A 54965-nucleotide genomic window follows, 5' to 3' on the forward strand; every position below is an offset into this window, starting at 1 on the left:
ACGATCACGGGGCCGTCGCCATGGGGCAGCGCCGACAGCACGGCCGGATCCCTGGTACCGACCAGGCACACCTCGGCGTGTTCGAGCACCTCGTCGACGGAGTCCGCGAGCAGCTGCGCGAGGTGCGGCAGTCGGCTCTCGATGTACTCGCGGTTCGCGCCGAGCAGCCGGGAGAGGCTGACGTTGGCGTCGTAGATCTTGAGGTCGTAGCCCTTGCCGAAGAGCCTCTCCGCCATCTCGACGAGCGGGCTCTCACGGAGGTCGTCGGTGCCGGGTTTGAAGGACAGCCCGAACAGGCCCACACGGCGTTTGCCGGTGCGCTCGACCAGGTCCACCGCGCGTTGCAGATGGTCGGAGTTGGAGGGCAGTACATGGGAGAGGATGGGCACCGAGACGTCGGCCCGGTGCGCCGCGTGGACCAGGCTGCGCAGGTCCTTGGGCAGGCAGGAGCCGCCGAAGGCGAAGCCGGGTCGCAGGTAGGCGGGGCTGATGTTCAGCTTGCGGTCGGCCAGGAACACGTCCATCACCTGGTGCGAGTCCACCCCGAGTGCCTGGCACACGGCGCCCAGCTCGTTCGCGAAGCCGATCTTGAGGCCGTGGAACGCGTTGTCCGCGTACTTGATCGCCTCGGCCGTCGGGACCGGCACCCGGAACACCTCGCCGGGCAAGCCGTCGTACAGGGCCGCCACCGCGTCGCCGCTCGCCGGGTCGAGTTCGCCGATGACGGTCTTGGGCGGGTCGAAGAAGTCCCGCACGCTCGTGCCCTCGCGCAGGAACTCCGGGTTGACCGCGACCCCGATGTCCACTCCGGCGGTGCCGCCGACGTACTTCTCCAGGATCGGCACCAGCAGGTTCAGGCAGGTGCCCGGGAGCATGGTGCTGCGGAACACGACGGTGTGCCGGCGCCCCTGCTCGGCCCCCTCGGCCAGCGTCGCGCCGATCTCCTCGGTGACCCGCTCCAGGTACGTGGTGCACAGACTGCCGTTGGGCTCCGACGGCGTACCCACGCAGACCAGCGACACCTCGCTGCCCGTGATCGCCTCGCGGACGTCACGGGTGGCGCGTAACGCTCCGGTCCGCACGACCTCGGCGATGAGGTCGCCGATCCGCTCCTCGACCACCGGGGCCTTGCCGTCGTTGACCAGGTCGACCTTCACCTGGTTCACGTCCACCCCGATGACCTCGTGACCCATGCTGGCCAGGCACGCGGCCGACACACAGCCCACGTAGCCGAGCCCGAAAACGCTGACTCTCATGACTCGTTCCTCCCCCCAGGCAGGCCCTGACGGCCTGCGATCCGAGCGCCGGCTCCAAGACGGCCCCCGCGCATCAGTACGCCCCCTGCCCGTGGAGCACCGCACGCAGCGTCTTCCACAAGATCACTGTGTCCAGGGCGAGCGACCAGTCCTCCACGTACCGCAGGTCCAGCCGGACCGCCTCCTCCCACGACAGGTCGCTGCGTCCGCTGATCTGCCACAGGCCGGTGAGTCCGGGCTTGACGAGCAGCCGCCGCCGGATGTCCGGGCCGTACGCCGCGGACTCCTCCGGCAACGGAGGCCGCGGCCCGACGAGCGACATCGATCCGGTCAGCACGTTGAAAAGCTGCGGGAGTTCGTCGAGCGAGTACCGGCGCAGCACCGCCCCCACCCGGGTCACCCGCGGATCCCGGTGGAGCTTGAACAGCAGGCCGGCGCCCTCGTTGCGGTCGGCCAGCTCGGCACGTGCCCCGTGAGCCCCGGCGACCATGGTGCGGAACTTGAGAATGGTGAACTCGCGGCCGTCCTTGCCGACCCTGCGCTGGCGGTAGAACGCCCCGCCTCGGCTGTCCACCAGCACGAGCAGCGCGACGCACACCATCAGCGGTGCGAACAGCATCAGCAGAAACGTTGCGCCTATGCGGTCGACGACCCCTTTGACCGCCCGGCGGCCCCCGGTGAAGGTCGGCATGCTGACCCGCAGCAAGGGGATCCCGAGCACCGCGTCGACGTGCAGCCGCGGGCCCGCCACCTCCATCAGCACGGGTGCCACGACCATCTCGGCGTCGCTGCCCTCGAGGTTCCAGGCCAGCCGCTGCAGCCGGTCCGGCGACCAGTGCGGGTCCGGGGTGACCGCCACCACCCGGTAGCCGTCGCGGCGGACGTGGCCCGCGACGTCCGCCAGCCGGCCGACGACCGGCACTCCGTCCAGCTGGTCACCGCCCGGCCCGAGCCCGTCCGTCGTGCACACCGCGTCCACCCGCCAGCCGAGGTGCGGGAACTTGCGGGTCCGGGTGATCAGGTCGTGCACGGTGGCCGGGCTCCCGGCGGCGAGCACCGGTCTCAGGCACCGGCCCTCATTGCGCTGTTTGTGCAGCCAGAGGCGCAGCAGATACCGCGCGGTCATGGTGACGAGCGCGATCGCGGGGATCGCGACGAAGATCCAGAGCTTGATGTTGCGCGAGGTGAGGGCGATGCCGCCGAGCGCCAGTACGACGGTCGCCGCGAACAGCGAGCGTCCGAGCCGGCGGAATTCCTCAGCGCCCTGGCCGAGTACGGCCGGCGCCCACGCCCGGCCCACCGCGAGCGCTCCCAGCACCAGCAGCTCGGTGCCGAAGGCGAGGATTCCCCACTTCTCGTGCCAGTTGGCCGCGTCCCGCGCCCCGAAGAAGTTGCCGATCGCCGCCACCACGATGGCGGTGGCCACGGTATCGGCGGTGATCACGGTACGGCGGTACCGCTGCTCCCAGTCGATCGCGGGCTGATCGATCGCCCCGTCCGCCAGACGCCCGCGTGCTGACGGATACGGGCTGGCTAATCCCCCTTGCCGCACAGAACCCCCCAGGTCCCCAGTGGCTCGACGTGCTCGCCCGACACTGTTCCTCCCCCCTCCGGGAGGCCCCCGCCCCCCGCGCCGTTCTCCCCCGGGGGAGGCCCCCGCCCCCCTCGTCGTGCGCATGACATCCCAGCGGCTCACAGGGCTGCCTGAACAACCCGTTCCGGAGGCGGCCTACTCGCGTCCCACCGGCTCTGTTCAACGCTGGACCTATTGATCATTTAAGGGTCGCCTCGTGCCCGAACAGCTGAAGCACGGTCAATCTAGACCATCGGGGCCAGTATGGAGAGAGGGTGTGTGCAATTTGTGTTCAAGCTTTGAGGGTGGATGCATCGATCGGCGACTGCCTGTCGAATCCGATACCGAGGAGGACTGCTGATGCGCAGCGTGACCTATTCGATGAGCGTGTCACTCGACGGCTACATCGTCGGGCCGGACGGCGACTTCGACTGGGGGTTGCCCGAGGAGGTCTTTCGCTTCTGGATCGACGAGATCCGAGGGGTCGGCGTCCATCTGATGGGACGGCGGCTCTACGAGACGATGCTGTACTGGGAGACCGCCGACCAGGATCCCGCGCTCGACGCCGCGGGGCACGAATGGGCCGCGCTCTGGAACCCGCTTCCCAAGGTGGTCTTCTCCACCACGCTGTCGACGGTGCGGGGCCACGCCCGCCTGGCCTCCGGCGGCGTGGCGGAGGAGATCGAGCGGCTGCGGGCCGAGCCGGGGGAGGGCGAGATCGCGATCGGCGGCGCGACGCTCGCCGCCGAGGCGGCCGGGGCGGGCCTGATCGACGAGTACCGGGCCATGGTCTACCCGGTGCTGGTCGGCGGCGGCATCCCGTTCTTTCCCCGGAACGAGCGCCGGGTGGATCTCGAACTCGTCGAGACCCGCACCTTCGCTTCGAGGGTCGTCTACCTCCGCCACCGCGTGACGCGCTAGCCGACTCGCCCGCGCAACCGTTCGATGACCGGCGCGAACGCCTCCATGTACGGCTCCAGGACGGTCAGATACGTGAAGCCGTAGCGCTCGCGCCGGGACAGGACCTGGTCGGCGATCTCGTCCGTCGTGCCGACCAGGGTCACGGGAAGGTCCAGTACCTCGTCGGCCGTCAGGCCCGGTACGCGGTCCAGCAACGGCTGGATGGCGGCCTCGCGGTCCTCGGTGCCGATCACCACCTGCACGAGCAGGTTCAGCTCGGCCGGTTCCGTGCGGCCCTCCGCGAACTTCAGATACCGCGCCACCCGCTCTTCGAGGTCGCCCGGGCTGATCGGCGTCAATTGCCCGGTGGTGCTGCCGGGTGCCGTGCGGGCACCGGTGAACGCCGCTATGTCGGCGTGCTCGGCCGCCAGCCGCAGCATGCGGTCGCCGTTCCCGCCGACCAGCAGCGGCACCCGTGGCCGCTGTGCTGCCCGTGGCTGGTGCTCCTCGGAGGCCAGCAGGCGCTCCAACTCCTCCACGGTGCGCCGCAGATGGTCCACCCGCTCGCCCGGCGAGCCGAACGGCAGCCCGGCCGACTCGTGCTCGTCCCGTGCGTAGCCGGTGCCTATCCCGAGCTCCAGGCGCCCGCCCGTCAGCGCGTCCGTCGTCGCCACCTCACGGGCCAGCAGCGCCGGGTTCCAGAAACCGGCGTTGAGCGTGAACGTGCCGAGCCTCGGCCGCTCGGTCGCCTCGGCCGCCGCCACCAGTGCGGGGAAGGGCGCGGGCATGCCCAGATGGTCAGGGACGAGGATCACGTCGTAGCCGAGCTCCTCGGCCCGGCGGCACTTGGCGCGCCACTCCTCGCCAGGGGCGGCCGTGAGCATGTTGATTCCGAAACGGAACGGGCGCGGCATGAACTCTCCTCACCGGGAAGGGACTTGAGTGACTGCCGCGATTCCATCATTCGTGCGCGATGGCCGCCAGTACATTCATGCGGGATGCACGCAACGCCGGCAGCAGCGCCGCCACCACGCCCACCACCGCCGAGCCGATCACCACCGCGACGATCGTGCCCCACGGGATCGCGAGGGCCGTCATGCCCTGGAGCGCCAGCACCTGATGCGTGCACACGCCCCACACCAGCCCCAGCGCCAGCCCCAGGACCGCGCCGAACACCGCGATCACCACCGACTCCAGCCGGATCATCCTCCGCAGCTGACGCCGGGCCAGCCCGATCGCCCGCAGCAGCCCGATCTCCCGGGTGCGTTCGACGACCGAGAGGGCGAGGGTGTTGACCACGCCGAGCACCGCGATGATGATCGCCAGCCCCAGCAGCGCGTACACGAGGTACAGCAGGACGGCGATCTGGTCGTGCACCAGCTGCTTGTAGTCGGCCAGATCCCGCACCTGCACCTGCGGGTGCGGATCCAGGGTCCGTTCCAGGTCCGCGCGCAGGTCGTCGTCGCTCGTGCCGGGGGCGGCGTTGACGTACAGCGCGGAGTCCTGCCCGCCCGGCGCGTAGCGCTCCAGGGTGGCGAGCCCGAAGTAGAGCCCGCCCTGGGTGCCGAACCCCTCGGCGGAGTCCTGGTCGGTGAGGGCCCCGACCTTCAGCTCGGCCGAGCGTCCGCCCTGGAACTCCACCGGGACGGTGCTGCCCACCCGCACGCCGTGGTCCCGCGCGAAGTCCCGGTCCATGGCCAGGCGCCCGTCCGCCAGCGCCGCCGCGGAGTCGCCTCGCGCGTACGTGATGTTGGCGACCTCGTCGAGCCGCGGATCGTAGCCCGCCGCAGTCGTCTCCACCCGGTCGCCGTCCGGCAGCCGCACCGCCACCGGCGTGAACCGCCCCCGCACCACCAGGCCCACGCCGTCGGTGCCGCGCACCTCGTCGGTGACCTCCTTCGGGAACGGCAGGAAGTTGGTGTTCTGGATGACGAAGTCGGCGCCCAGCGTCTTGTCGATCTGCTGGTCGAACGACCTGGTCATCGAGGCGCTCGCCACCGACATCCCGCCCACCAGGGCGAGACCCACCATCAGGGCCGCCGCGGTCGCCCCCGTACGGCGGGGATTGCGCAGGGCGTTGCGCTGGCTCATCCGGCCGACCGACCCGAACAGCGCGGGGAATGCCGCGCCGAGCACCCGGATCACCGGGCGCACCAGCAACGGACCGGCGATCACGGTGGCGATCAGGGTCAGGACGACACCCAGCCCCAGCAGCGACGCCGCCGACGAGGTCCGGGTCGCCGCCGCGCACCCCGCGAGCGCCGCCGCCCCGGCCGCCCCGACGATCGCGCCCGCCACCGCGCGCATCCGCAGCGGCCGGCCCACCCCGGCGACCTCGGCGTCCGAGAGCGCGGCCATCGGCGAGACCCCCGCGGCCCGCCGCGCCGGGAGGTACGCGGCGACGAAGGTGACCCCGAGTCCGACGACGTACGCCGTCACGGGTGTCACCCAGCCGATGACCATCTCGCCGGCGTCGATGTTCATGCCGAGCAGGCCCATCAGCTCGATGAGACCCGCCGCCAGCCCGATCCCGGCCGCCAGCCCCAGCGTGGAGCCCACCAGACCGAGGAGGAGGGCCTCGACGAGGACCGAGCGGCGGACCTGGCGCCGGTCGGCGCCGAGCGCGCGCAGCAGCCCCAGCTCGCGGGTGCGCTGGGCGATGAGCATGGAGAAGGTGTTGACGATCAGGAACACCCCCACCAGCACCGCGATCCCGGCGAACCCGACCATCACGTACTTGATGACGTCGAGGAATCCGCCCAGTTGCTCGACGTCCGACTCGGCCTGCTCGCCCGCCGTCCTGAAGTCGTAGGTGTGGGCCCCCAGTACTGCGGCCACGCGCTGTTTGAGCTGCGCGTCGCCGACCCCCTCGGCGGCGTCGACGGAGATGCTGGTGGCGCCCCCCGGGCTGCCCAGCAGTTTCGTCTGCGCGGTCCGGGTGTCGAAGAAGACCAGGGCGGCGCCGGGGTTGGTGGTGGTGAACGTGACGATGCCGACGACCCTGACCTTGAACGAACCGGGCGGCGCGATCACGGTGAGGGTGTCCCCGATGCGCACGTCCTTGCGGTCGGCGGTCTCCGAGTCGAGCAACGCCTCGGTGGCACCGCGCGGGGCGTGACCGGAGGTGAGCTCCACGGGGCTGCGCTCGGTCGGGTTCCAGGCGGTGCCGAGCGTGGGAGCCCCGGTGGTCGGGCCCACCGGCTCGTTCTTCTCGTCGGCGACGGTGAGGCCGTCCACGTCCACCTCGGCCCGGGCCGCCGCGACCCCGTCGACCTGCCGCACACGTGCCGCGAGCGCGGCCGGCAGGGTGGCCGTCCGGCCGGAGGGGACGGCCTCGTCGAGATCCTCCTTCGGGCTGACCGTGACATCGGCGGCGGTGGACGCGAACAGCCGGTCGAACGTACGGCTGACCGTGTCCGAGAAGATCAGGCTGCCCGCGACGAACGCGACGGACAGCAGGACGGCGAGCGCGGAGAGCAGCAGCCGCCCCTTGTGCGCCAGGAAGCTTCTCAGGGTCGCCTTGAGCACGGGTCAGTTCTCCTCGGCGGACGGGGTGTCCTCGAACCGGGTGCGGATCGTGTCGAACCTCTTCATGCGTTCCAGCACGGCCTCCGCCGTCGGCCGCGGCATCTCGTCCACGATCCGCCCGTCCCCGAGGAAGAGCACCAGGTCCGAGTGGGCGGCGGCGCCCGGGTCGTGGGTGACCATGACGACCGTCTGGCCCAGCTGGTCCACCGCCTCACGCAGAAAGCCGAGCACCTCCAGGCCGGCGCGCGAGTCGAGGTTGCCGGTCGGCTCGTCCGCGAAGATCAGCTCGGGCCGGGAGGCCAGGGCCCGCGCACAGGCCACGCGCTGCTGCTGGCCCCCGGAGAGCTGCGACGGCCGGTGCCTGAGCCGGTCCCGCAGGCCCAGGGTGTCGATGACCTGGTCCAGCCACGTCTCGTCGGGCTTCCTGCCCGCGATGTCCATGGGCAGGGTGATGTTCTCCAGCGCGTTCAGGGTCGGGATGAGGTTGAACGACTGGAACATGAACCCGATCCGGTCCCGGCGCAGCCGCGTCAGCTCGCGCTCCTTCAGCCCCGTGATCTCCGTGTCACCGAGCCACACCTGACCGGCCGAGACGGTGTCGAGCCCCGCCAGGCAGTGCATCAGCGTGGACTTCCCGGAGCCCGAGGGCCCCATCACCGCGGTGAACCGCCCGCGCGCGACATCCACGTCCACCGAGTCCAGTGCGAGCACGGTCGTCTCGCCCGAGCCGTACGCCTTGGTCAGACCGCGGGCGCGGGCCGCGATCCCGTCGGCCGACGCCAGGCCGGGGGCGTGCTCCGCAGCAGGTGTGGACAAGGCCGCCTCCTCGGGGTGGATGCCCGGAATTCGTCGTCTTGCCCGAGGGTAATGTGACGCGGCCCACACCCGGTATCCTCCGCGAGTCGGAGTCCCGGCCTTGCCGGTGCTAGCACTCACGCGCTAGCTTCGAGGTATGGCGAAGACCCAGCTGAACGTGCGAGTCGACGAGGGCACCGCCCGAGCCGCCCGCGAACGCGCCCTGGCCCGCGGCATGAGCGTCAACCGCTACATCGAAGAGCTGGTCAGACAGGACACCGGCGAGGTGGGCCACACCTTCGTGGAGGCCGCCGCCGACTTCATGAAGCAGTACGAGTCCGTCTTCGCCGACGAATTCGGCGTCGACCGTGAGGGCACGCGCGAAGGTCGTCACTGATCCCTTGAACAACCTCGAGATCGATATCGCCTGGCTGCTGATGCTCGCCGAGCACAAGACCCCCGGAGACCCCCAGGTCACCGACTGGGGAGCCCTCGTCGCCGCCGTCGCACGCCACCAGGCCGCCATATTCGACGTCCCCGTCTACGAGAGCCCGCACGCCCGCGCCGCCGCGCTGCTCCAGCTGCTGATCCACGTCCCCGCGCTGGAACGCTCCAACGCCCTGTTCGCCTCCGCCGTCGCCTACGCGTACCTGGTCGCCAGCGGCGCCAAGGTCGTCACCTCGCCCGAGCAGGTCCGCGACCTGGCCAAGCTGGTCAAGAGCGGGGAGGCATCCGTACGGGACATCGAGCAGGAGCTGCGGCAGTGGAGCCTGTGACTAGGAGGCGACCGGGCGCCATGCCGTGCCCAGCACGCAGTACGAAGCGGGCAGGGTCGGCCCCTGCTCCGGCATCAGCACCTGCCGGTAGGGGCCGAGTTCGAAACCGGCGTCGCGCAGCGCCCGCACCGGCTCCCGCGACAGATGGCAGCCCCCGTTCAGCGCCGGCCACACCGTCCGGTCCAGTGCGCGCTGGCTGAAGGTCATCACCAGGCCGCCGCCCCGGCCGTGCTCGAAGAACCGCACCTCACCGCCCGGCCGCAGCACCCGCCGGAGTTCCCCGAGCGCCCGGGGCACGTCCCGCACACTGCACAGCACCAGCGACACCACCGCCGCGTCGAAGCCCTCGCTCTTGACCGGCAGCGCCTCGGCCGCACCCGGCACCACGTCCACGGGCACCTCGGCGCGCAGGGCGGCCTCCACGGCCAGCTGCCGCAGCCGCCGCTCCGGTTCGATGGCCACGACCTCCGAGACGGTGCCCGGGTAGTGCGCGAAGTTCAGCCCGTTGCCCGCGCCGATCTCGAGCACCCGCCCGGACAGCCCGTGCAGCAGTCTCCCGCGCACCCTGCCCAGGCCCATCCGGGTCTCGGCGGCGACGCTGATCCGGGCGTAGTAGCGGGCGAACAGCGGATGGTGCACGGCATCCCGTGGCACCTTGCCGGAGCGGAGCGGCATGGGGACCTCCTGCTGGGCGGACCTACCGGGATTGTCCCCCGCACGGCCCCGGCGCACCCCTGCCGCCGCCGACTCGACTAGCCCAGACGGACCCGCCCCAGCACCGGAAGGTGGTCACTTCCGGTCGCGTCCAGGGCGGACACCTCCGTCACCTCGGCTCCTCTCCCCAGCACCTGGTCGATCCGCGCAACCGGAAAGGAAGCCGGCCAACTGAACGCGAACCCCGAGGGAGGGGCGTCCAGTTGGGAGGTGAGCGGTCCGAGCCCCCGGTCCCGCAGCGTGCCGTTGAGGTCGCCCACCACCAGGAGCCGTCCGGCCGGGTCGTCCGCGATCCGCGCCCCGAGCAGTGCCGCACTCTCGTCACGGGCCGCCGACGCCAGACCCGTCGGGCCCAGCCGGACGGACGGCAGATGGACCACATACACCGCGATCTCCCCGCCCGGCGCGGACACCGTGGCCCGCAGGCCGCGCTGCCAGCTCTCCGGAAAGCCCTCGGGCCGGATGTCCACGGGCCGCACGTCCGACAGGGGCCAGGCCGACCACAGACCCACCGTGCCGTGCACCGCCCGGTGCGGCCGGGAGCCGCCCAGGACGTCCTGGTACGCGGGCCGTGCGGCAGGCGTCAGTTCCTCGACGGCCACCAGCTCCGCACCCGTGGCGAGCAGCGCCCGTGCGGTGCCGGAGCGGTCGGCGTTGTCATCGGCCACGTTGTGCTGGACCACCGTCAGGTCGTGCGACTCCGGGGGCGAGGAGAACCACAGCCCGCCGAACATCCAGAACCAGACGGCCACGGGCAGGAGGCAGGCGAGCAGCCCCGCCCTCGACCGCTTGAGCGCGGCGAGGCAGCCGAGCAGCGGCACCGCCACGCCCAGCCACGGCAGAAACGTCTCCAGGAGGCTTCCGAGCCGTCCGACCCCGTTGGGCACGGCGGAGTGCAGGGCCAGCAGCCCCGCGACACCGACGGCGCCCGCGACGAGCCAGGCGTCCCACCCGGCTCGCCGCTCTTGTCGGTCGTCCACGGGTCCTAGCCGAGTGCCGACGCCAGGAGGGCTGCCGTCCGGGCGACCAGCGCGTTGTCGGCCGGGGCGTCCTCCTCCGGCTGGGTCGTCAGCACGGACAGCACGATCGGCGTGCCGTCCGGCGTCCACGTGATGCCCACGTCGTTGGAGCCGCCGTGCCGCCCTCCACCGGTCTTGTCGGCGAGCGGCCAGTCGGCGGGCAGGCCCTTGCGGAACCTCTCGGTGCTGGTGGTGTTGCGCAGCAGCCAGTCCGTGATCCGCGCCCGGTCCCTCGGCTCCAGCGCGTCACCGAGCACGAGACGGGCGTAGGACAGGCCCACCGCACGGGGGGACGTCGTGTCGGTCACCCGCCACGGTTCCGCGCTGTTGAGGTCGGGCTCCCACCGGTCCAGCCGGGTGACCCCGTCACCGATCGAGCGGCTGAAGCGGGTGACGGCGGTCGGCCCGCCCAGCTCCACGAGCAGCAGATTGCCCGCGGTGTTGTCGCTGAAGCGAATGGTGGCGTCGCAGAGTTCGCCGACGGTCATGCCGGTCGCGATGTTCTCCTGCGTGATCGGGGAGTACCCCGACTTCGTGACGTACTCCTGCGTGTAGTGGACGCGCTTGGCCAGGAACTCGCCGTCGCGGTCGAGATCGCGCAGGACGGCCGCGGCGGCCAGCGTCTTGAACACCGAGGCCATCGGGAACCGTTCGTCCGCCCGGTACGCCACGGTCCGGCCCGTGCGCAGATTGCGGGCGTAGACGCCCAGCCGCGCGGTGTGCTCCTGTTCGAGCTCCCTCAGCCGTGCGGTGGTGCCACCCGTACCGGGTAAGGCGTGGGCCGTGCCGCCGCCGAGCGAGAGAGCGGCGGCTGCGCCCACGACGAGGGCCGTGCGGCGGGACGGGCGTGAGTGTGTCGCGTGCAAGGCGTTCCCTCCAGAGGTGATCACGTACGTAGTCCAACACGCGATCACGCCCCCGCCGGTTTCACCGCGCGCCCACCCGGACTCAGGACGCTGAGGGAGCCTCCCGTACCCGGAACGCCTCCGCGTCCCACGTACCGTCCAGGCGAGGCGCCAGCCACTGCGGCGCGGCCGAGCGGAAGGCGGCGGGGGAGAGGCCCCCCGACCCCGCGGGCACGGAACCCAGCAGGGGCGCCCCGGCCACGTCCGGCAGGTCGGCCAGATTGCAGCGGGCGGCAAGGTCCGGCGCCGCGGGCCAGCTCCCGATCACGATCCCGGCCAGGTCCAGCCCACGGGAGCGGAGTTCACGCGCTGTCAGCTCCGTAGTGTTCAGGGTGCCGAGGCCCGCCGGCGCCACGACCAGCACCGGCGCCGACAGCAGCCGGGCCGCGTCCGCCAGGGTGCCGCCGGCCGCGTCGAACCGTACGAGCAGTCCGCCCGCCCCCTCGACCAGCACCAGGTCGTGCTCGGTGGCCAGCTTGGCGGCGGCCTCCGCGATCTCGTGCGGATGCACAGGGGCGCTACCGGCCCGGCGGGCGGCCGTGGCCGGGGCCAACGGCTCGGGATACCGGGCGAGTTCGGCCGTCGTCACGGCGCCCGCGAGACGCGCGACCTCGGCCGCGTCGCCCGGCTCGTCCGGCCGTACGCCCGTCTGCGCGGCCTTCAGCACGGCCACCGAACGGCCGGCCGCCCTCGCCGTCGCGGCGACGGCGGCGGTCACGACCGTCTTGCCGACCTCCGTGCCCGTGCCCGTGATCACCAGTACCGTCATGTCATCCCTCCCGCGCCGCCGCGCACACCGCCCGCGCGATCCGCGCCACGTCCGCGTCGCCCGTGACGTACGGCGGCATCGTGTAGATCAGATCGCGGAACGGCCGCAGCCACACGCCCTCGCGTACGGCCGCCTCGGTGGCCGCCTTCATGTCCACGGCGTGGTCCAGCTGCACGACCCCGATCGCGCCGAGGACCCGCACGTCCGTCACCTGAGGCAGGTCCGAGACGGCCGAGAGCCCGTCCCGCAGCCCCGTCTCGATCCGCTTGACCTCCGCGAGCCAGTCCTGGCCGAGCAGCAGCTCGATCGAGGCACAGGCCACGGACGCGGCCAGCGGATTGCCCATGAAGGTCGGGCCGTGCGCGAGCACCGGCACCTCGCCCCGCGAGATCCCGTCGGCCACCCGCGCGGTGCACAGCGTCGCCGCCATGGTCAGATAACCGCCGGTCAGTGCCTTGCCCACACACATCACATCCGGCGTCACGGCCGCGTGCTCCGCCGCGAACAGCGCGCCCGTACGGCCGAAACCGGTCGCGATCTCGTCGAACACGAGCAGCACGTCGTGCGCGTCGCACGCCTCGCGCAGCACGCGCAGATACGCGGGGGAGTGGAACCGCATGCCGCCCGCGCCCTGCACCACCGGCTCGACGATCACCGCCGCCAGCTCGTCGGCGTACCGCTCGACCGTCGTGCGCAGGTGCTCGGCGTACGCCTCGTCGTACTCGGCGGGTGGCGCGTCCGCGAACACCTGACGCTGGAGCACCCCGGTCCACAGCTCGTGCATCCCGCCCTCGGGATCGCACACCGACATGGGCTGCCAGGTGTCGCCGTGGTAGCCGCCGCGCCAGGTCAGCAGCCGCCGCTTGCCGGGACGGCCCAGCGAACGCCAGTACTGCAGGCACATCTTGACCGCGACCTCGACCGACACGGACCCCGAGTCGGCGAGGAAGACATGCTCGAGCCCGTCGGGCGAGATGTCGACAAGGAGCTTCGCCAGTCGTACGGCGGGCTCGTGGGTGAGCCCGCCGAACATCACATGGCTCATCCGCTCCAGCTGCCCGCGCGCCGCCTCGTTGAGCACCGGGTGGTTGTAGCCGTGGATCGCCGACCACCAGGACGACATGCCGTCGACCAGCTCTCCCGAGCCGTCGGCGAGCCGCAGCCGCACCCCGCTCGCCGACTCCACGACGAGCGGTTCCTGCCGTCCGGGCATCGGGCCGTACGGATGCCACACATGCCGCCGGTCGAGCTCCAGCAGCTCGGGCACCGTCCGCTCAGGCATTGGGCGCGAGGTCCGTTCCGGCGCCCCGGCGGCGGACGGCGACCAGGTCGGTACGGGCATCGGCGGCCGTACGGGGCTCGGAGACCTCCGGGGCAACCTCGGCGGAACCGCAGCCTCCGGCACCCTCGGAGCCGCAGACCCCGCCGCCGTCGTGGCAGCCGCCGGACCGGTGCTCGGGCAGCGTCACCTGGTCGGTGCCCTCCACCTCGAACCCGGCGTCCGCGATCATCTCCAGGTCGGCCTTGCCCGCCTGGCCCTCGGTGGTCAGGTAGTCGCCGAGGAAGATCGAGTTGGCCAGGTGCAGGGCGACGGGCTGCATCGAGCGCAGATGGACCTCCCGGCCGCCCGCGATGCGCACCTCGACGTCCGGGCAGACGAAGCGCACCATCGCCAGGATCCTGAGGCAGCGCTGCGGGGTGAGGTTCCACTCCTTCGCCAGCGGCGTGCCCTCGACCGGGATCAGGAAGTTGACCGGAACCGAGTCCGGGTCCAGCTCGCGCAGCGAGTAGACGACGTCCACCAGGTCCTCGTCCGACTCGCCCATGCCGGCGATCAGCCCGGAGCAGGCGGAGAGGCCTGCCGCGTGCGCCTTCCCGACCGTGTCCACGCGGTCGGCGTAGGTGTGCGTGGTCGTGATCTCCCCGTACGTCGCCTCGGACGTGTTGAGGTTGTGGTTGTAGGCGTCGGCGCCCGCCTCGCGCAGCCGCTCGGCCTGACCTTCGGAGAGCAGTCCGAGACAGGCGCACACCTCGACGCCCTCGTTGCCCTCCTTGATGGCCTTGATCGTGTCGGAGACCCGGTCCACGTCCCGGTCGGTCGGACCGCGCCCGCTGGCCACCAGGCACACGCGCTTGGCGCCCCCGGCCACACCGGCCGCCGCCGCGTCGGAGGCCTGGTCGGGTTTGAGCCAGGTGTACTTCAGGATCCCGGCCTGGGAGCCGAGCCGCTGCGAACAGTAGGAGCAGTCCTCGGGACACAGGCCGGACTTCAGGTTGACGAGATAGTTGAGTTTCACCCGTCGGCCGAACCAGTGCCGGCGCACCTTCCCGGCCGCGGCCACCACATCGAGCAGGTCGTCGTCGGACGTCGCGAGGACGGCCAGTGCCTCTTCGCGGGTCGGCAGCTCGCGCCGAAGCCCCTTGTCCACCAGCGTGTTCAGCAGGTCCATGAGAGCCGATCCTGTCCTACGGACCCGCTCCGGGCCAAGGAGAGTTCGTACAACAGAGTCGCTTCGAGGTGTGGGTATTGCCACATACTGACCTGCTGGTGGTCCCGCTAGTGTCTGTGCACTGCCTACAAATTCTCCCGGAGGACCACCCATGGCGTTCGGCTGGATCGACGAGCAGGCGCGGGTGCGCCGCCGCGCCGGACTCGTAAGGACTCTGCGCCCTCGTCCGGCCGCCTCACCTCTTCTCGATCTGGCGAGCAACGACTACCTGGGGCTGGCCCGGCACTCCGAGGTCACCGAGGGCGCGGCCCGTGCCGCGCGGGTCTGGGGCGGCGGTTCCACCGGCTCCCGGCTCGTCACCGGCAGCACCGAACTGCACGCGGAACTGGAACGGGAACTGGCCGAATTCTGCGGTGCCGAGGCGGCCCTCGTCTTCTCCTCCGGCTACGCGGCCAACCTCGCGGCGGTCACCGCGCTGGCCCCGCACGGCTCTCTGATCGTCTCCGACGCGGGCAACCACGCCTCGCTCATCGACGGCTGCCGGCTGGCCCGCGGCACGACCCAGGTGGTGGCGCACGCCGAGCCGGACGCCGTGCGCAAGGCACTCTCGGCGCACGAGGGCACGGCGATCACCGTGTCCGACACGGTCTTCTCGGTCGACGGCGACGCGGCCCCGCTCGCGGCCCTCGCCGCGGCCTGCCGGGAGCACGGTGCCGGGCTGGTGGTCGACGACGCCCACGGTCTGGGCGTCCTCGGCGACGGTGGCCGCGGCGGCCCGTACGCGGCGGGGCTCGCGGGCGCCGACGACGTCGTCGTCACGGTCACGCTGTCCAAGTCGCTCGGCAGCCAGGGCGGAGCCGTCCTCGGCCCCGCCCGGGTGATCGACCACCTGGTCAACGCGGCACGGACGTTCATCTTCGACACGGGACTCGCCCCCGCGGCGGCGGGGGCGGCCCTGTCGGCCCTGCGGCTGCTGCGCCGTGAGCCGGAGCGGGCGGCACGGGCCCGCGCGGTGGCGGGCGAACTGCACGCACGCCTGACCGCCGCGGGTCTGGAAGCGGTACGTCCGGACGCCGCGGTGGTCTCGGTGCGCGCGCCCTCTCCCGAGGACGCCGTGCGCTGGGCGGCCGAGTGCCGCGCGGCGGGCCTGGCCGTGGGCTGCTTCCGTCCTCCTTCCGTGCCCGACGGCATCTCACGACTCAGGCTGACCGCCCGCGCGGACCTGACCGGGGAACAGATCGAACGCGCTGTACGGCTGATCGGCGAGACGCGGCCATGAGTCGGCGTGACACGGCCGTGCGTCACACGATGACGGACTGAACGATGACGGACTGAACGATGAGGGACTGATCAGAAACGGTCAGATGCGGTCGACCGCGGCCGTGAACTCCGCCCAGCTCCTCGACGAGAAGAGCAGCGCGGGCCCGGCCGGGGCCTTGGAGTCGCGCACGGCGAGCAGTCCGGCCCAGGGCGGGGCGTCCGGACGCGCGGTCTCGACGCAGTTGTTCGCGCCGGTGCTGTAGCTGCTGCGCAACCACCGCACACCGTGCAGTTCGATGCTTGAGGGGACATGACGAGGCAGTGCACGCATGGTGCCTCCTTACGCGCCGGCAGCTGTCCCGGCGATGTAATCCAACGAGTCCTCGGGCGAAAGGGCGTGGATCTGAAGGGCGTTGAAGGCCTCCGTATAGGCCTGGAGGTCTTCTTTCCGTTCGAGGTAGAGGCTACTCGTCAAGTGGTCGAGAACAACTACGTTCAGATCAGAAGTGCTCGAAAATGAGAAGACAACGAAAGGGCCGGTGACACCGATGTGTGCCCCGGCGGCGAACGGCAGTACCTGGAGCCGCACTTGGGGCAGGCGCGCGGCCTCGACCAGGCGTTCCAGCTGCCGGGACATGACCCCGGGCCCGCCCACCTCCCGCCGCAGCACGGCCTCGTCCAGGACGGCGCTCAGTTCCAGCGGCGGATCCGCGCGCAGCACGTCCTGCCGGGCCAGTCGCACCTCGACCAGCGTGTCGAGCCGGTCCTCCGACAGCCCCTCCACCGCGGCCTTCGTCACCGCACGCGCGTACTCGGGCGTCTGGAGCAGCCCCGGGACGACGGTGGTCTCCAGCGTGCGCATGGCGGTGGCCTGGGACTCCAGGCTGATGAAGTCCCGGTAGGTCGGCGGCAGCACCCCGCGGTAGGCGTGCCACCAGTGGTGCCGGCCGCTCCCGTCGTCGGATTCCGCCAACACCAGGAGCAGCTCGCGAAGTTGGGAGTCCGTCACACCGTAGGCGTCGAGAAGTAACCGCACATCGGCCGGTTTCACCCCGCTCGTGCCCGTCTCGATCCGGCTGACCTTGGACTGGTGCCAGCCCACCAGCCGGGCGGCCTCACCGCTGGTGAGACCCGCCGAGGTGCGCAGCGCGCGCAGTTCGGCGCCCAGTTTCCGGCGGCGCACCGCGGGACCGTGCTGCATGGGCTTCTCCTTACTCCTTCCGAGCCACCCGAATACGGTCTCGCGTCGTAGAGTTCACCGCTTTGGGCGACAGATATATGCATATCTTGGTGGATCGCCGCCCTTCGCGGGTGTTCTGGTGGCACTCTGGCGGCGAAGCACCAGTCCGGGACCGTACTCGAACCGTCCGCTCCGTGTCGGGTTGCGGTCCCGTGGGAAAGGGACGACGTCGCCATGGCAGATCATTTGGAATCATCCGTCACTCTGCCGAGCGATCCCGCCTCGGTCTCCGCGGCGCGCGCCTACGTGGTGGACACGCTGGTGGAGTGGGGCCTGCCGGCGGACACGGACGTGTCCGACACCGTCCGGCTGATCATCTCCGAGCTCGCCACCAACGCCGTCCAGCACACCTTCGGGCTGTCGCCCACGTTCACGGTGGACGTCGCCCTCGACCGCGACGAACGGCTGCGCATCGGTGTCACGGACAGCCACCCACGGCTCCCCAGACGGCTCCCCGCCGCCGTCCAGCAGGACAACGGCCGCGGCCTGGTCATCATCCGCTGGCTGACCGCCGAATGCGGCGGCAGGCTCAGGATCCGCCCCACGCGTGAGGGCGGCAAGACCATCTCCGTGGAACTTCCGTGGACCGTCCCGGCCCAGCCCATGACGGCGGCGGGACAGCAGGAGCCGTAGCCCCACCGCGGCGTGCCGCAACGGGCGTGCGGCGGCGCGTCTCAGGCAGCGCCGCACGCCCGTGGGATCACTTCACGCGCCCGTACCAGACGCTCTTGGTCCAGATCTTCTGCAGCCGCACCACGTCCCCGCTCTTCGGGGAGTGCCAGAGCTTGTTCTTACCCGCGTAGATGCCCACGTGGTAGACGTTCCGGCCCGAGTGGAAGAACACCAGGTCTCCGGCCTTGCGGTTCTGGGCGGAGATGTGGCGGGTCTTGTTGTACTGCTGGGCGGCCGTGCGCGGCAGCTTCTTGCCGACCTTCTTGAACGAGTACAGCGTGAGGCCCGAGCAGTCGAACCGGTGCGGACCGGTGGCGCCGTACTTGTAGGGCGATCCCTTCTTCGAGGCCGCTATCTGGAGTGCCTTGGTCGCCGGCGTGGCCGCCGCTGCCTCGGAGGAGAAGCCGGGGGCCACGATCGAGCCGCCCACGGCGGCGATGGTGAGGGCCGAGGCCGTACCGGCCCGGACCATGAGCGACGGGACACGATTGAGCGCAGTCATGCGCAACCCTTCGTCAGCCGCCTGTGAAGGATGACCTGTCGGATTCGGGCTGGCGAAGTTGCCCGGCCGCTGACGCGGCTTCACCCCAAGGGCTGCTCGGATCCGGTCATGGCGTGACCGTCCCGGCGACCCGTCGTGCTTGGGTCCTCCACTCCTGCCGATCCACTCCTGTCGACCGGTCATCCAGGCGGCGGCAGGACTCGGCGTCCGCCCGGATCGCCCCGCCGCTGTGGCGGGGTCTTGTCGTCAGTCAGGGATCTTGACTGATGGTTGTCATGAAATCCCAACGGAACCGGGGATTTGTGTTGTTACTCACCACTCACCCGTTCGGGTGGACACGTCTGTGTTCGACCGGGTGTCCACCACGCCACGCACCGCCGGACCAGGGATGGAATGTCCCATTCCGCTCCTCCGCCGTGCGCGTCGCGCAACCGTGACGGTCCAAAAATTGGTGTCCCGTCTACTCCGAACAGCGGTACGTCGTTTGGCCCGTTTCGACTCAAGCCCGGACGCCACGTCGACAGAGCGGGCGTCCGGGCCGATGGATCCGCCGGCTCGGCGTCAGGCGACGGACTCCGGGGGCAGGGTGACGCGGGCGGTGCGGCGCTCGCCGTCCAGCACCCGCAGTGCCCGGGCCAGTGTGTCGGCGTGCAGTTCCGTCTCGCCCCGCTGGTGCATCAGGGCCAGCGCGTCACGCAGCGCGGTCGCCTTGCCGACCAGGGCCTGGGCGGCGCGCAGTCCGCGGTAGGTGTCGCCGTGCAGCGCCGGATTGATCCGGCCGAGCAGGTCCACGACCTCCAGGTAACGGTCGATCAACTCCGCCTCCGCCCGGGTCAGGGCGGGCAGCGGCGGCAGTTCGGGCGGCAGCACCGGCGGCTCACCTTCCGGTCGGCGCGGCCATGGTGGCCTTGCGGTTGGGGACGATCCGGTCCACCAGGCCGTACTCCACCGCCTCCCGGGCGGTGAGGATCTTGTCCCGCTCGATGTCCTCGCTCACCTGCTCCCGGGTGCGGCCGGTGTGCAGCGCGAGCATCTCCTCCATGCGGGTCCGGATCCGCATCAGCTCGTCGGCCTGGATCGCCAGATCGCTCGCCTGCCCCTGGACCGGCTCGGGCAGGGCGGGCTGATGGATCACCAGGCGCGCGTCCGGCAGCATGGATCGCTTGCCCGGCGTGCCGGCCGCCAGCAGCACCGTGGCGACCGCCCCGGCCTGTCCGAGGCAGACCGTCTCCACGTCGCAGGTGACGTAGCGCATCGTGTCGTAGAGGGCCGTCATCGCGTGGAACGCGCCGCCGGGGGAGTTGATGTAGAGCTGGATGTCGCGGTCCGGGGCCTGGTGCTCGAGATACATGAACTGGGCCATCACGTCGTTCGCCGAGATCTCGTCCACCGGCGTTCCGAGGAAGACGATCCGCTCCTCCAGGAGCTTCGAGTACGGGTCCATGGTCCGTTGCCCGGAACTCGTGCGTTCGGTGAGCTCGGGCAGCACGTGACGGGCGGACGGTCGGGTCATGGTGAACCCCTCCTCGCGGCAGAGCCGTCTTCGGCGACAGCTTCCTCTGTCAAAAATGTACAGGACGTACGTCACGTTATGATGAGGACATGGCCTATGAGATTCCGGTGACGCAAGCCAGGGCTGAGCTCGCCGACCTGATCAACCGCGTGGTGTACGCCGGCGAGCGCGTCGTCGTCACCCGGCACGGCAAGCCCCTCGTCGCCCTCGTCTCAGCCGATGACCTGCGGCGACTCGAAGAGACCCAGGAGCTCACGGAGCCCGCCGAGGAGCAGGTGATCAGCGCCGTCTCCACGGTCCACGAGGTCGCGTCCGCTCCTCGCGAACGACAGCGGTTCGGGATCGCGGCGGAGCATCGGGGGACCGGCCCGGCGTAGCTCTCCGGGCGGGCCTCACAGGCCTGAAGGATGACGGCTCGGTTAACGTGCCCGAAACCCGGTCCAACTAGCCTGCCGCCACGCCACCAGGGCTTTTCCCCGGGGCTGCGGCAGCCGGGCCCCGCACGGTCCGGAGCGAGGACTGTGAGGTGGGACGTGCAACTGACCCCGCACGAGCAAGAGAGACTGCTGATCCACGTCGCGGCCGACGTGGCCGAGAAGCGCAGGGCCCGAGGGCTGAGGCTGAACCACCCCGAGGCGGTCGCGCTCATCACCTCGCACATCCTCGAAGGCGCCCGTGACGGCCGTACCGTCGCCGAACTCATGTCCTCCGGACGCAAGCTGCTCACCAGGGACGACGTCATGGAGGGCATCCCGGAGATGATCCACGACGTCCAGGTCGAGGCCACCTTCCCGGACGGCACCAAGCTCGTCACCGTCCACGACCCGATCGTCTGACGGGGAGCCGCCGTGATTCCCGGAGAGATCCTCTTCGCCGACGACCCGATTGCGTACAACGAAGGCCGCGAGGTCACCCGGCTGACCGTCCTCAACGCCGCCGACCGGCCCGTCCAGGTCGGCTCCCACTACCACTTCGCCGAGGCCAACCCCGGCCTGGAGTTCGATCGCGCCGCGGCCCGCGGAAAGCGGCTGAACATCGCCGCCGGCACGGCCGTGCGCTTTGAACCCGGGATCCCCGTCGACGTCGAACTCGTTCCGCTCACCGGCGCCCGTGTCGTGCCCGGTCTGCGCGGTGAGACCGGAGGTGCCCTCGATGCCTGAGATCTCGCGTGCCGCGTACGCCGACCTGTTCGGCCCGACGACCGGCGACCGGATCCGGCTCGCCGACACCGACCTGCTGGTGGAGATCGAGGAGGACCGCTCCGGCGGCCCCGGACGCGCCGGTGACGAGGCCGTGTTCGGCGGCGGCAAGGTCATCCGCGAGTCCATGGGCCAGGCGCGTGCCACGCGCGCGGAGGGCACCCCGGACACCGTGATCACCGGCGCGGTGATCATCGATCACTGGGGGATCGTCAAGGCCGACGTCGGCATCCGCGACGGGCGGGTCACCGGCATCGGCAAGGCCGGCAACCCCGACACGATGGACGGCGTCCACCCGGACCTGGTCATCGGCCCGGAGACCGAGATCATCGCCGGCAACGGGCGGATCCTCACGGCCGGCGCCATCGACGCGCACGTCCACTTCATCTGCCCGCAGATCGCCGACGAGGCGCTCTCGTCGGGCATCACGACCCTCGTCGGCGGCGGTACGGGCCCGGCCGAGGGCTCCAAGGCCACCACCGTGACCCCCGGCCCCTGGCATCTCGCGCGGATGCTGGAGGCGATGGAGGCCTACCCGCTCAACATCGGCCTGCTCGGCAAGGGCAACACCGTCTCGCACGAGGCGATGCTGTCGCAGATCCGCGGCGGCGCGCTCGGCCTGAAGCTGCACGAGGACTGGGGCTCGACCCCGGCCGTCATCGACGCCTCGCTGACCGTCGCAGAGCGGACCGGCATCCAGGTCGCCATCCACACGGACACGCTCAACGAGGCCGGTTTCGTCGGTGACACGCTCGCCGCGATCGCCGGGCGGGGCATCCACGCGTACCACACCGAGGGCGCGGGCGGCGGGCACGCGCCGGACATCATGACCGTGGTCTCCGAGTCGTACGTGCTGCCTAGCTCCACCAACCCGACCCGGCCGTTCACCGTCAACACCGCCGAGGAACACCTCGACATGCTGATGGTCTGCCACCACCTCAACCCGGCGGTGCCGGAGGACCTGGCCTTCGCCGAGTCCCGGATCCGGCCGTCCACGATCGGCGCCGAGGACGTGCTGCACGACCTGGGCGCGATCTCGATCATCTCCTCCGACTCCCAGGCCATGGGGCGCGTCGGCGAGGTCGTCATGCGGACCTGGCAGACCGCGCACGTGATGAAGCGGCGGCGGGGCGCGCTGCCCGGGGACGGACGCGCCGACAACCGCCGGGTGCGTCGCTATGTCGCCAAGTACACGATCAACCCGGCGCTCGCCCAGGGCCTGGCCCGGGAGATCGGGTCGGTCGAGAGCGGCAAGCTGGCCGACCTGGTGCTGTGGGAGCCGGCGTTCTTCGGCGTCAAGCCGCAGCTCGTCATCAAGGGCGGGCAGATCGCGTACGCGCAGATGGGCGACGCGAACGCCTCGATCCCCACACCGCAGCCGATCCTGCCGCGCCCGATGTACGGGGCGATCGGGCGGGCGCCGGCCGCCAACTCCTTCAACTTCGTCGCCCCCTTGGCCGTCGAGGACGGGCTGCCGGAGCGGCTGGGGCTCGGCAAGCGGTTCGTGGCGATCGACTCGACGCGCGGCGTCACCAAGGCCGACATGCGGGAGAACGACACGCGCCCGGACGTGCGGGTCGATCCCGACAGCTTCGCGGTGCACATCGACGGCGAACTGGTCGAGGCGTCGCCCGCGGCCGAACTGCCCATGGCTCAGCGCTACTTCCTGTTCTGAGGACGCCCTGATGTCACGAGCAGCGCTTCTCGTCCTGGCCGACGGCCGCTTTCCCGCCGGCGGCCACGCACACTCCGGCGGGGCCGAGGCCGCGGTCAAGGCCGGGCGGATCAAGGGGGCGGCGAGCCTCGCGGACTTCTGCCGGGGGCGTCTGCACACGGCCGGATCGGTGGCCGCCGCGCTCTCGGCCGCCGCCGCGCTCGGGATCGACCCCGTCGCGCTGGACCGTGCCGCGGACGCTCGTACGCCGTCGCCCGCGCTGCGGGTCGCCGCGCGCAAGCTGGGCCGCCAGCTGATGCGGGCCGCCCGGGCGACCTGGCCGTCCGCCGAACTGGACGCACTGGCACGTGAGTTCCCCAAGGGCGCCCATCAGCCGGTGGTGCTCGGCCTGACGGCCCGGGCGGCCGGACTGGGGCCGGTCGACGCGGCGTACTGCGCGGCGTACGAGAGCGTGAGCGGCCCGGCCACGGCGACGGTCCGGCTGCTGAGCCTGGACCCCTTCGACGCGACGGGGGTGCTGGCCCGGCTGGCGCCGGAGCTGGACCAGGTCGTGGACCGCGCGGTGGAGGCGGCCCGGAGGGCCGTCGACGAGGGGACCGGCGCGTTGCCGGCGGCCTCGGCACCACTGCTGGAGATCGGAGCGGAGGCGCACGCGGCGTGGCCAGTACGCCTGTTCGCATCATAGGGGCGCCCAGGTAGCCCACCCAGGGGCGCGGGGCAACTGCGCGACCAGCCCCCACTCACCCGCACCCCGCCACCCCGCATCGCCCGCAAACCCCGGGCCCACCCCACCAGGAGCCTCACATGCACCTCGACCACCACCACGACGGACCGTCAACCGTAAGCGCGGACGCGCACCGCCCCGACGGCACCCGCAGAGCGCTCCGTATCGGCCTCGGCGGTCCCGTCGGATCCGGCAAGACCGCCACCGTCGCCGCGCTCTGCCGGGCGCTGCGGGACGAGCTGTCGATCGCGGTCGTCACCAACGACATCTACACCCGGGAGGACGCCGAGTTCCTGCTCCGGGAGGCCGTACTGCCGCCCGAGCGGATCACCGCCGTGGAGACGGGAGCCTGCCCGCACACCGCGATCCGGGACGACATCTCCGCCAACCTGGAAGCGGTGGAGGACCTGGAGGACGCCGTCGGGCCACTGGATCTCGTCCTCGTGGAGTCCGGTGGGGACAACCTCACGGCGACCTTCTCCAAGGGGCTGGTCGACGCACAGATCTTCGTGATCGACGTGGCCGGGGGCGATGACATCCCGCGCAAGGGCGGGCCGGGCGTGACCACCGCCGACCTGCTCATCGTCAACAAGACCGACCTCGCACCGTACGTCGGCTCCGACCTCGCGCGCATGGCGGCCGACGCCAAGGCGCAGCGGGCCGAACTGCCGGTCGTCTTCCAGTCGTTGCGGAGCGAGGCCGGCGTGACGGAGGTCGCCGCGTGGGTGCGGGCGCAGCTCGCCGCGTGGACCGCGTGAGCGTGCACGGTGCCGGGGTGCGGTCCGTCGCGCGGATCGCCGCCCGGGACGACGGCCGGGGCGGGACGTCCCTGCCCGTGCTGGAGAGCGACGGCCCCTTGGCGCTGCGGCGCACCCGGGCCCGTGGCCCCGAGGCGCGGGTCATGCTCGTAGGTGCGATGAGCGGGCCGCTCGGCGGCGACCACTTCACCGTGGAGGCCCGGGTGGAGGAGGGGGCCCGGCTGTCGGTCGGGTCGGCCGCCGCCACCATCGCGCTGCCGGGGCAGACGAAGAGCGAGGCACGCTACGACGTGCGGATCAGTGTCGCCGACGGTGCCGAACTGCACTGGCTGCCAGAGCAGTTGATCTCCGCCCAGGGCAGCGACCTGTACGTCACGACCCGCGTCGACCTCGCCGCCACGGCCCGGCTCGTGCTGCGCGAGGAACAGGTGCTCGGGCGCGCCGGTGAGGAACCCGGACGGCTGACGAGCCGTCTGACCGTGCGGGTCGCCGAGCGGGCCGTGCTCGACCAGGAGCTGGCCTGCGGCCCCGGCGCGCCGGGCGGCTGGGACGGGCCCGCCGTGCTCGCGGGGCACCGGGCGGTCGGGCAACTGGTCGTCGTACAACCGGAGTTCGCCGCCGAGCCGGTGACGGCCCGGGCGCTGGGGGAGGGAGCCTCGGTCGTTCCGCTCGCCGGGCCCGCCGCCCTGGTGACCGCGGTGGCGCCGGACGCGCTGCGGCTGCGACGGCTGCTCGACGAGGCGCTGACGTCCCTCGCGTAGCCACTCGCACGGGCGTCCGTAGAGCAGAATCCCTTCTCCGTTTATCGGATTGGCAAAGAAGCGCGACGGACCCTGTTCTCAGCAACCTCACAGCCGCGAGGATCCCCGTACTGATCGCAACGATGTACGGGGAGGTCCCTCTTGAGGGGTACGAGACCGAAGAGGCGGGTGGCGGCGCTCGGTTCGGCCGGAGCACTCGTCACGGCCACGCTCATAGCCGGCGCCGTCGCGGCGCCCTCGGCGAACGCCAGCGCGGGCACCCGCCACGGCCAGGACCGCGAGGCCCGGGGCACCGCGATAGCCGCCGCCCGTGCCGCGAAGGCCGGTATCGACTGGCAGGACTGCCCGGCCGACTGGAATCTGGCCAAGCCGATCCAGTGCGGGTACGTCACCGTGCCGCTCGACTACGCCAAGCCGCACGGCAAGCAGATCAAGCTCGCCGTCGACCGCATCGGCAACACGGGCACGAAGGCCGAGCGGCAGGGCGCGCTCCTCTACAACCCCGGCGGCCCCGGCGGCTCCGGACTGCGCTTCCCCGCCCGGGTCACGAGCAAGAACCCGGTGTGGGCCAACGCAGCCAAGGCCTACGACTTCGTGGGCTTCGACCCGCGTGGCGTCGGCAAGTCGGCTCCCATCTCCTGCGTCGACCCGCAGGAGTTCGTCAAGGCACCCAAGATGGACCCGGTGCCCGGCTCCGAGGCCGACAAGCTCGCCCAGCGCAAGCTGGCCCGCGAGTACGCCGAGGGCTGCCAGGACCGCAGCGGCGCGATGCTGCCGCACATGACCACGCCGAACACCGCGCGCGACCTCGATGTCATCCGCGCCGCCCTCGGCGAGAAGAAGCTCAACTTCCTGGGCGTCTCCTACGGCACCTACCTGGGCGCCGTCTACGGCACCCTCTTCCCGGGCCATGTGCGCCGCATGGTCGTCGACAGCGTCGTCAACCCGTCCCGGGACAAGATCTGGTACCAGGCCAACCTGGACCAGGACGTCGCCTTCGAGGGCCGCTGGAAGGACTGGCAGGACTGGGTCGCCGCGAACGACGCGACCTACCACCTCGGCACCACCCGCGCCGCCGTCCAGGAGAAGTGGCTCGAGCTGCGCGCCACGGCGAAGAAGAACCCCCTCGGCGGGGTCGTCGGCCCGGCCGAGCTGATCTCCTTCTTCCAGAGCGCCCCGTACTACGACTCGGCATGGGCCTCGGTCGCGTCGGTCTTCAGCAAGTACGCCGCCGGAGACACCCAGGCACTGATCGACGCCGCCGCCCCCGATCTGTCCGACACCGCGGGCAACGCCTCCGCCGAGAACGGCAACGCCGTCTACACGGCCGTGGAGTGCGCCGACGCCAAGTGGCCCACGAGCTGGCGCAAGTGGGACCGGGACAACACCCGGCTGCACAAGGACCACCCGTTCATGACCTGGGCCAACGCCTGGATGAACCTGCCGTGCGCCACCTGGCCGGCCAAGCAGCACACGCCGCTGGACGTCAAGAGCGGCAAGGGCCTGCCCGGCGTGCTCATCGTCCAGTCGGAGCATGACGCGGCCACGCCGTACGAGGGCGCCGTCGAACTGCACAAGCGGTTCAAGGGCTCCCGCCTGATCACCGAGAAGGACGCCGGTTCGCACGGCGTCACCGGGCTGGTCAACCCGTGCGTCAACGAGCGGGTGGACAGCTACCTGCTCACCGGCGAGCTGGACCGCCGCGATGTGACCTGCACACCGCACGCCACGCCCAAGCCGTAGTCACGGCAGGGGGGCGGTCGTCCGGCCGCCCCCCTCAGCCGTCCCCTTCCGCCCCCTCAGCCGTCCCTTTCCGCCAGCCAGGCGTCCTCCGCCGCGTAGTCGAAGAGGTCGCCGTACGCCTGGACCATCTTCGGGTACGCCTCCCGCCAGTCCCGCCCGGCGAGTTGTTCCTCGATCGAGGCGACCGTCTCCGGCAGGGTGTCCGCGTACCGCACCACCGGCCGGTAGCCCAGCTCGCGTTCCGCCGCCGACATGTCGCACACCAGGGGCGCCGGCACCGACCAGGGAGTGTCGCCCACGCCGGATGCGGGCGGTGGGCCGTCCACGAGCACGTCCTCGGTCTTCACGCCCATCACCGCGTCGATCTCCGCCGCGATCCGGGCCACCGTCGGCGCGTCCGGGTCCACGGCGTTCAGGACGCGGGCGCCCGGCCGGGCGGCGGCCAGCCGGATCAGCTCGGCGATCGTGTGGACGCTCACCGGATGGAACCGGCTCTCGCCGCGGTAGGCGAGCACGCGCCGTCGCCGGCCGTCGAGGTTGCGCTTGACCAGGTACAGCTCGCGCGGGGTCCGGCAGTGCGCCCCGTGGATGGCGCCCGCGCGCAGCAGCGTGGTCGGCAACCGGTCGCCCGCGGCGAGGAGTTCACACTCCAGCGCCGCCTTCCGGGTGCTGTACGAGGCGTCGCCCGGCCGTACCGTGCGCTGAGCCTCCGTCAGCGGCAGCGGGTACTCGGGAAAGCCCCCGGGCGCGCTCTGCGTGTCGAAGCCGCGGCCCCGGTCGTCCTCGTACACCGACACACTGGAGATCACCACCGCCGAGCCGACCCGCCCGGCCAGCCCCGTCAACTGCCGTGCGTGCCCGGCGCCGAACGCCACCATGTCCACCAGGACGTCGCAGCCGTCGCCGACCACCTCGGACAGCCCCGCGTCGTCCTCCCGGTCGGCCCGCACGGCCCGTACACCGTCCGGCCACCGGGGCTCCCTGCCGCCGCCCCGCGAGACGGCCGTCACCTCCCAGCCGTCCCGGGCCAGCGCCCCGACCGCCACCCGTCCGATCTGTCCCGTCGCTCCGATCACCACAGCACGTGTCATACGAAGACCGTACGGCGGCCTGTGGCCTGGCCACCTGCGGCTCTGCCGACAGCAGAGGCCTCAACTGAGCGGCATGCGCGGGAACTTCCGCTCCTTCGCCGCGGCGGCCTCCTCGGCCTTCACGACGGCCGCGTACTGGTCGACGTACTCCTGCTCGGACAGGGAGAGGATCGCGTACATGAGCTCGTCGGTGACGGCGCGCAGGATGGCCTTCTCGTTCTCCATGCCTTCGTAGCGGGAGAAGTCGAGGGGCTCGCCGAAGCGGATCACGACGGGGTGGATGTTGGGAATGACCTTGCCGGGCGGCTGGGCCTCGAAGGTGCCGATCATCGCGCAGGGGATGATCGGGACGCCGGCCTTGAGGGCCATCACGGCGACACCGACCTTGCCCTTGTAGAGCCGGCCGTCGTGCGAGCGCGTGCCCTCGGGGTAGATGCCGAGCAACTCGCCCTTGCTCAGCACGCCGAGGCCCTCGCGGATCGCTGCCTGGCCCGCGTCCTTGCCCGACCGGTCGACCGGGATCTGCCCCGCGCTGCGGAAGAAGAAGGCCGTCAGCCGGCCCTTGAGGCCCGGGCCGGTGAAGTACTCGGCCTTCGCGAGGAAGGTGATGCGCCGCTTGAGGATCGCGGGCATCAGGAAGTGGTCCGAGAACGACAGGTGATTGCCGGCGACGATGGCGGCGCCCTCCGGCGGCACATGCTCCAGGCCCTCGATCCGAGGGCGGAAGACCAGTCGCAGCAGCGGGCCCAGTAGCACGTATTTCAGCAGGTAGTAGAACAAAGCGGGCGCTCCTCGACTCTGGCGGTGGGCTCAACCGCCGTGTTCCAGCAGGTCAACCGGCGTGTCGTGGGGTGCCAGTGTAGGTGCAGGCGCAGTCACCGGGCACCTCGTGCGGCGGGACCTCGTCGATCCTTCACCTTTTGACTGACGGTCAGTCAGTCGGGTGGCGGTGTCCGGTGGTGCTCATGCGGCTGGGGAGGGCCGCGGGACCAGCGTGCTGGTCCGTCCGGGTGATCGGCAAGCCGAACGGGCGGCATGGCCGGGATACGGAGGGTGCCTGGCCAACCGCTGGTTCTTGCGGCCCGGCCGAGTAGTCTGCGCAGCATGCGGATCTCTGTTTCCTCGGACATGGACGAGCCCGTCGCCCGCGCCCTCGTGGCCGCGCTGCGGGGCCGAGGGCACGAGGTGCGCCCGCACGGCGCACTGCGCTCCGGGGGCGACCCGCAGTGGGCGGTGTGCTCCGAGGCCGCGGCCCGTGAGGTCGCCGACGGCACGGCCGACCAGGCCGTGGTGTGCTGCTGGACCGGCACGGGCGCCTCGATCGCCGCGAACAAGGTGCCCGGGGTGCGGGCCGCCCTGTGCACGGACGCCTATACGGCCGACGGGGCCCGCCGCTGGAACGACGCCAACGTCCTCGCGCTGAGCCTGCGGCTGACGTCCGAGCCGCTGCTGACGGAGATCCTCGACGCGTGGTTCGCGGGCGAGCCCAGCGGCGACACCGAGGACCGGCAGAACGTGGACCGCGTCAGGCTCCTCGACCACGGGCGGAACCGGCTGTAGGGCGCCTGGCCCCTGGTCGCGGCCGCTGGTCACAGCCGCACGATGACCAGCGCGGTGTCGTCCGTGGCCCCGCCGTGCGGCAGCAGCTCCAGCAGGACGGTGTCGGCGAGGGTCTCGGGGTCCTGGTCCCGGTTCCGGGCCAGCGCGTCGGCCAGGCGGCCCAGACCGGTGTCGATGTCCTCGCCGCGCCGTTCGACCAGTCCGTCGGTGTAGAGCACCAAGGTGGCGCCCGGCGCGTACGAGGTGTCCGCCTGGGGTCTGGGGATCGGGTCGGGGCGGGCGTCGAGCGGGGTGTCGGTGGCCCCGTCGAGCAGCTCCGCGCGGCCGTCGGGGTGGACCAGCACGGGCGGGGGGTGGCCGGCACTGCTGTAGGTGATGAGGTGCCGGTCGAAGTCGATGAAGGTCGTCACGGCGGTCGCCGACTCGGCGCCCTCGACCACGTGCGCGTAGCGCCCCAGCACGTCCAGCGCCTGGGCCGGGCCCTCGGCGACCCGGGAGGCCGCGCTGAGCGCGCTGCGCAGCTGGCCCATGACGCCGGCGGCCTCCAGTCCGTGCCCGACCACGTCGCCCACCGACACCCCGACCCGGTGGCCGCCGACCAGGTCGACCAGGTCGTACCAGTCCCCGCACACGTTGAGCGCGCCCACGGCGGGCCGGTAGCGGACGGCGGCCCGGTGGTGGTGGCTGACCTGGCGGCGGTCGGGCAGCATCGCCTCCTGAAGGGCCAGCGCCACCTCCCGCTCGCGGGAGTGCGCCTGGCGCAGCCGGTCGTTGAGCTCCTGCAGCTCACGGGCGCGGGTGTACAGCTCGGCCTCCAGGACCCGGGCCCGGCTGCCCCGGTTCCCTCCGGAGCGGCCCCGGGCCCGGATCAGCTCCGTGACCTCCTCGACCCGGTGCACGATCAGCACCACCTTGCCGTCGGGGCCGACCAGCGGAGCGTTCACGGGACTCCAGTAGCGCTCATGCCACTCCCCGGGCCGTTCGGGATCCTCGACGTCGTAGCGCTGAAGGGCCATGGCGTCGCGTTCCCCGGTCGCCAGCACCCGGCGCAGCGAGGCCTCCAGGTTGCGCATGCCCGTCGCGGCCGGGTCGTTGGGGTTGTCGGGGAAGACGTCGAACAGATAGCGGCCGATCAGCTGCTCGCGGGAGCGGCCGGACACCCGGACGAACTCCTCGTTGGCGTCCGCGTACACCAGCTCCGGCGTCAGCAGCGCCACCATGCCGGGCAGGGCCTGGAACACCGCCGCGTACTCGATCGACGAATCCGTCATGGCTGCCTCACCACTGCCGGGACCAGACTATTTTCCCACGGTATGGCCGATTCCGGGCCCCGGCTTCACTCCGTGAGGTCCGTCAGCGACTGCTCCGCCCAGATGATCTTTCCGTCGTGGACGAACCGGGTGCCCCACCGCTGGGTCAGCTGGGAGACCAGCAGCAGCCCGCGCCCGCCCTCGTCCGTCGTACGGGGATGGCGCAGATGGGGCGCGGTGGCGCCGCCGTCGAAGACCTCGCAGACCAGGGCGCGCTCCCGGATCAGCCGGAGCCGGATCGAGCCGGTGGCGTACCGGATGGCGTTGGTGACCAGCTCGCTCACCACCAGCTCCGTGGTGAAGACCAGCTCGTCCAGGCCCCAGTGCGCCAGCTGCCGGGTGGCCGTGCGGCGGGCGTCGGCGACGACGGCCGGGTCGGAGGGCAGGTCCCAGGCCGCGACCTGCCCGCTGCCGAGCCGCTTCGTCCGCGCCATCAGCAGGGCCACGTCGTCGTACGGGCGCGCCGGGACCAGCGCGTCGACCACGGTCAGGCACACCGACTCGAGCGGGCCCGCCTGCTCCAGCGCCCCGCGCAGCCGTTCCCGTCCGGTGTCGACGGCCCAGGTCTCGCCCCGGGCCAGCAGCCCGTCGGTGTGCAGGGCGAGCGTGCTGTCCTCCGCGAGGGACAACTCGACCGCCTCGAAGGGCGGACCGCCCACGCCGAGCGGGGGCCCCTGCGGCAGATCGACGAACGTGACCGAGCGGTCGGGCGCGACCACGGCCGGGGCGGGGTGGCCGGCGGCCGCCATCGTGCAGCCGCCGTCGACCGGGTCGTAGACCACGTACAGGCACCCGGAACCCACGGACGACGGCCGCGCGCCGTCGGCGCCCGCCATGCCCGGTTCGACGCCCTCCTCCCGCGCCGACCGCGCCACCAGGTCGTCGAGGTGCGCCAGCACCTCCTCCGGCGGCAGATCCAGCGCGGCCAGGGTCCGTACGGCGGTCCGCAGCTGCCCCATGGCCGCCGCAGCGTCGATGCCGTGCCCGGGCACCTCGCCGACGACGAGCGCGACACGGCCGCCGGACAGCGGGATGAGGTCGTACCAGTCGCCGCCCAGACCGGTCAGCTCGTCGGCCGGCCGGTAGCACGCGGCCACCTCCACGGCGTCCTGCTCGGGCAGCCGGTGGGGGAGCAGACTGCGTTGCAGAACGAGGGCGGCGTCCCGCTCGCGGGTGTAGCGCCGGGCGTTGTCCAGACAGACGGCCGCGCGGGCGACGAGGTCCTCGGCCAGGTGCAGATCCTCCTCGTCGAAGGGCTCCCGGCGGTGGCGCCTGAAGAAGCTGGTGACGCCGAGGGTCGTGCCCCGTGACCGGATCGGCACGGTCATCACGCTGTACAGGTCCAGCTCGAGGAAAGTGACGGTCCGGCGGCCTTCCGGGAGGTCCGTGGCCCACTCCCGGGTCACCGGATCGAGCCGCTCCGCACTCCAGGAGCGCCCCGTGGTCAGGCAGCGGACCGGGGGCGACCCGGCCAGGTAGGTCGCGATGTCGCCGACCTCGAGGGCGCCCTGCGGCAGGTCGTCCTCCTCGGACCGCTGGCCGGCGCGGCGCAGCGCCACCGGATCCGTGTCCGCGAGCGGCCCGGGAGCCGGCTCGGCGCCCCGCAGCACCGCCTCCAGCAGATCCACGGTGACGAAGTCGGCAACTCCCGGGACGGCCACGTCGGCCAGCTCCTGCGCGGTGCGCAGGACGTCAAGGCTGCGGCCGATGTTCTCGCCGGCCCGGTCGAGAAGCGCCAGCCGCTGCCGCGCGCGGTGCCGTTCGGTCATGTCGACGACCGTGTAGTACACGCCCAGCGGGTGCCCCCGGTCGTCCTCGAGCCGGGTGAACGACAGCATGTGCGCCGTCTCGCGCAGCGGCGCCGACCGCACATGGCCCACGTGCTCGTATCCGACGACCGCCTCGCCGGTCTCCAGAACGTGCCGCATCTGCGCCTCGACCGCCTGGGCGTCCATGCCCGGCTGGACGTCCGCGAAGCGCAGCCCGAGCCGTCGCGGTGCCGGTCCGCCGCCGAACTGCTCCAGGGCGGCGTTGGACCACACGAAACGCAGGTCGGTGTCCACGATGGCGATGCCCACGGAGGCGTCGGTCACCATCCGCTCCAGCACCGTACGGCTCATGTCCCAGCCGGGGGCATGGCCCAGCTCCGACAGGAGCACCAGCCAGCGCGAACCGCTGTGCGTCTCCTCGGCCGGGGTGATCCGGGCCACGACCCGCACCGGCTGCCCGTGCTTGCGGCGGGCCGTCAGCAGCCCCGTCCAGCCGCCGTCCCTGCGGCAGCGCTCGACCAGGTCGGGCACCCGCTCCGCGTCCTCGGCGGCCAGCAGATCGGACAGCTTCCTGCCGACCGCCTCGGCAGCCGGGTAGGCCAGCAGCCGCCGGGCGTCGTCGGTCCAGCCCGTCACCACGCCCTGCGGATCGAGCAGCAGGGGCACGGCGTCGGCCACGTCGAACCGCCGCCGGGCAACGCCGTACTCCTCGTGTGCGCCCACCGGCCGACCTCTCTGTCGCTGAGAGTGGTCTACCACCTCTTGCCCCCATCTTCACCCTTCCCGCCTACGGGGGCGGCTTGTGCAGGTCCGGTCGGGGCGGCCGCGGGCGGCTGTGGCGCTCCCTTGCCTCAGCACCTCTCCGGCTACCCCAGCACCTTCTCCAGTGCCGCGAGCGCCCCCGCGAGCTCCTCGCCCGTGATCGTGAGCGGCGGTGCCAGGCGGATCGTGGAGCCGTGGGTGTCCTTGACCAGGACTCCCTCCCGCATGAGGCGTTCGCTGACCTCGCGTCCGGTCCCGAGGGCCGGGTCGATGTCGACGCCCGCCCACAGGCCCCGCGAGCGGAAGCCGACGACGCCCTTGCCGACCATCTCGGTCAGGCCGTCCCGCAGCGTCGTGCCCAGCTCGGCCGCGCGGCGCTGGAACTCGCCCGTCTCCAGCAGTTCGACCACCGCCGTGCCGACCGCCGCGGCCAGCGGGTTGCCGCCGAAGGTCGAGCCGTGCTCGCCCGGCCGCAGCACCCCGAGGACCTCACGGCGCGCCACCACCGCCGACACCGGCACGATGCCACCGCCCAGCGCCTTCCCCAGCAGCACCATGTCCGGGACGACCGACTCGTGCTCCACCGCCAGCGTGCCGCCGGTACGGCCGAGCCCGGACTGGATCTCGTCGGCGATGAACAGGCATCCCTTGCGCCGGGTCAGCTCGCGCACGCCCGCCAGATAGCCGTCGTCAGGGATGATCACCCCCGCCTCGCCCTGGATCGGCTCGATCAGCACCGCCGCCGTCGTCTCGTCGACCGCCGCCTCCAGCGCGGCCAGGTCGTTGTACGGCACGATCCGGAAGCCCGGAGTGAAGGGACCGAAGCCCTGCCGCGCCGTCTCGTCCGTGGAGAAGCTGACGATCGTCGTCGTACGGCCGTGGAAGTTGTCCGCGGCCACCACGATCGTCGCCTTGCCGTCCGGCACGCCCTTGACGTCGTAGGCCCACTTGCGGGCCACCTTCACCGCGCTCTCCACCGCCTCCGCGCCGGTGTTCATGGGCAGCACCATGTCCAGGCCCGTCAACGCGGCCAGCCGCTCGGCGAACTCGGCGAGCCGGTCGTTGTGGAAGGCGCGCGAGGTGAGGGTCAGCCGGTCGAGCTGGCGATGGGCCGCCTCGATCAGCGCCGGATGCCGGTGGCCGAAGTTGAGCGCCGAGTAGCCGGCCAGCAGGTCGAGGTAGCGCCGCCCCTCCACGTCCTCCACCCAGGTGCCCTCGGCGCGGGCGACGACCACGGGCAGCGGATGGTAGTTGTGGGCGAGGACCGGCTCCTCCGCGCGGATGAGTTCCTGCGAGCCACGGGCCTTCGGCGAGCCCTCGGTGCGGACGGGTGCGGTCATGAACGGATCTCCCGGATCTCCTGGGTGCAGCACTTGATGCCGCCACCGGCCTTCTGGAACTCGGACAGGTCGACGGGGACGGGGACGTAGCCACGGTCGGCGAGCTGCCCGGCCAGGGCCGTAGCCCCCGGTGAGATGAACACGTGGCGTCCGTCGGAGACGGAGTTGAGCCCGAACGCCATCGCGTCCTCGTGGGTGGCGAGTACTGCGTCCGGATACAGCCGGGCGAGCAGCTCCCGGCTGCCGGGCGAGAACGCCTCGGGGTAGTAAGCGACATTCTCCTCGTCGAGGACGAACAACGCCGTGTCCAGGTGGTAGAAGTACGGATTCACCAGCGTCAGGCTGATCACCGGCACCCCGAAGAACTCCTGTACCTCGAGATGGGCCTCACGGGTGGTACGGAACCCGGTTCCGGCCAGGACCCAGCGGCCGGCCGGCACCAGGTCGCCCTCGCCCTCGCACACGGACTCGGGGTGGTAGACCTCGTAGCCCTCCGTCTTGAACCAGGCCTCGTACGGCACGGACTCGGGGCGGCGCTCCGGCGCCTTGAAGAGGGAGCCGAACACCCGGCCCTCGACCACGACGGCCGAGTTCGCCGCGAAGACCATGTCGGGCAGGCCGGGGACCGGCTTCACCGTGTCCACGGTATGGCCGTGGACACGGTAGGCGTCGACCATCGCCTGCCACTGGTCCAGGGCGCGGATGACATCGACGGGTTCGTCGGGGTGCATCCAGGGGTTGATCGCGTACTGCACGGCGAAGTGTCTGGGTTCGCAGACGAGATAGCGCCGCCGACGCGGCACACGGGAGTCGGGCACAGAGGGGTACCTCCGCTTCCTAACGGTGTGTGACTGAGGGTTGACACCAAGGTAGGAAGTGACGGGGGCGGTCCACAAGAAACATCAGTTGCGTCTTCACGCAGGAACACTGCGTCTTGAGGCCGGTCGGCGCATGCCTGCTGCGCGATCTTCGGGGCTATTCCGGCGCCGGATGGCTGGCCCCCGCCTCCGGACTCTCCGGGAGCAGATGCGACAGCACCATCACGCTGATCGTCTTCCGGATGAACGGCTCCTGGCGGATCCGCTCCAGCACCTCCTCGAAGTGCTCCACGTCCCGCGCCCGCACATGCAGCAGCGCGTCCGCGCCGCCGGTCACGGTCATCGCCGCCGTGATTTCCGGGTAGTCCCGCACGACCTCCGCGAGCCGCCGCGGCGGTGCCGCGCCCTCGCAGTACACCTCGACGTAGGCCTCCGTGCGCCAGCCCAGCGCCGACGGCTTCACCGTGGCCGTGAAACCGGTGATCACACCCGTTTCGCGCAGCCGGTCGACCCGGCGTTTGACCGCCGTGGCCGACAACCCGATCGCCGTGCCGATCTCGGCGAAGGACGTCCTGGCGTTCGCCATCAACGCGGTGATGATCTTCCGGTCGAGTTCGTCGAACGGCGTGGACCTGCTGTTCATGCGGGCACTGTATCCAGCGGGAACGTGCACCCCCAGCACATGTCCCCAGGTACGGATCGCCCCTACACTCCGGGTTCATGCTGCGCGCCCTGGCTGTCGACGACGAACGCCCCTCGCTGGAGGAACTGCTCTACCTGCTGCAGGCGGACCCCCGCGTCGGCAGCGCGGAGGGCGCCGGCGACGCGACCGAGGCGCTGCGCCGCATCAACCGCGCCCTGGAGTCCGGCCCCGGCGGCCCCGAGGCGATCGACGTCGTCTTCCTCGACATCCAGATGCCCGGCCTCGACGGCCTCGACCTGGCCCGGCTGCTCACCGGGTTCGCCCGGCCCCCGCTCGTCGTGTTCGTCACCGCCCACGAGGACTTCGCCGTCCAGGCCTTCGACCTCAAGGCCGTCGACTACGTCCTCAAGCCCGTGCGCAAGGAACGCCTCGCCGAGGCCGTCCGCCGCGCCGCCGAGCTGCGCGGCGCCGCCCCGCGCATACCCGTGCACGAACCCGACCCCGACCACCTGCCCGTCGAGCTCGGCGGTGTGACCCGCTTCGTCAGCGTCGACGACATCACCCACGTCGAGGCCCAGGGCGACTACGCCCGGCTGCACACCGGCAAGGGCAGCCATCTGGTCCGCATCCCGTTGTCCACCCTGGAGGAGCGCTGGCGCTCCCGCGGCTTCGTCCGCATCCACCGCCGCCACCTCGTCGCCCTGCGCCACATCGGCGAACTCCGCCTCGACGCGGGCACCGTCAGCGTCCTCGTCGGCTCCGAGGAACTCCAGGTCAGCCGGCGCCACACGCGCGAACTGCGCGACCTGCTCATGAGGAGGCCGTGACAGTGCCCCAGGACCACACCGAACGCCGCGTCGTCGTCACCGCCCCGCCCCGCCGCACAGTCCCCCACGCTCGGCTTCGCTCGCGCGGGAGGTACCCCCAGGCCTCCGGCTACTACCGCCCGCGCACCGAGATCGACGAGCAGACCACCCTCGGCCACACCTACGTCCGCTCCCTGATGCGCACCCAACTGCGAGCCGCCCTCACCGTGTTCGCGATCCTCGGCCTGCTCGTCGGCCCGCTGCCGCTGCTGTTCGCCGCGACGCCCGGCACCGGCCGCCTCGAATGGGCCGTCCTCGGCTTCGGCCTCTACGTCCCCCTCGTCCTGCTCGCCCACTGGTACGTCCGCCGCGCCGAACGCAACGAACGCGACTTCGTACGCCTCGTCGAAGACCGCTGAAGCCGCATCCATGAACTCCGGCTACGCCATACCCTCCGTCGCCCTGGTCGTCGTCGCCACGGTCCTGGTCGGCGCCTTCGGCCTGCGCATCTCCCGCACCACCTCCGACTTCTACGTCGCCTCCCGCACCGTCGGCCCCCGCCTCAACGCCGCCGCCATCAGCGGCGAGTACCTCTCCGCCGCCTCCTTCCTCGGCATAGCGGGACTCGTCCTGGTCCAGGGCCCCGAGATGCTCTGGTACCCGGTCGGCTACACCGCCGGCTACCTGGTCCTGCTGCTCTTCGTCGCCGCCCCGCTGCGCCGCTCCGGCGCCTACACCCTCCCCGACTTCGCCGAGGCCCGCCTCGCCTCCCAAGCGGTACGGCGCCTCGCCGGGGCCTTCGTCGTCGGCGTCGGCTGGCTGTACCTGCTGCCCCAGCTCCAGGGCGCCGGACTGACCCTGACCGTGCTGACCGGGGCGCCCGACTGGCTCGGCGGAGTGATCGTCGCCGTCGTCGTGACCGCCACCGTCGCCGCCGGCGGCATGCGCAGCATCACCTTCGTGCAGGCCTTCCAGTACTGGCTGAAACTCACCGCCCTGCTCGTCCCCGCCCTCTTCCTGGTCCTCGCCTGGCAGCACGACGGAGCCCCGCGCCACGCCTTCGACGAACCGGCCACCTTCCGCGAACAGCGCGTCGTCCGCGTGGACGACAGCATCGCCCTCACGCTCGACCGGCCGCTGACGGTCACGGTGACCGGCACCGTGGACGGCCGTGCCCGCACCGATACCCGCCTCGAACTCCCCGCCGGCACCCACCACATCGAACGCGGCACCCGGCTCACCTTCGCCGCGGGGGCGACCGTCCCCGCGGCCGAGCGCGGTGGCGGCGGCGACCTGTCGCCCTCGCAGGACGAAGGCCGCGGGGAACGCCCGCTGTACGCCACGTACGGGCTGATCCTCGCCACGTTCCTCGGCACCATGGGCCTGCCGCACGTCGTGGTCCGCTTCTACACCAGCCCGCACGGCGTCGCCGCCCGCCGCACCACCGTCGTGGTCCTCGGCCTGATCGGCGCCTTCTACCTCCTGCCGCCCGTCTACGGCGCACTCGGCCGCCTCTACGCCCCCGAACTCACCCTCACCGGAGACCCGGACGCCGCCGTCCTGCTGCTGCCCGACCGCATGATCGGGGGAGTGGGCGGGGACCTGCTGGGCGCGCTGGTGGCGGGCGGTGCCTTCGCCGCGTTCCTGTCCACGGCCTCGGGGCTGACCATGGCGGTCGCGGGCGTCCTCACCCAGGACGTCCTGCCGTCCCGGGGCGTACGGCACTTCCGGCTCGGCACGGTCCTCGCCATGGCCGTGCCCCTCGCGGCGAGCGTCCTCGTCGGCGGGCTCCCGGTCGCCGACGCCGTCGGGCTCGCCTTCGCGGTGTCCGCCTCCTCGTTCTGCCCGCTGCTCGTCCTCGGCATCTGGTGGCGGCGGCTGACCCCGCCCGGTGCCGCCGCGGGCATGCTGGTCGGCGGCGGCTCCGCCCTGCTCGCCGTCGCCGCGACCATGGCGGGCTACCCGGGCAGGGGCGCGCTGCACGCCCTGCTCGCCTGGCCCGCCCTGTGGTCGGTGCCGCTGAGCTTCCTCACCATGATCCTGGTCTCCCTGGCGACCCCCGGCCGGGTGCCCCCGGGCACGGCGGCCGTCCTGGCCCGCTTCCACCTGCCCGAGGAACTGCGCACGGAGGTGAAGACACCATGAGCGGATTCCTCGCGGGTCTGTGCGTCGCCGTACTCCCGGTGCTGGCCGCCGGGGTCTGGCTGGGCCGGCGCACCGCACGGGGGGCCAAGAGCCTCGGCGGCCTCGGCACCCCCGTCGAGCACGCCACTTTCGAGACCCTGCACACCGCCTCCCTCGCCGCACCCCCGCTACGGGCCGGCCTGACCGAGGAGACCGCCCGCAAGTCCGCCCGCAAACTGCGCTCCCTGCTCGGCACGGACGCCCTCTGCCTCACGGACCGCGAACAGGTCCTGGTCTGGGACGGCGACGGCGCCCACCACCGCACCGAGATCATGGAACGCCTCTCGGGCGCCCTGGACACCGGCCGCGGTGAGGCATTCCGGCTCACCTGCGACATCCTCGACTGCTCGGTGCGCTGGGCGGTCGTCGCCCCGTTCACCGTCGACGACCGGGTGCACGGCGCCCTCGTCGCCTGCGCGCCCCGTGAGTCGGCGGTCCTGGTCCGGGCGGCCGGCGAGGTGGCCCGCTGGGTCTCCGTCCAACTGGAGCTGGCCGACCTCGACCAGTCCCGCACCCGCCTCATCGAGGCCGAGATCAAGGCGCTGCGGGCCCAGATCTCCCCGCACTTCATCTTCAACTCGCTCGCGGTGATCGCCTCGTTCGTGCGCACCGACCCCGAGCGCGCCCGCGAACTGCTCCTGGAATTCGCCGACTTCACCCGCTACTCGTTCCGCAGGCACGGCGACTTCACCGCCCTCGCCGACGAACTCCACGCCATCGACCACTATCTGGCGCTGGTACGGGCACGCTTCGGCGACCGCCTCTCCGTCACCCTCCAGATCGCCCCGGAGGTGCTGCCCGTCGCCCTGCCCTTCCTCTGTCTCCAGCCGCTCGTCGAGAACGCCGTCAAGCACGGCCTTGAGGGCAAAGCAGACAAATGCCGCATCCAGATCACGGCTCAGGACGCGGGCGCCGAGGCGCTCGTCGTCATCGAGGACGACGGCGCCGGCATGGATCCCGACCTGCTCCGCCGCATCCTCGCCCGCGAGGTCAGCCCCTCGGGCGGCATAGGGCTCTCCAACGTCGACGACCGGCTCCGCCAGGTCTACGGCGACGACTACGGCCTCGTCATCGAGACCGCCACGGGCGCGGGCATGAAGATCACCGTCCGGATCCCGAAGTACCAGCCGGGCGTGCACTCGGCGGGCCGGCTGACCCGGGAGTGAGCCGTCAGGTGCTGCGTGTGGTCACCACCAGCCCCAGGGTGATCAGTCCCAGGACGACCCAGCCGAACCACAGCCAGCCGTTGCTTCCGAGCGCCACCGTGTAGGCCGTCACCGCGACGAGGCCGCCGAGGGTGAGCACCCCCATGGTCCTGGTCGAGTTTGAACCGTTCGTGGAACCGGGCATCGCAACACCCTCCTCGTGGTCCGATGCCTCCATGGTGCCTGGTGGACGCCCGGCGCGCACGGCCCTTACGGGAGCGGGCTTCAGCGCCCCTGCGTGTTCAACGAGGCCAGATAGGCGTTGTACGCCTCCAGCTCCTTGTCCCCGTCGCGGTCGGCGGCCCGGTCCTTGCGCCTGGCCTGGCGCTGGTCGGAGGCGTACCACTGGAACAGCAGGGCGATCAGCACCAGCACGGACGGGATCTCGCTGAACGCCCAGGCGATGCCGCCCGCCGCGTTCTGGTCGGAGAGCGCGTCGATGCCGAGCGAGGCGGGCGGGTTCTCGAACGTCCCGACCATCGGCTCGGACGCCATCATCAGCGCGATCCCGAAGAAGGCGTGGAACGGCATGCCCGCGAACAGCTCCAGCATCCGCATCAGGTAGCCGGGGCGGTGCGGGCCCGGGTCCACGCCCATGATCGGCCAGAAGAACACCAGCCCGACGGCGAAGAAGTGCACCATCATCCCGATGTGCCCCGGCTTGGAGCCCATCAGGCTGTCGAAGATCGGCGTGAAGTACAGCCCGTACAGGCTCGCGATGAACAGCGGAATCGTGAACGCCGGGTGCGTGATGATCCGCATGTACCGGCTGTGCAGGAACATCAGCAGCAGCTCGCGGGGCCCCTTGCGGCCCCGCCCCGCCGTGGGCAGGGCGCGCAGCGCCAGCGTGATCGGGGCGCCGAGCAGGACGAGGATCGGCGACACCATGCTGATCACCATGTGCTGCACCATGTGCACGCTGAACATGACCATGCCGTAGTCGTTCAGCTTGGTGCACATCATGAGCGCGACGGTCAGCACACCGATGACGAAGGCGACCGTCCGCCCCACGGGCCACTTGTCCCCGCGCCGCACCAGCCGCACGACACCCCACCCGTAGAGCCCCAGACCGAGCAGGCAGGCGACGAGAAAGAACGGGTCCGCCGACCACTCAAGACCTCGCCCCAGCGTGAACGGCGGCAGATCCATGGTCATGCCGTGCCCGCTGTGATCCATTCCGCCGGCTCCTGTTTCGTGGGGGTGTGCAGCAATCTGTCCGCCCCAAGACTAGAACCGCCCCCGGCCGGACAAGCGACCGGGGGTAAGGCTCAGGGGCGCGGGGAACTGCGCGAACAGCCACAGACCACCGGCACCCGGCCGACTACGGCAACCTCACAGAACCGTCTCCGCCTCGTCGTACCGATCCTCCGGCACCGTCTTCAGCGTCTTCACGGCCTCCGCCAACGACACCATCACGATGTCGGTCCCGCGCAGCGCGGTCATCTGCCCGAACTCCCCGCGATGCACGGCCTCCACCGCGTGCCACCCGAACCGCGTGGCGAGCACCCGGTCGTAGGCGGTCGGCGTACCGCCCCGCTGCACATGCCCGAGGATGACGGGCCGGGCTTCCTTCCCCAGCCGCCCCTCGAGCTCCACGGACAGCTGCCGCGCGATCCCGGCGAACCGCTCGTGCCCGTAGATGTCCTTGCCGCCCTCGTCGAACTCCATGCTCCCGGCCCGGGGCTTGGCCCCTTCCGCCGCCACGACGATCGCGAAGCGCTTGCCGGCCTCGAACCGCTCGCCGACCCGCCGGGTCAGTTCCTCTATGTCGAAGGGCCGCTCGGGGACGACGATGGCGTGCGCGCCGGCCGCCATGCCGGAGTGCAGCGCGATCCAGCCGGTGTGCCGTCCCATGACCTCGACCACCAGGACCCGCTGGTGGGACTCGGCGGTGGTCTTCAGCCGGTCCAGGGCCTCGGTCGCCACTCCCACGGCCGTGTCGAAGCCGAAGGTGACGTCCGTGACCGCGATGTCGTTGTCGATGGTCTTCGGCACACCCACGACGGGCAGACCGCTGTCGGACATCAGCCGGGCGGCCTTGAGGGTGCCCTCACCGCCGATGGGGATGATCGCGTCGAGGCCGAGCTCCTCGACATGGCCCTTGGCCCGCTCCACACCGTCCCGCAGATGGGAGGGCTGGACCCGGGAGGACCCGAGAATCGTGCCGCCGCGGGCGAGGATGCCACCCACCGCGTCGAGGTCGAGCTTGAGGTAGTCGCACTCCAGGAGGCCCTTCCAGCCGTCCCGGAAGCCGATGACCTCGTCGCCGTGGTCCACGACGGCGCGGTGTACGACGGACCGGATGACGGCGTTCAGGCCGGGGCAGTCGCCGCCGGACGTGAGGACACCAATACGCATAGCCCGAAATACCTTCTCAACGTGGGCCGGGGACCGGACCACGTTGTCCGGCTCGAATTCCCGCCACCCTAGCGTCAGGGAGGGGCGGGACCGAACCGCGCGTCCGCCTGCTGGACTACCCCGCTCACCTGTGCGGATGTGCCGTCAGACGGGCTGTTGACCAGCAGGTTGACGCGTACCTCGGGCAGGCTGCGACGCGGTGCTCAGGCAGGCTGCTGAGCAGCCGCGATGCGCTCGTCGCGCAGTGACTCGTACCAGCGGTCGTCGGTCGGCGGCAGCGCGTTGACGTCGAGCGCCAGCTTCAGCAGCAGATCCGCGATCAGCGGGTTGCGCGCGAGCACGGGGCCGTGCATGTACGTGCCGAAGACGGTGTCGTTGTACGCGCCCTCCGTGCCGTCTCCCGTGCCGTTGCCGTTGCCGAAGCGCACGTTGGCGAGCGGGCGGGCGGTGGGGCCCAGGTGCGTGACGCCCTGGTGGTTCTCGAAGCCGGTCAGCGGGGGCAGGCCGAGGCGCGGGTCGATGTCGCCCAGCACGTCACCGACGCACCGCTCGCCCTCGCCGCGCACCGACACCACGTCCAGCAGCCCGAGGCCGGGCTCGCGCTGGCCGAGGTCGTTGATGAACTCGTGGCCGAGGATCTGGTAGCCGGCGCACACGGAGAACACGATGGCGCCGTTCTCCACGGCCCGCTGCAGACCGCCGTCCCGGCGCAGCCGCTCGGCCGCGAGCCGCTGCGGACGGTCCTCGCCGCCGCCGATCAGGTAGATGTCGCCCGAGGTCGGGATCGGCTGGTCGCTGCGCACGTCCAGCCGGGCCACGTCCAGGCCGCGCTGGACGGCCCGGCGCTCCACGACGAGGACGTTGCCCTGGTCGCCGTAGGTGCTGAGCAGGTCGGGATAGATCCAGACGACCCGCAGTTGGTTGTCGCTCACAAAAGTCCCCTGACGTCTCGTGCTCAGTTGCCGACGCGGCGGCGCAGATCCTGGAACGCCGTGTAGTTGGCGATGACCTCGATCCGGCCCGGCGGGCACGCCGCCACGGCCTGGTCGAGGTTCTCGTAGACCTGGAAGTGCTGGTCGGCGACCTCCAGCCGGACCGCGAGGTCCAGCCTCCGGTCGCCCACGACGCAGATCGGGTGACCGGTCAGCCGCGTGTAGTCGACGTCCCACAGCCAGGAGGTGTCGGTGCCGTCGGCGCCGCGCGCGTTCACGGAGAGGATCACCGGGGTCGGCGGCGGGTCGATCAGCGAGAACGTCTCCAGCCAGCCGGCCGGGTTCTTCGCGAGCAGGAGCCGCAGGTCACGGCCCTGGAACTGGACGACGTCGTACCGCCCGGCCACCGCCTGCACCTGGTACATGCGCTCCAGCGCGACCTGCGGCGGCACCCCGAACACGGCGGCGACGGCGGCCGAGGATGCGGCGTTGGCCTTGTTGGCGCGGCCGGGCAGCTGGAGGTGGATCGGCCAGGCCGAGCCGTGCGGGTCGAGCACGTGGTCGCCGGAGAGCGCCCAGCTCGGCGTCGGACGGCGGAAGCCGCACTCACCGCAGAACCAGTCGTCGCCCGGGCGCTGCATCACGCCACCGCACGACGGGCAGGACCAGGCGTCGTCCTTCCACATCTGCCCCGCCGCGACCCAGATCACATTGGGGGAGGAGGACGCCGCCCACACGACCAGCGGGTCGTCGCAGTTGGCCACGACCACGGCCTTGGAACCCGCGAGTCCCTCCCGCCAGTTCTCGGCGAGCATCCGGGTCTCGGCGGCCCGGTCGAGCTGGTCGCGGGAGAGGTTCAGCAGGGCGATGCACTTCGGGGAGGTGTCCCGGGCGACACCGGCGAGGTACTTCTCGTCGACCTCGATCACGCCGTACCGGGCTTCCGAGCTGCCCGCCAGCGCCGAGGTGATACCGGCCGGCATGTTGGCGCCGAGGGCGTTGGAGACGACCGGTCCGGCCGCCCGCAGTGCCTCGGCGATGAGTCGGGTCGTGGTGGTCTTGCCGTTCGTCGCCGAGACCAGGATCACGTCCAGGTTCTGCGCGAGTGTGGCGAGGAGGTCGGGGTCGAGCCGGAGAGCCACCCGGCCGCCGATCACCGAACCGCTGCCGCGTCCTGCGGCACGGGATGCCGCTGCGACCGCCTTGCCCGCGGTCACGGCCAGCTTGGCCCGCGGCGAGAGCGGGTCCGAGTTGCCTGCCATCAGTTCTCGATCCTCCTTGCGTACGCGCCGCGCCTTGAAGCCTGACGGCCACGTGGTGTGGACCTCAGCCTATCGAGATCCATTAGCACTCCCGAACAGCGGCACTGTGGCGAACTCGTGTGGGAGGCGCGGACCGACAAGGACCTTACTCTTGCCGCCATGCGACACAGCCCCATCCCCGGCGCCCACGGCCGCGTGAGACCCCTCACGCTGCACGGCGACCCGCTCCTGCACACCCCCTGCGCGGAGGTCACCGACTTCGGCCCCGAACTGGCCCGGCTCGTCGAGGATTTGTTCGCGACCATGTACGCCGCCCAGGGCGTCGGCCTCGCCGCCAACCAGGTCGGCGAGTCGCTGCGGGTCTTCGTCTGGGACTGCCCGGACGACGAGGACGTCCGCCACCTGGGCCACGTGGTCAACCCGCGCCTGGTCGAGGCCGACGGGGTGGTGATCCGGGGCCCGGAGGGCTGTCTGTCCCTGCCGGGCCTGGAAGCGGGCACGGAACGCCACGACCACGCGGTGGTCGAGGGCTTCACGGTGACCGGAGACCCGGTCACCGTCCACGGCACGGGCTTCTTCGCCCGCTGCCTGCAACACGAGTGCGACCACCTGGAGGGCCGCATCTACGCGGACCACCTGAGCGGCTGGCGCCACCGCAAACTGATGCGCCAAGTAGCCAGATCCTCTTGGCGCCGGTGAGGGTGATCCGCCTTCTTCAGGGGCGCGGGGCTGTGTTCAATATGCGGCTCCGCCGCGTGGGCGCGAACAACCCCCACCGGCGGTCAGCCGAAACACAACGGTCAGAACCCCGGACCCCCGACCCGGTCCCCCACAGCGGCAAGCCGTCCCCACAACAGATCAGCCAGACTCCGCACCAACTCCGCCCGAGAACAGGGCCTTTCCCCCAGCCACCAGTCCCCGGCCGCATGCATCATGCCGACGATCCCATGCCCCCACACCCGCGCCAGCTGCTGCCCACCCGGCCCGAGATCCAGCCGCTCCTCGATGACCTGGGCGAGCTCCTCACCCATCCGCCGCAACAGGGGCGCGCTGTGCACGCCGACATCGAACCCCTGGTCCCCCTGCTGGCTCCCCTCCGCCGGATGCATCAGGAACCGGTACACCTGAGGTCGCAGCTCGATCGCCGTGAGGTACGTGTCCAACGTCGCCTCGACCCGCTCCCGCCGGTCCGCCGGCGCGTCCACCGCCGCCCGCAGCGAGTCCAGCAACGCGTCCGTGTGCCGCTTGGCAAGGGCCGCGTAAAGTCCGCCCTTGTCGCCGAAGTGCCGGTACAGAATCGGCTTGGTGATGCCCGCCTCCGCGGCGATCGCGTTCATCGAGGCCTGCGGGCCGTCGCGCAGCACCACCCGGTCCGCGGCCTCCAGCAGCTCGCGCCGCCGGCGGTCGGCGGACCGTTGCTGATCGGTCCGCTGCGTGGTGTCCATGTGCTCTCCCCACCCGTGCTGATTCGATGACGCCAGCGCAAACTAACACCCAAGCATGCACCGGACATCGAACGGGTGCCGACCGGTCGGTAGGAGTTGACTTCGACTACCCACCGGTAACAGGATGGTGTTACCGCAAGTAACATGCACGTGTGCCGCCGCTGGAGGGGACGACATGGCCGAGTTCACCATGGAGCTCAACGACGAACAGAAGGAGGTCCGGGACTGGCTGCACGGCTTCGCCGCCGATGTGATCCGACCCGCGGCCGCCGAATGGGACGAGCGTGAGGAGACTCCCTGGCCGGTCATCCAGGAGGCCGCCAAGGTCGGCATCTACTCCCTGGACTTCTACGCCCAGCAGTACTTCGACCCCACCGGCCTCGGCATACCGATGGCGATGGAGGAACTCTTCTGGGGCGACGCGGGCATCGCCCTGTCCATCGTCGGCACCGGCCTCGCCGCCGTCGGCGTCCTCGCCAACGGCACCGAGGAGCAGATCGGCACCTGGATCCCCCAGATGTACGGCGACGCCAACGACGTCAAGGTCGCCGCCTTCTGCTCCTCCGAACCCGACGCCGGCTCCGACGTGGCCTCCATGCGGACGCGGGCCGTGTACGACGAGGCCAAGGACGAGTGGGTGATCAACGGCACCAAGACCTGGGCGACCAACGGCGGTATCGCCAACGTCCATGTCGTGGTCGCGGTGGTCGACCCGGAACTCGGCTCCAAGGGCCACGCGTCCTTCATCGTCCCGGCGGGCACCCCCGGTCTGACCCAGGGACAGAAGTTCAAGAAGCACGGCATCCGCGCCTCGCACACCGCCGAGGTCGTCCTGGACAACGCGCGCGTTCCCGGCTCCTGCCTGCTCGGCGGCAAGGAGAAGCTGGACGAACGCCTCGCCCGCGCCCGGGAGAGGGCCAAGCAGGGCGGCGAGCGCGTGAAGAACGCCGCGATGGCCACGTTCGAGGCTTCTCGCCCCGCGGTCGGGGCCATGGCGGTCGGTACGGCCCGGGCCGCGTACGAGGTCGCGCTGGACTACGCGAAGACACGCGAGCAGTTCGGCCGGCCGATCATCGACAACCAGGGCGTGGCGTTCCAGCTCGCCGACATGCGCACGTCCATCGACGCCGCCCGGCTCCTCGTCTGGCGTGCCTCCTGGATGGCGGTCAACGGCAGGCCGTTCACCGCCGCCGAGGGCTCGATGTCCAAGCTGTTCGCGAGCGAGACGGCCAAGAAGGTCACCGGCCAGGCGATCCAGATCCTGGGCGGCAACGGCTACACCAGGGAGTACCCGGTGGAGCGGATGCACCGCGATGCCGCGATCTACACCATCTTCGAGGGCACGAGCGAGATCCAGCGCCTGGTCATCGCCCGGACCCTGGCCGGCACGCCCATCCGCTAACGGTGTCTGAGCGGCGTCAGCTGCTCGATGTCGTACCTCGCCCGCAGCTCCTGGATCGCCGCGTGATCGGGCGGCCCTCCGCTGCCGAGGATCTCCAGCAGTTCCTCGAAGTACCGCTCGTGATCCGGCGGCGGGCTCGCCTGGAAGAACATCTTCGCGGGTTCGTCCGTCGGGTTGGCGAACGCGTGCGGGCAGCCCGGGGGTACGACGATCACCGTTCCCGGCGTCGCGCGCACCACCCGGTTGCCCGAAGTGGACTCCCACTTCCGCCAGGTGTCGGGGGTGCGGACGCGCGGTTCGAAGGCGAGGACGTCCAGCTCGCCCTCGAGTACGTAGAACAACTCCTCGCTGCGGGTGTGCACATGGGCGCCGACGTCGAAGCCCGGCGGCACGACCACCTCGAAGGTGGAGGCCATGCGCGAGTGCGAGCCGGTCACCTTGAACGTGACGTGCTGGGCAGGAGCCTGTACCACCCGGCCGTGGCCGGGTGGTACGAGCAGTCCCTCCGTCGCCGTCATCGCCCGCTCACCACGTCACGGGCAGGGCCTCGGGACCGCGGATCAGCGCGCCCTTCCTGAACGGCACCTCTTCGGCGGGTACGGCGAGCCGCAGGCCCGGAACGCCGTCGAGGAGCGCGTCGACGAGGAGTTGCGACTCCAGCCGGGCCAGCATGCCGCCCGGGCAGTAGTGCGGGCCGAACCCGAAGGACACATGGGGGTTGGGGCTGCGCAGGAAGTCGATCGTCTCCGGGTCCGGAAAGACCTCCGGGTCACGGTTGGCGGCCAGGTACGACACATAGATCGCGTCGCCCGCCCGGATCCGCACGCCCTTGATCTCCACGTCCTCCAGGGCGATCCGCGACAGGCCGACCGCGTTGCGGTGGGGGATCCAGCGCAGCAGTTCGTCGATGGCCTGAGGGCGGATCTCCGGCTCGGCGCGCAGCCGGTCGGCCAGGTCGGGCCGGGTCAGCAGGACGTAGAACATCTGGCCGCTGTTGTTGGTGACCGCCTCGCCGCCGATCTGGAGGAGCACCGCGAGTCCCACCCCTTCCTCCAGGGTGATCTCGCCACGGCCCAGGGCGGCACCGAGCAGGGACGCGACATCCTCACCCGTGCTGCCCTCGCGCACACCGATCAGATCGGCGAAGTAGGAGCTCATCTCCTGCTTGGCCTTCTCGCTGACCTCGGCGCCGTGCGAGGAGGACAGGATGAGCTGGGTCCAGCGGTGCATGTCCTGCCGGTCGGCGGCCGGGACACCCATCAGCTCGCAGATGACCGCGATGGGGAACGGGCTGAGCACGGACTCGGTGAGGTCGGCGGGCGGGCCGTCCTGGAGCATCTCCTCGACCAGTTCCGCCAGCATGCGGCGGGACCGCTCGCGCACCCGTTCCACCCCGCGCGCCGTGAACGCGGCGGCGACACTGCGGCGCAGCCGGGTGTGGTCCGGCGGGTCGAGGAAGCCGACCGCGCCACGCGCCGGGATGAAGTGCGGTGCGAGCCGGGTGACCTGCCGGTCCATGACGGCCTCGCGGCTGAAACGCGGGTCGTTGGTCACCATCCGCGTGTCGTCGTAGCGGGTGACCAGCCAGGCCCAGCCCTCGCCGTTGGGCAGCTTGACGCGGGTGACCGGGCCCTCGTCCATCAGCTCCCGCAGGACCGGGTCGAAGTCCGCGCCGGACAGGTCGAGCGCGGGCCAGTCGCGGACCGGTGGCAGCGTTTCGGTGATCGTCTCTTTGCTCATCTCACATCGTCTCGTCCGCGCGGTGCCAGCGGCCCACGGCCATCTCGGCGGTGATGCCGGGTCCGAACCCGGCGAGCAGCCCGCGTGCCCGGTGCTGGGCGCCGCCCTCCTCGAACAGCCGGCGCAGCGCGTCCAGAACGACGGCGCTGGCGATGTTGCCGTAGTCGGTGAGCGTGGCCCGGCTGAAACGGAAGGCGTGCGGGTCGACCTTCAGGAAGGTGCTGAGGTCGTCGAGTATTCGGGGACCACCCGCGTGGACGATGTAGAAGTCCAGGTCGGAGGCGTCCCAGCCATGGTCTCCCGCCAGTTCCTTCAGCGCCGGGGCGAGCGGCTCCATGGTGGCCGGGACCCGCTTGTCCAGCAGGAAGTGGAAGCCGGTCGACCGTACGTCGTACATGATCCACTCTTCGGTCTTCGGGATCAGGTACGAGCCGTTGCGCTCCAGGCTGATGCCCTCGCCGCCCCGGCCGCGGACCACGGCGGCGGCGATGCCGTCACCGAACAGGCCGTTGGACAGCAGCGAGCCGACACCGATGTCGGTGGGCTGGTAGCACAGCGAGCAGAACTCGCAGGCCACGATCAGCGCGTTGGCCTCGGGGTAGGCCGTGCAGAAGTCGTGCGCCCGGTTGATCGCAGCGCCGCCGGCCGCGCAGCCCAGCTGGGCTATGGGCAGTTGCCGGGTGGTCGGGTCGAAGCCCATCTCGTTGATCAGCCAGGCCGTGAGCGAGGGCATCATGAAGCCCGTGCACGACACGTAGATGATCACGTCCACGTCGGTGGTGAGCAGCTCGGCGTGGTCGAGCGCCTCCTGGATGACCGCGGGCACCCGCGCCTTGGCCTCGGCCTCGTAGAGCTTGTTGCGCTCCGCGAATCCGGGGTGTTTCAGGGTCTCCTCGATGGGCTGGACGATGTGCCGCGTGCGTACGCCGGTGTTCTCGATCAGCCGGAGGGCCAGCGGCAGTTGGGGGTGATCGGCGTGGCGCTCCCGCGCCAGCTCAAGCGTCTCCTCCATCGTGATCACGTGCTCTGGAACGGACACCGAGGGTCTGCACAAAGTCGCCATGAACCGTGCCTGCTTTCGCCTCCCGGAAGGCCTTTCGCCTCCCGGTCAGAAGGTGGTTCACCTCAGAGGGTGGTCCATCCACGATCACCCGGTGGGACGCCGACTTCGCGTCGGACTGCTCCATTTCGGGGACCCCGTGCCAGGCTCGGGGCAGACCTGTCCGAGGACACGCACCGACGGAGGACGCGATGACGCGCACGGCCCGGGACCTGCTGCGGACGACCACCGCCCGACTCGCCCCGGACCCGCGGTCCAACCCGCTGGTCCCCCGGATCGCCGAGGGCACGGCCCCTCGCGCCGCCCTCGCCGCCCTCGCCCTGGAACAGTCCTGGGTGATCCCCGCGGACCGCCGCGCGTTCCTCCATCTGGCCGAGCGTTCCCTCGTCACCGCCCCCGAGGCCGCGGCCTTCTTCCGGAGCCTCGCGGAGGGCGAGGCACTGGCGGAGGAACTGCTGCCCTCGCTCACACAGGCGTGCGGCGTGGACGAGACGACGGCGGCGTCGTACGAACCGCTCGCCGGCTGCCAGGCCTACCCCGCGTACGTCGCCTGGCTGTCCCTCAACGGCTCACCGGCGGACATCGTCCTGGCCCTGACGGCCAACTTCTCGGCATGGGGCGGCTATTGCGCGACGATCACGAAGGCCCTACGGACTCACTACGGCTTCACGGACGAGGCCTGCGCGTTCTTCGACTTCTTCGCGGACCCGTCACCCGAACTGGACGAGAGAGCAACGGCGGCGGTACAGGCGGGCCTGGACACCGGGCAACTGAACGAGTCCTTGGCAGCTGGCTATGGCCACCTGCTCCAGCAGTACGAGGCGATGTTCTGGAACGCGTTGAGTGCAGTTCGTTAGGGGCGCGGGGCTGTATCGATTTGCGGCTCCGCCGCGTGGGCGCGATCAACCCCCACGCACTCGCACCCGCACAGCTCAGGTCGCACCCCCACTGCTGTGCGCGATACAAGCCACATCAATCCGATCGGCCAGCTTCGCCAGCTCGATCGTCAACGCCGCGACCGTGTCCTCGTCCAGCCCCGACTCCCCGGCCTCCACCAACCGCACCCACCGACCCCCCAACGTCCGCAACAGCTTGCTGACATCCGCCGCAGCCACCTGCAAGGTCCCGTGGTCGTCGACGATCAACGGCAGAGTCACTTCGCGGTTCACAGACGGGATCGTAGCCCCGCAAGACTCACGCACCGTGCCAAACAGTCGTGATGTTGCAGAACTCCCGGATTCCGTGCCCGGACAGCTCACGGCCGTACCCGGACCGCTTCACCCCGCCGAACGGGAACCCCGGATGGGAGGCGGTCATCCCGTTGACGAACACACCGCCCGCCTCCAGATCCCGTACGAACCGGTCCACCTCGGCCTCGTCCCGCGTCCACACGTTCGAACTCAGCCCGAAGGGCGAGTCGTTCGCGATCAGAACGGCCTCGTCGAGGTCGCCCGCCCGGTACAGCGTGGCGACCGGGCCGAACGCCTCCTCCCGGTGGATGCGCATCTCGCGGGTGATGCCGGCGAGGATCGTCGGCGCGTAGTACCAGCCGGGCCCCTCGGGCCGTTCACCACCGCACAGCACCTGCGCGCCGACGCGCACCGCGTCGTCGACCAGTTCCTCCACATCGCGCCGTCCCTGCTCGCTGGAGAGCGGCCCGACGTCGGTGTCCTCGGCCAGGGGGTCGCCGACCTTCAGCGCCCTCATGCCCTCGGCGAAACGCTCGGCGAAGGCGTCGTAGACGTCCGTGTGCACGATGAAGCGCTTGGCGGCGATACAGGACTGCCCGGCGTTCTGCACCCGCGCGGTCACCGCGACCTTCGCCGCCCGGTCGATGTCGGCGGAGGGCATGACGACGAACGGATCGCTGCCGCCCAGCTCCAGCACGGTCTTCTTGACCATCTCGCCGGCGGTGGAGGCGACCGCGCGGCCCGCGGGCTCGCTGCCGGTGAGGGTGGCCGCCCTGACCCGCTCGTCGCGCAGGATCTCGTCGACCGCGCCGGAGCCGATCAGCAGGGTCTGGAAACAGCCCTCGGTGAAGCCCGCCCGGTGGAACAGGTCCTCCAGGTAGAGGGCGGTCTGCGGGACGTTCGAGGCATGCTTGAGCAGGCCCACGTTCCCCGCCATCAGCGCGGGCGCGGCGAAGCGGACCACCTGCCACAGCGGGAAGTTCCACGGCATCACCGCCAGCACCGGTCCCAGCGGCCGGTAGCGCACGCGTACGCGTGAGGCGCCCGAGTCCTTCACATCGGTGTCGGCGGGTTCCTCGTCGGCGAGCAGTTCCTCGGCGTGCTCGGCGTACCAGCGCATCGCCTTGGCGCACTTCGCGGCCTCGGCCCGGGCCTGCTGGATCGGTTTGCCCATCTCGGTGGTCATCACGCGGGCGATGTCCTGCTGATCCTCTTCGAGGAGGTCGGCGGCCTTGTTCAGCAGCCGGGCGCGCTCGTCGAACGTCGTCGTCCGGTACGTGCGGAACGTGGCCTGGGCGAGCTGGAGCCGGCGCTCGATCTCCTCCTGGCCCATGGCCTCGTACGTCTTGAGCGTCTCGCCGTTCGCCGGGTTCACCGTCGCGATGGGCATGGCTGACCTCCCTCGGTGCGGGCTGTGTCTCGACCTTCCCGCGCGACGGAGGGGACCGCAACGCGGGAGCGTCTGCTCAGGGGTCCTTGCACTATGCGCGTCCGATGAGGTCGCGTGGTCTGGTGCCGTGCATCGCAAGGCGCCGGAGAGTCCTCGTAGCGGAGCTACTAGGACTCTTCGGCAACGCGGCGAGGTGCGGTGCCAGGCCGCGCGACCCGGGCGGGCATAGTGCAAGGACCCCTCAGGGCGAGTGCTCCGCCAGGCGGTCGAGAAACGCCGCCTGTGCCCTGACGATCACCTCGCGGGCCCGGTCGAGGGGGAGCCACGCCACCCGGTCGAGTTCGGGGAACTCCTGGAGCCGTCCCGACTTCGGGGGCCATTCCATCCGGAACGTGCCGGGCACGATCGTCGCCGGGTCGAGGTCCGCCTCGATCGCCCACGCCGTGACGATCTTGCCGCCTGTCTGCCGGACCTCGCCCAGGGCGATGGCCTCGCCGTCGGGCGGGGGCAGCCCCAGTTCCTCCTCGAACTCGCGGCGGGCGGCGGCCCAGGCGGACTCGTCGGGCTCGTACTCGCCCTTGGGGACGGTCCATGCCCCGGCGTCGCGCCGGGCGAAGAACGGGCCGCCCATATGGCCGAGCAGCACTTCCGGGCCGTCGTCGGCGCGGGGTCCCCTCCGGAAGAGCAGCAGGCCCGCACTGCGCTTCACGGACGCACCTGCGGATGCGCGGCCAGCAGGGTCTCCACCGTGTCGGCGTCCTGAGGGCGCTTGTCCTCCCGGTAGCGGATCACGCGGGCGAAGCGGAGGGTGACGCCGGCCGGGTAGCGGGTGGAGCGTTGCAGGCCGTCGTAGGCGATCTCGACGACGAGTTCCGGGCGTACGGTCACGACGTGGCCGTCGTCGTCGACGGCGAGCTGCCGGAGCCGTTCGGTCTGCCAGGTCAGCAGCGCGTCGGTCATGCCCTTGAAGGTCTTGCCGAGCATGGCGAGGCCGCCGTCGGCGGTGCGGGCGCCGAGGTGGAGGTTGGAGAGCTTGCCGGTGCGGCGGCCGTGGCCCCACTCTGCGGCCAGCACCACCAGGTCGAGCGTGTGGACGGGCTTGACCTTCAGCCAGGACGCGCCGCGCCGGCCCGCGCTGTAGGAGGCGTCCAGCGCCTTGACGACCACACCCTCGTGGCCTCGCTTCAGGGTTTCGGCGAGGAACTCCTCCGCCGTGGGCACGCCGTCCGGGCCGGACATCGTCGTGCGCCGCACCCGCATCGGCTCGGGGACCAGCCGGGCCAGCTCCGCGTGCCGCTCGGCGAACGGCAGGTCGAGCAGGTCGCGGCCGTCCACGGACAGCGCGTCGAAGAAGACGGGGGAGACGGGGACGGCTCGGGCGGCGGTCGCCACGTCCGCGCGGGAGCCGACGCGACCGGCGGTCTCCTGGAACGAGCGGGGGCGGCCGCCCGCGTCGAAGGAGATCACCTCCCCGTCCAGGATGAAGCGCTCGCCCCGCAACTCCAGAGCGGCGGCCGTCACTTCGGGCAGACGGCCGGTGATGTCGTCGAGGGTGCGGGTGTAGAGCCGTACCGTGTCGCCGTCCCGGTGCACCTGGACGCGGATGCCGTCCAGTTTCTCCTCGACCGCGCAGGCGCCGAGCTTGGCCACCGCCTCGGCGACCGAGGAGGCGCTGTGCGCCAGCATCGGCCAGACCGGGCGGCCGACGGTGAGGCGGAAGCGGTCCAGGGCGGCGGGGCCGTCCGTGAGCAGCGCCTCGGCCACCGTCTGGAGCGAGCCCGCGAGCATCACCGCCCGCCGTACGTCCGCCGGGGGCGCCCCGGTCGCCTGGGCCAGGCCCTCGACCGCGACCGCGTCCAGCGCGCCCTGCCGCACCTCGCCGGTGAGCAGCCCGAGCAGGAACCGCTGCTCGTCCTCGGTGGCCGCGCCCATCAACTCCCCGGCCAGCCGGGCCCGTTCCGCCTGG

At 71.4% G+C, this 54965-nt stretch carries 56 protein-coding genes, 1 pseudogene and 1 riboswitch (2 of these 58 only partly in view); of the genes and pseudogenes, 21 read left to right on the forward strand and 36 right to left on the reverse strand.

The genetic code is table 11. The annotated features are described in order from the left end of the window. Together ACZ6I3_RS07885 and ACZ6I3_RS07890 are read right to left on the reverse strand one after the other, a co-directional pair. Positions 1-1256, reverse strand: the 5' portion of a protein-coding gene (locus ACZ6I3_RS07885) for a nucleotide sugar dehydrogenase (protein ID WP_469412684.1). It extends 70 nt beyond the left edge of the window; 1256 of the gene's 1326 nt are visible here — the first part of the coding sequence; it begins with the start codon at positions 1254-1256; its stop codon lies beyond the left edge, outside the window. A gap of 73 nt (positions 1257-1329) precedes the next feature. Further along, positions 1330-2808 (reverse strand): sugar transferase, encoded by a 1479-nt coding sequence (locus ACZ6I3_RS07890; RefSeq protein ID WP_469412685.1) that lies wholly within the window; start codon positions 2806-2808, stop codon positions 1330-1332. Between the two features lie 381 nt (positions 2809-3189). Between ACZ6I3_RS07890 and ACZ6I3_RS07895 the strand changes: the two genes are divergently transcribed. Continuing rightward, positions 3190-3750, forward strand: coding sequence for a dihydrofolate reductase family protein (locus tag ACZ6I3_RS07895; RefSeq protein WP_469412686.1), 561 nt, complete (start codon positions 3190-3192; stop codon positions 3748-3750). Here the strand turns inward: ACZ6I3_RS07895 and ACZ6I3_RS07900 are convergent. Genes ACZ6I3_RS07900 through ACZ6I3_RS07910 form a run of 3 tightly spaced genes read right to left on the reverse strand, consistent with a single transcriptional unit; the run spans position 3747 to position 8073 of the window. Further along, the gene (locus tag ACZ6I3_RS07900; RefSeq protein WP_469412687.1) at positions 3747-4643 is read right to left on the reverse strand and encodes an LLM class F420-dependent oxidoreductase; all 897 of its coding nucleotides are present in this window, start codon (positions 4641-4643) and stop codon (positions 3747-3749) included. The two genes, ACZ6I3_RS07895 and ACZ6I3_RS07900, sit on opposite strands and share 4 nt — an antisense overlap. A gap of 46 nt (positions 4644-4689) precedes the next feature. Next, positions 4690-7257 carry an ABC transporter permease gene (locus ACZ6I3_RS07905; protein ID WP_469412688.1) on the reverse strand — a complete coding sequence of 856 codons (2568 nt, stop codon included), beginning with the start codon at positions 7255-7257 and terminating at the stop codon, positions 4690-4692. 3 nt (positions 7258-7260) lie between these two features. Beyond that, the gene (locus ACZ6I3_RS07910; protein ID WP_469412689.1) at positions 7261-8073 is read right to left on the reverse strand and encodes an ABC transporter ATP-binding protein; all 813 of its coding nucleotides are present in this window, start codon (positions 8071-8073) and stop codon (positions 7261-7263) included. 136 nt (positions 8074-8209) lie between these two features. On the opposite strand from ACZ6I3_RS07910, the gene ACZ6I3_RS07915 reads away from it, so the two are divergent. Further along, on the forward strand, positions 8210-8449 hold the full coding sequence (locus ACZ6I3_RS07915; RefSeq protein ID WP_184599608.1) for a toxin-antitoxin system HicB family antitoxin: 240 nt from the start codon (positions 8210-8212) through the stop codon (positions 8447-8449). Between the two features lie 4 nt (positions 8450-8453). Next, entirely contained in the window at positions 8454-8828 is a 375-nt protein-coding gene (locus ACZ6I3_RS07920) for a fic family toxin-antitoxin system, toxin component (protein WP_469412690.1), read from the forward strand. Here the strand turns inward: ACZ6I3_RS07920 and ACZ6I3_RS07925 are convergent, their stop codons facing one another. The 6 genes from ACZ6I3_RS07925 to bioB all read right to left on the reverse strand — a co-directional run bounded on the left by ACZ6I3_RS07925 (position 8829) and on the right by bioB (position 14685). After that, the gene (locus ACZ6I3_RS07925) at positions 8829-9503 is read right to left on the reverse strand and encodes a class I SAM-dependent methyltransferase (RefSeq protein WP_469412692.1); all 675 of its coding nucleotides are present in this window, start codon (positions 9501-9503) and stop codon (positions 8829-8831) included. A gap of 77 nt (positions 9504-9580) precedes the next feature. After that, complete coding sequence (locus ACZ6I3_RS07930) at positions 9581-10522, reverse strand: endonuclease/exonuclease/phosphatase family protein (protein WP_469412693.1); 942 nt, start codon at positions 10520-10522, stop codon at positions 9581-9583. Between the two features lie 5 nt (positions 10523-10527). Next, complete coding sequence (gene bla / locus ACZ6I3_RS07935) at positions 10528-11427, reverse strand: class A beta-lactamase (protein WP_469412695.1); 900 nt, start codon at positions 11425-11427, stop codon at positions 10528-10530. An 82-nt stretch (positions 11428-11509) separates the two neighbouring features. Beyond that, positions 11510-12235 carry a dethiobiotin synthase gene (gene bioD / locus ACZ6I3_RS07940; protein WP_469412697.1) on the reverse strand — a complete coding sequence of 242 codons (726 nt, stop codon included), beginning with the start codon at positions 12233-12235 and terminating at the stop codon, positions 11510-11512. A 1-nt stretch (position 12236) separates the two neighbouring features. Next, on the reverse strand, positions 12237-13517 hold the full coding sequence (locus ACZ6I3_RS07945; protein WP_469412698.1) for an adenosylmethionine--8-amino-7-oxononanoate transaminase: 1281 nt from the start codon (positions 13515-13517) through the stop codon (positions 12237-12239). Further along, positions 13510-14685 (reverse strand): biotin synthase BioB, encoded by a 1176-nt coding sequence (bioB, locus tag ACZ6I3_RS07950; protein ID WP_469412700.1) that lies wholly within the window; start codon positions 14683-14685, stop codon positions 13510-13512. The genes ACZ6I3_RS07945 and bioB overlap by 8 nt, the downstream gene beginning before the upstream one ends. Before the next feature lie 151 nt (positions 14686-14836). Here bioB and ACZ6I3_RS07955 point away from each other — a divergent pair, with 151 nt between their 5' ends. Next, on the forward strand, positions 14837-15964 hold the full coding sequence (locus tag ACZ6I3_RS07955; protein ID WP_469412702.1) for an 8-amino-7-oxononanoate synthase: 1128 nt from the start codon (positions 14837-14839) through the stop codon (positions 15962-15964). Between the two features lie 81 nt (positions 15965-16045). Here ACZ6I3_RS07955 and ACZ6I3_RS07960 read toward each other — a convergent pair whose 3' ends face one another. After that, positions 16046-16276 carry a DUF397 domain-containing protein gene (locus tag ACZ6I3_RS07960; protein ID WP_469412704.1) on the reverse strand — a complete coding sequence of 77 codons (231 nt, stop codon included), beginning with the start codon at positions 16274-16276 and terminating at the stop codon, positions 16046-16048. Positions 16277-16285: 9 nt separating this feature from the next. Continuing rightward, positions 16286-17146 carry a helix-turn-helix domain-containing protein gene (locus ACZ6I3_RS07965; RefSeq protein ID WP_469412705.1) on the reverse strand — a complete coding sequence of 287 codons (861 nt, stop codon included), beginning with the start codon at positions 17144-17146 and terminating at the stop codon, positions 16286-16288. A gap of 213 nt (positions 17147-17359) precedes the next feature. Between ACZ6I3_RS07965 and ACZ6I3_RS07970 the strand changes: the two genes are divergently transcribed. Further along, positions 17360-17818 (forward strand): ATP-binding protein, encoded by a 459-nt coding sequence (locus ACZ6I3_RS07970; protein WP_469412706.1) that lies wholly within the window; start codon positions 17360-17362, stop codon positions 17816-17818. A gap of 67 nt (positions 17819-17885) precedes the next feature. Here the strand turns inward: ACZ6I3_RS07970 and ACZ6I3_RS07975 are convergent, their stop codons facing one another. From ACZ6I3_RS07975 to ACZ6I3_RS07985, 3 genes are all read right to left on the reverse strand, one after another. Next, on the reverse strand, positions 17886-18359 hold the full coding sequence (locus ACZ6I3_RS07975; RefSeq protein ID WP_391108292.1) for a C40 family peptidase: 474 nt from the start codon (positions 18357-18359) through the stop codon (positions 17886-17888). 3 nt (positions 18360-18362) lie between these two features. Next, positions 18363-18559, reverse strand: a riboswitch (cyclic di-AMP (ydaO/yuaA leader). Between the two features lie 361 nt (positions 18560-18920). Next, complete coding sequence (locus ACZ6I3_RS07980) at positions 18921-19229, reverse strand: hypothetical protein (RefSeq protein ID WP_469412709.1); 309 nt, start codon at positions 19227-19229, stop codon at positions 18921-18923. A gap of 7 nt (positions 19230-19236) precedes the next feature. Then, positions 19237-19872, reverse strand: coding sequence for an ATP-dependent Clp protease proteolytic subunit (locus tag ACZ6I3_RS07985; protein WP_469412710.1), 636 nt, complete (start codon positions 19870-19872; stop codon positions 19237-19239). Positions 19873-19961: 89 nt separating this feature from the next. On the opposite strand from ACZ6I3_RS07985, the gene ACZ6I3_RS07990 reads away from it, so the two are divergent. The 8 genes from ACZ6I3_RS07990 to ACZ6I3_RS08025 all read left to right on the forward strand — a co-directional run bounded on the left by ACZ6I3_RS07990 (position 19962) and on the right by ACZ6I3_RS08025 (position 26732). Further along, positions 19962-20249, forward strand: coding sequence for a type II toxin-antitoxin system Phd/YefM family antitoxin (locus ACZ6I3_RS07990; RefSeq protein ID WP_469412711.1), 288 nt, complete (start codon positions 19962-19964; stop codon positions 20247-20249). Positions 20250-20405: 156 nt separating this feature from the next. Beyond that, positions 20406-20708, forward strand: a complete 303-nt coding sequence (locus ACZ6I3_RS07995) for an urease subunit gamma (RefSeq protein ID WP_028808600.1) — start codon at positions 20406-20408, stop codon at positions 20706-20708. Positions 20709-20720: 12 nt separating this feature from the next. Beyond that, positions 20721-21032: an urease subunit beta gene (locus ACZ6I3_RS08000; protein ID WP_469412712.1), complete on the forward strand. Its 312-nt coding sequence runs from the start codon at positions 20721-20723 to the stop codon at positions 21030-21032. Further along, a complete protein-coding gene (locus ACZ6I3_RS08005) occupies positions 21025-22746 on the forward strand; it encodes an urease subunit alpha (RefSeq protein WP_469412714.1) in 1722 nt (573 codons plus the stop codon). The genes ACZ6I3_RS08000 and ACZ6I3_RS08005 overlap by 8 nt, the downstream gene beginning before the upstream one ends. Before the next feature lie 10 nt (positions 22747-22756). Next, positions 22757-23431: an urease accessory protein UreF gene (locus tag ACZ6I3_RS08010; protein ID WP_469412716.1), complete on the forward strand. Its 675-nt coding sequence runs from the start codon at positions 22757-22759 to the stop codon at positions 23429-23431. A 119-nt stretch (positions 23432-23550) separates the two neighbouring features. Beyond that, positions 23551-24228, forward strand: coding sequence for an urease accessory protein UreG (gene ureG, locus ACZ6I3_RS08015; RefSeq protein WP_469412718.1), 678 nt, complete (start codon positions 23551-23553; stop codon positions 24226-24228). Positions 24229-24230: 2 nt separating this feature from the next. Further along, positions 24231-24989: an urease accessory protein UreD gene (locus ACZ6I3_RS08020; protein WP_469413119.1), complete on the forward strand. Its 759-nt coding sequence runs from the start codon at positions 24231-24233 to the stop codon at positions 24987-24989. 141 nt (positions 24990-25130) lie between these two features. Further along, positions 25131-26732 carry an alpha/beta hydrolase gene (locus ACZ6I3_RS08025; RefSeq protein WP_469412719.1) on the forward strand — a complete coding sequence of 534 codons (1602 nt, stop codon included), beginning with the start codon at positions 25131-25133 and terminating at the stop codon, positions 26730-26732. 56 nt (positions 26733-26788) lie between these two features. On the opposite strand, the gene ACZ6I3_RS08030 is transcribed toward ACZ6I3_RS08025, so the two are convergent. Together ACZ6I3_RS08030 and ACZ6I3_RS08035 are read right to left on the reverse strand one after the other, a co-directional pair. After that, positions 26789-27823: an NAD-dependent epimerase/dehydratase family protein gene (locus tag ACZ6I3_RS08030; protein WP_469412721.1), complete on the reverse strand. Its 1035-nt coding sequence runs from the start codon at positions 27821-27823 to the stop codon at positions 26789-26791. A gap of 60 nt (positions 27824-27883) precedes the next feature. After that, entirely contained in the window at positions 27884-28603 is a 720-nt protein-coding gene (locus ACZ6I3_RS08035; protein WP_469412723.1) for a lysophospholipid acyltransferase family protein, read from the reverse strand. A 324-nt stretch (positions 28604-28927) separates the two neighbouring features. Here ACZ6I3_RS08035 and ACZ6I3_RS08040 point away from each other — a divergent pair, with 324 nt between their 5' ends. Further along, positions 28928-29383 carry an RpiB/LacA/LacB family sugar-phosphate isomerase gene (locus ACZ6I3_RS08040; RefSeq protein ID WP_189724394.1) on the forward strand — a complete coding sequence of 152 codons (456 nt, stop codon included), beginning with the start codon at positions 28928-28930 and terminating at the stop codon, positions 29381-29383. Positions 29384-29412: 29 nt separating this feature from the next. Here ACZ6I3_RS08040 and ACZ6I3_RS08045 read toward each other — a convergent pair whose 3' ends face one another. The 5 genes from ACZ6I3_RS08045 to ACZ6I3_RS08065 all read right to left on the reverse strand — a co-directional run bounded on the left by ACZ6I3_RS08045 (position 29413) and on the right by ACZ6I3_RS08065 (position 36025). Then, positions 29413-30654 (reverse strand): PP2C family protein-serine/threonine phosphatase, encoded by a 1242-nt coding sequence (locus ACZ6I3_RS08045; protein ID WP_469412725.1) that lies wholly within the window; start codon positions 30652-30654, stop codon positions 29413-29415. A gap of 65 nt (positions 30655-30719) precedes the next feature. Continuing rightward, positions 30720-33185 carry a SpoIIE family protein phosphatase gene (locus tag ACZ6I3_RS08050; protein WP_469412727.1) on the reverse strand — a complete coding sequence of 822 codons (2466 nt, stop codon included), beginning with the start codon at positions 33183-33185 and terminating at the stop codon, positions 30720-30722. A gap of 143 nt (positions 33186-33328) precedes the next feature. After that, positions 33329-34564, reverse strand: a complete 1236-nt coding sequence (rocD, locus tag ACZ6I3_RS08055) for an ornithine--oxo-acid transaminase (protein WP_469412729.1) — start codon at positions 34562-34564, stop codon at positions 33329-33331. Then, a complete protein-coding gene (ddaH, locus tag ACZ6I3_RS08060; RefSeq protein ID WP_469412731.1) occupies positions 34561-35382 on the reverse strand; it encodes a dimethylargininase in 822 nt (273 codons plus the stop codon). Before ddaH ends, rocD begins: the two co-directional genes overlap by 4 nt. Before the next feature lie 157 nt (positions 35383-35539). Continuing rightward, on the reverse strand, positions 35540-36025 hold the full coding sequence (locus tag ACZ6I3_RS08065) for an Lrp/AsnC family transcriptional regulator (RefSeq protein WP_184599229.1): 486 nt from the start codon (positions 36023-36025) through the stop codon (positions 35540-35542). A gap of 77 nt (positions 36026-36102) precedes the next feature. Here ACZ6I3_RS08065 and ACZ6I3_RS08070 point away from each other — a divergent pair, with 77 nt between their 5' ends. From ACZ6I3_RS08070 to ACZ6I3_RS08085, 4 genes are read left to right on the forward strand one after another with little or no spacing between them, the layout of a single operon-like run. Then, entirely contained in the window at positions 36103-36852 is a 750-nt protein-coding gene (locus ACZ6I3_RS08070; protein ID WP_469412733.1) for a LytR/AlgR family response regulator transcription factor, read from the forward strand. Positions 36853-36854: 2 nt separating this feature from the next. Next, positions 36855-37250 (forward strand): hypothetical protein, encoded by a 396-nt coding sequence (locus ACZ6I3_RS08075; protein WP_469413121.1) that lies wholly within the window; start codon positions 36855-36857, stop codon positions 37248-37250. A 10-nt stretch (positions 37251-37260) separates the two neighbouring features. Further along, positions 37261-38976: a sodium/solute symporter gene (locus tag ACZ6I3_RS08080; RefSeq protein WP_469412735.1), complete on the forward strand. Its 1716-nt coding sequence runs from the start codon at positions 37261-37263 to the stop codon at positions 38974-38976. After that, on the forward strand, positions 38973-40181 hold the full coding sequence (locus ACZ6I3_RS08085; RefSeq protein WP_469412737.1) for a sensor histidine kinase: 1209 nt from the start codon (positions 38973-38975) through the stop codon (positions 40179-40181). Before ACZ6I3_RS08080 ends, ACZ6I3_RS08085 begins: the two co-directional genes overlap by 4 nt. A gap of 4 nt (positions 40182-40185) precedes the next feature. Here ACZ6I3_RS08085 and ACZ6I3_RS08090 read toward each other — a convergent pair whose 3' ends face one another. The 5 genes from ACZ6I3_RS08090 to ACZ6I3_RS08110 form a co-directional block, all read right to left on the reverse strand. Further along, positions 40186-40365, reverse strand: coding sequence for a hypothetical protein (locus ACZ6I3_RS08090; protein ID WP_469412739.1), 180 nt, complete (start codon positions 40363-40365; stop codon positions 40186-40188). 80 nt (positions 40366-40445) lie between these two features. Then, positions 40446-41396, reverse strand: coding sequence for a cytochrome c oxidase assembly protein (locus ACZ6I3_RS08095; RefSeq protein WP_469412741.1), 951 nt, complete (start codon positions 41394-41396; stop codon positions 40446-40448). A 156-nt stretch (positions 41397-41552) separates the two neighbouring features. Beyond that, positions 41553-42578, reverse strand: a complete 1026-nt coding sequence (locus ACZ6I3_RS08100; RefSeq protein ID WP_390986209.1) for a 6-phosphofructokinase — start codon at positions 42576-42578, stop codon at positions 41553-41555. 203 nt (positions 42579-42781) lie between these two features. Then, positions 42782-43510, reverse strand: a complete 729-nt coding sequence (locus tag ACZ6I3_RS08105; protein ID WP_469412743.1) for a type 1 glutamine amidotransferase — start codon at positions 43508-43510, stop codon at positions 42782-42784. A 23-nt stretch (positions 43511-43533) separates the two neighbouring features. After that, a complete protein-coding gene (locus tag ACZ6I3_RS08110; RefSeq protein WP_469412745.1) occupies positions 43534-44772 on the reverse strand; it encodes a DUF1727 domain-containing protein in 1239 nt (412 codons plus the stop codon). A 159-nt stretch (positions 44773-44931) separates the two neighbouring features. Between ACZ6I3_RS08110 and def the strand changes: the two genes are divergently transcribed. After that, complete coding sequence (def, locus tag ACZ6I3_RS08115; RefSeq protein ID WP_469412746.1) at positions 44932-45471, forward strand: peptide deformylase; 540 nt, start codon at positions 44932-44934, stop codon at positions 45469-45471. 101 nt (positions 45472-45572) lie between these two features. Here the strand turns inward: def and ACZ6I3_RS08120 are convergent, their stop codons facing one another. Beyond that, a complete protein-coding gene (locus tag ACZ6I3_RS08120; protein WP_469412748.1) occupies positions 45573-46217 on the reverse strand; it encodes a TetR/AcrR family transcriptional regulator in 645 nt (214 codons plus the stop codon). Positions 46218-46392: 175 nt separating this feature from the next. Between ACZ6I3_RS08120 and ACZ6I3_RS08125 the strand changes: the two genes are divergently transcribed. Next, a complete protein-coding gene (locus ACZ6I3_RS08125) occupies positions 46393-47619 on the forward strand; it encodes an acyl-CoA dehydrogenase family protein (protein WP_469412750.1) in 1227 nt (408 codons plus the stop codon). Here ACZ6I3_RS08125 and ACZ6I3_RS08130 read toward each other — a convergent pair. The 3 genes and pseudogenes from ACZ6I3_RS08130 to ACZ6I3_RS08140 form a co-directional block, all read right to left on the reverse strand. Continuing rightward, complete coding sequence (locus ACZ6I3_RS08130; RefSeq protein ID WP_469412752.1) at positions 47616-48137, reverse strand: cupin domain-containing protein; 522 nt, start codon at positions 48135-48137, stop codon at positions 47616-47618. The genes ACZ6I3_RS08125 and ACZ6I3_RS08130 overlap by 4 nt on opposite strands. Positions 48138-48144: 7 nt before the next feature. Then, positions 48145-49359: a cytochrome P450 gene (locus ACZ6I3_RS08135; protein WP_469412754.1), complete on the reverse strand. Its 1215-nt coding sequence runs from the start codon at positions 49357-49359 to the stop codon at positions 48145-48147. 1 nt (position 49360) lies between these two features. After that, positions 49361-50431, reverse strand: a pseudogene (locus tag ACZ6I3_RS08140) (type III polyketide synthase); the annotation flags it as partial. Between the two features lie 179 nt (positions 50432-50610). Here ACZ6I3_RS08140 and ACZ6I3_RS08145 point away from each other — a divergent pair. Then, positions 50611-51276 carry a thiaminase II/PqqC family protein gene (locus ACZ6I3_RS08145; RefSeq protein WP_469412756.1) on the forward strand — a complete coding sequence of 222 codons (666 nt, stop codon included), beginning with the start codon at positions 50611-50613 and terminating at the stop codon, positions 51274-51276. 75 nt (positions 51277-51351) lie between these two features. On the opposite strand, the gene ACZ6I3_RS08150 is transcribed toward ACZ6I3_RS08145, so the two are convergent. The 4 genes from ACZ6I3_RS08150 to ACZ6I3_RS08165 all read right to left on the reverse strand — a co-directional run. Then, positions 51352-51588: a DUF6213 family protein gene (locus tag ACZ6I3_RS08150; protein ID WP_215122895.1), complete on the reverse strand. Its 237-nt coding sequence runs from the start codon at positions 51586-51588 to the stop codon at positions 51352-51354. A 25-nt stretch (positions 51589-51613) separates the two neighbouring features. Beyond that, complete coding sequence (locus ACZ6I3_RS08155; RefSeq protein ID WP_469412758.1) at positions 51614-52999, reverse strand: NADP-dependent succinic semialdehyde dehydrogenase; 1386 nt, start codon at positions 52997-52999, stop codon at positions 51614-51616. Between the two features lie 241 nt (positions 53000-53240). Further along, positions 53241-53708, reverse strand: coding sequence for an NUDIX hydrolase (locus ACZ6I3_RS08160; RefSeq protein WP_469412760.1), 468 nt, complete (start codon positions 53706-53708; stop codon positions 53241-53243). After that, positions 53705-54965: the 3' portion of an ATP-dependent DNA ligase gene (locus ACZ6I3_RS08165; RefSeq protein ID WP_469412761.1), read on the reverse strand. Its footprint extends 278 nt past the window's final position; only the last 1261 of its 1539 coding nucleotides appear in the window; its start codon lies beyond the right edge, outside the window; its stop codon occupies positions 53705-53707. The genes ACZ6I3_RS08160 and ACZ6I3_RS08165 overlap by 4 nt, the downstream gene beginning before the upstream one ends.

It is taken from the genome of Streptomyces sp. NPDC041940, assembly GCF_055589465.1.

What these genes read in the sequence shown, in the direction of transcription:
- ACZ6I3_RS07895 (WP_469412686.1), top strand. Translation starts at nt 3,190, where the DNA reads ATGCGCAGCGTGACCTATTCGATGAGCGTGTCACTCGACGGCTACATC.
- ACZ6I3_RS07900 (WP_469412687.1), bottom strand. Translation starts at nt 4,643, where the DNA reads ATGCCGCGCCCGTTCCGTTTCGGAATCAACATGCTCACGGCCGCCCCT.
- ACZ6I3_RS07915 (WP_184599608.1), top strand. Translation starts at nt 8,210, where the DNA reads ATGGCGAAGACCCAGCTGAACGTGCGAGTCGACGAGGGCACCGCCCGA.
- ACZ6I3_RS07925 (WP_469412692.1), bottom strand. Translation starts at nt 9,503, where the DNA reads ATGCCGCTCCGCTCCGGCAAGGTGCCACGGGATGCCGTGCACCATCCG.
- bioD (WP_469412697.1), bottom strand. Translation starts at nt 12,235, where the DNA reads ATGACGGTACTGGTGATCACGGGCACGGGCACGGAGGTCGGCAAGACG.
- ACZ6I3_RS07945 (WP_469412698.1), bottom strand. Translation starts at nt 13,517, where the DNA reads ATGCCTGAGCGGACGGTGCCCGAGCTGCTGGAGCTCGACCGGCGGCAT.
- bioB (WP_469412700.1), bottom strand. Translation starts at nt 14,685, where the DNA reads ATGGACCTGCTGAACACGCTGGTGGACAAGGGGCTTCGGCGCGAGCTG.
- ACZ6I3_RS07955 (WP_469412702.1), top strand. Translation starts at nt 14,837, where the DNA reads ATGGCGTTCGGCTGGATCGACGAGCAGGCGCGGGTGCGCCGCCGCGCC.
- ACZ6I3_RS07960 (WP_469412704.1), bottom strand. Translation starts at nt 16,276, where the DNA reads ATGCGTGCACTGCCTCGTCATGTCCCCTCAAGCATCGAACTGCACGGT.
- ACZ6I3_RS07965 (WP_469412705.1), bottom strand. Translation starts at nt 17,146, where the DNA reads ATGCAGCACGGTCCCGCGGTGCGCCGCCGGAAACTGGGCGCCGAACTG.
- ACZ6I3_RS07970 (WP_469412706.1), top strand. Translation starts at nt 17,360, where the DNA reads ATGGCAGATCATTTGGAATCATCCGTCACTCTGCCGAGCGATCCCGCC.
- ACZ6I3_RS07975 (WP_391108292.1), bottom strand. Translation starts at nt 18,359, where the DNA reads ATGACTGCGCTCAATCGTGTCCCGTCGCTCATGGTCCGGGCCGGTACG.
- ACZ6I3_RS07985 (WP_469412710.1), bottom strand. Translation starts at nt 19,872, where the DNA reads ATGACCCGACCGTCCGCCCGTCACGTGCTGCCCGAGCTCACCGAACGC.
- ACZ6I3_RS07990 (WP_469412711.1), top strand. Translation starts at nt 19,962, where the DNA reads ATGGCCTATGAGATTCCGGTGACGCAAGCCAGGGCTGAGCTCGCCGAC.
- ACZ6I3_RS08005 (WP_469412714.1), top strand. Translation starts at nt 21,025, where the DNA reads ATGCCTGAGATCTCGCGTGCCGCGTACGCCGACCTGTTCGGCCCGACG.
- ACZ6I3_RS08010 (WP_469412716.1), top strand. Translation starts at nt 22,757, where the DNA reads ATGTCACGAGCAGCGCTTCTCGTCCTGGCCGACGGCCGCTTTCCCGCC.
- ureG (WP_469412718.1), top strand. Translation starts at nt 23,551, where the DNA reads ATGCACCTCGACCACCACCACGACGGACCGTCAACCGTAAGCGCGGAC.
- ACZ6I3_RS08030 (WP_469412721.1), bottom strand. Translation starts at nt 27,823, where the DNA reads ATGACACGTGCTGTGGTGATCGGAGCGACGGGACAGATCGGACGGGTG.
- ACZ6I3_RS08040 (WP_189724394.1), top strand. Translation starts at nt 28,928, where the DNA reads ATGCGGATCTCTGTTTCCTCGGACATGGACGAGCCCGTCGCCCGCGCC.
- ACZ6I3_RS08045 (WP_469412725.1), bottom strand. Translation starts at nt 30,654, where the DNA reads ATGACGGATTCGTCGATCGAGTACGCGGCGGTGTTCCAGGCCCTGCCC.
- rocD (WP_469412729.1), bottom strand. Translation starts at nt 34,564, where the DNA reads ATGACCGCACCCGTCCGCACCGAGGGCTCGCCGAAGGCCCGTGGCTCG.
- ACZ6I3_RS08065 (WP_184599229.1), bottom strand. Translation starts at nt 36,025, where the DNA reads ATGAACAGCAGGTCCACGCCGTTCGACGAACTCGACCGGAAGATCATC.
- ACZ6I3_RS08070 (WP_469412733.1), top strand. Translation starts at nt 36,103, where the DNA reads ATGCTGCGCGCCCTGGCTGTCGACGACGAACGCCCCTCGCTGGAGGAA.
- ACZ6I3_RS08080 (WP_469412735.1), top strand. Translation starts at nt 37,261, where the DNA reads ATGAACTCCGGCTACGCCATACCCTCCGTCGCCCTGGTCGTCGTCGCC.
- ACZ6I3_RS08085 (WP_469412737.1), top strand. Translation starts at nt 38,973, where the DNA reads ATGAGCGGATTCCTCGCGGGTCTGTGCGTCGCCGTACTCCCGGTGCTG.
- ACZ6I3_RS08090 (WP_469412739.1), bottom strand. Translation starts at nt 40,365, where the DNA reads ATGCCCGGTTCCACGAACGGTTCAAACTCGACCAGGACCATGGGGGTG.
- ACZ6I3_RS08095 (WP_469412741.1), bottom strand. Translation starts at nt 41,396, where the DNA reads ATGGATCACAGCGGGCACGGCATGACCATGGATCTGCCGCCGTTCACG.
- ACZ6I3_RS08100 (WP_390986209.1), bottom strand. Translation starts at nt 42,578, where the DNA reads ATGCGTATTGGTGTCCTCACGTCCGGCGGCGACTGCCCCGGCCTGAAC.
- ACZ6I3_RS08110 (WP_469412745.1), bottom strand. Translation starts at nt 44,772, where the DNA reads ATGGCAGGCAACTCGGACCCGCTCTCGCCGCGGGCCAAGCTGGCCGTG.
- def (WP_469412746.1), top strand. Translation starts at nt 44,932, where the DNA reads ATGCGACACAGCCCCATCCCCGGCGCCCACGGCCGCGTGAGACCCCTC.
- ACZ6I3_RS08120 (WP_469412748.1), bottom strand. Translation starts at nt 46,217, where the DNA reads ATGGACACCACGCAGCGGACCGATCAGCAACGGTCCGCCGACCGCCGG.
- ACZ6I3_RS08125 (WP_469412750.1), top strand. Translation starts at nt 46,393, where the DNA reads ATGGCCGAGTTCACCATGGAGCTCAACGACGAACAGAAGGAGGTCCGG.
- ACZ6I3_RS08130 (WP_469412752.1), bottom strand. Translation starts at nt 48,137, where the DNA reads ATGACGGCGACGGAGGGACTGCTCGTACCACCCGGCCACGGCCGGGTG.
- ACZ6I3_RS08135 (WP_469412754.1), bottom strand. Translation starts at nt 49,359, where the DNA reads ATGAGCAAAGAGACGATCACCGAAACGCTGCCACCGGTCCGCGACTGG.
- ACZ6I3_RS08145 (WP_469412756.1), top strand. Translation starts at nt 50,611, where the DNA reads ATGACGCGCACGGCCCGGGACCTGCTGCGGACGACCACCGCCCGACTC.
- ACZ6I3_RS08155 (WP_469412758.1), bottom strand. Translation starts at nt 52,999, where the DNA reads ATGCCCATCGCGACGGTGAACCCGGCGAACGGCGAGACGCTCAAGACG.